Source organism: Streptomyces sp. GESEQ-35, assembly GCF_017948485.1.
Classification (GTDB): domain Bacteria; phylum Actinomycetota; class Actinomycetes; order Streptomycetales; family Streptomycetaceae; genus Streptomyces.
The window spans coordinates 166,281-221,462 of sequence record NZ_JAFFSX010000005.1 but is presented as its reverse complement, the minus strand read 5'-3'; the positions used below and the strand labels follow the sequence as shown (position 1 = coordinate 221,462).

Here is a 55,182-nt window from a genome sequence, read left to right as displayed (position 1 = left end):
ATCACGATCACCACGGCCACGGGACGGATCATCGGCAGCGTGATCCTGGTGAGCTTCTGCCACTCGGTGGCGCCGTCGAGGTCAGCCGCTTCGTACAGCTCCTCGGGGACGTTCTGAAGCGCCGCCATCCAATAGATCATGTACTGCCCGAACACCTGCCAGACGGAGATGAGGATCAGCGCCAGCAGGGCGGTCCAGCGGTTGGCGAAGACATCGGTCGTGCCGTCGGTCAGACCGAGGCTGTGCAGCGCCGAGTTGAGCGCGCCGTTCGACGGGTTGAGCAGGTAGGTGAAGACCAGGCCGGCCATCGCCACGGGAATGATCAGCGGCGCGAAGAAGACCGTACGCAGCGCCCTCTTCGCGCGCAGCCACTTCCTGGTCATCACCAGCGCGGCGAGCAGGGACAGCGGCAGCTTGATCAGGGTCGTACCGACGGCGAACAACAGCGTGTTGGTGACGGCCTGCCAGAACAGCGGATCGCCGAGGAGGCGGCTGTAGTTGTCACCGCCGACGAAGTTGTTCAGGGGGCCGGTGCCCGACCAGTCGAAGAACGAGTAGTAGACCGTCGCGGCCAGCGGCCAGAGGGTGAAACCCAGGTAGAGGACGAGGAAGGGCAGAAGGAAGACCGCCACCCACAGCCGGTCGCGCCCTTTGGCGCGCTCCCGGTTCCCGTCGGGTGGACTCGGGGGCCGGGTTCGGCGCATCGCTCGGCCGGGGCGGTCGGCAGTGGTGGGGGCTGCGTCGGGCGGACGCGGGCTGGTGGGCGCGAGAGCCATGTGTGGTCCTTTGCGGTCCTTGCTGACATCCGGCTTCCGGCGTGAACGGCTACTCGGCCGGCCGGTAGTCGGAGGTGTACGACCAGTCGGGGAACGTGAAGCAGTCGAGCGAGACCTTCAGCCCTCGGGCAGCTTCCTTCTCGAGCTCGGACTTCAGGGTCTTCTGCCGCTGGGCGACGATCCGTTCGGCCTCCGGCCGCAGCGAGTCGCCCGAGTTCAGAGCGCCGGACATCGCCTCGTACTCCCAGGTGGGCCGCTGGCCGATGGCCTTGATGTACGCCTTGGACTTCACCAGGTCCGGGCACTTGGTGATGGGGAGCGGCAGCTTGACCCGGTAGTCGGGCTTGTCGGCGATCTGCATGATCTGCCGGATCGCGGGGTCGGTGATGTAGCGGGCGTTGTCAGCGAACGCCAGCGTCCCGAAGCCGCTCTTGAGGTACTCCTTGACGAAGTAACCGTCGGGCTGCGTCATCCAGTTCAGGAAGGTCCATGCGGCCTTCGACTGCTTGGACCCGGCGCTCACCCAGTACTTGTTGCCGTCGGGCCGGCTCCACAGGGCCCCCTTGGACCCGGTGTCCGGCACGGGATGGGGGGCCACCGAGTACTGGGAGGACTCCACGCCGAGGGACTTGAGCACCGACGGCAGCCAGGTGCCGTCCATCATGATGCCGGCCTGTCCCGCGGCGAACTGTTGCCGGGAGAAGTTCTTGTCGTTGTTCCCGGGCGCCAGGTAGCCGTCCTTCTTGAGCTCCTGGATGAACGCGAACACCTTCTGCGCCTGCGGCTCGGTCAGCGAGAACGTGCCCTTCCTGTAGTCGAAGAACAGGTCGTTGAAGGTGTATTCGCCGGAGGCGAGGGCGTAGAAGATGCGCTGGAAGTCGACGTCCTTGGTGGGCGAGGCGATGCAGTACGCCTTCGTCTTCTCCTTGATCTGCGCGCAGGTGTCCTTCAGCTCGGACCAGGTCGCCGGCGGCTTCGCGGTGTCGAGTCCCGCGTCGTCGAAGACCCTCTTGTTGAGGAACATGTAGCCGGGGCCCCAGTAGGTGCTCTCGGACAAGGGGAACGCGTATGTCTTGCCGTCGAGTTGGTTGACGCCGTCGACGAACGAGCCTTCGGGCCAGCGCTTGGTGAAGCTCGCGGGCAGCGCGGATCCTCCGTCGAGGGGCTGGATCCACTTCTGGTCGAGCAACTGCGACATGGCCAGCGGGCCGTTTTCGCTCCAGTAGAAGATGTCGGGGCCCTGGCCGCTCTGGAACGCCAGCGGGAGCGTCCGCTTGTACTCCTCCTGAGCGATCGACTGCCACTCCACGGTGATGTCCGGGTGCTGTCGGTGGAACTCCTCGGCGACCTGCTTGTGGAAGTCCGTCTGCTCCGCCGAGTAGTCCCAGATCTTCAGGGTGGTGCCCGAGGAACCGGAACCCCCACCGCACGCCACGAGCAGCGGCCCCACCAACAACGACGCAAGCACCAGCCTGCCGCTCCGGGATGCTCCCACTCTGTGTCCTGTGCGCATACGTCGGCTCCTGCTCTGTCGGGATGGCGGCTCGGGACTGAAGTGCGGATGACGTTAGGGCGCACCTCAAGGCCGAGCAAGCGTTTTCACAGGGGAAAGTTTTCGCAACCCCGGTCAGGGCCTGCCACATGAGCCTCTGAACTGGCACGTTGTGCACGCAATCGACCTTGAACAGAGATGCGGGGTATGTTTCAGGGAGCGCTTTCACAGATCTCGTCGGAAGGGAGCACGTCGTGCGCGTCCTCGTCCTCACCAAGCCGTTCGGTGCGCTGTCGCCCAAGGAACTTGCCGCCCAGCTGGCGGAGGCCGGCGCGGACGGCGCCGATCTGCTGGTCCGAGACGGACAGACCGTCACACCGAGCACACCGTCGCGCCTGGCCGAGACGGCACGGGACCTGGACGGCAACGGACTTGGGCTCGGCCTCGTCAGCACTGATCTGACCTCGGCGGACAGGGAGGCCGAACGCGTCATCGGGCACTGCGCCGAAGCGGGCGTGGCTCTGCTGCGCGTCGGGTTCTATCGCTACGACGCGGCGGCCGACTACGCCTCTGACCTGGACCGGGCCCGTCGCGACCTCGCCGGCCTCGCCGACCTGGCGGCCCGAAACGGCGTGCGGCTCGTGCTCGCCCTGCACCACGGCACGCTGCACCCCTCGGCCGCACACGCGGCACGTCTCCTGGCCGGCCGCGACGATGTCCTCGTCCATCCCGACCCGGGCAATCAGGCCAAGGAAGGGAGCGAGGACTGGCGTCTGACCCTCGACACCCTCGGCGGTCTCGGCCGTATCGGCTGCGTGGGCGTGAAGAACGCGGTGTGGGAACCCGGCGAGACGCGAGGGTCGTGGAACTGCCGATGGCAGCCGCTCGCCGACGGCGGTGTCGTCCCCTGGCCCACGATCCTGCCGGGCCTCGCCGTGCTCGGCTACACCGGCCCGCTCTCCCTGCACGTCCACTACCCGGCCGAGAACCCGCTTGCGGCGGTCCGCCGGGACCTCGGGTACCTGCGCGGACTGCTGCCCGCCCCGGGGAGCACGCCGCCTGCACGGTGAACGACGAACTACGCTGGCGCTGAGCCAAGGGCCTTGGAGAGCTGGGTTGACTACTTCGAAAGTTCCGGAGACGACGAGCGGGTCCGCCGCCAGATCGGTGGCGCGCCAGCGGCGTGTCACGATCACCGATGTCGGCACGGCGGCAGGGGTGTCCACCTCCACCGTCTCCCGTGTTCTCAACGGCACGGCCCGGGTCGACCCCGAACTGGTGCGCCGGGTGCAGAGCGCGGTCGCCGAACTGGGCTATCGCCCCAACGCCGCCGCCCAGGGCCTGGCTCGCGGCGAGGCCGGCGCGATCGGCGTCCTCGTGCCCGACCTGTCCAACCCGTACTTTCCCGATGTCCTGAAGTCCGTCTCCGCGGTGGCCCGCTCACACGGGCGCAGGGTGATGGTCATGGAGTCGGACGAGGACGCGGCGAGCGAGCCCGAGCTCGCCGCGGATCTGATGCGCTGCTGTGACGGCGTACTGCTGTGCTCCCCCCGCATGGACCGCACCGCGCTCGTCGACCTGGCCCTGCGTGGCCATCCCATGGTGCTGGTCAACCGGGTCGTCCCCGGGCTGAGCCTCCCCTCGGTCTCCGTCGACTTCTACGGCGGGATGACCCTCGTCTGCGGTCACCTCACCCAGCTCGGGCATCGCCGGGTGGCCTACCTCAGCGGCCCCGAGGCGTCCTGGGCCAATGCGGAACGGATCCGGGCCTTCGAGGCCGCGGCGGCCTTCGGTGTCGACGTCACGATCGTCCCCTGCGGCCATACGGCGCGGCACGGCTATGACGCGGTGGGCGCGGTTCGGGACAGCGGTGTCACCGCTGTGGTCGCCTACAACGACCTCGTGGCGCTCGGTGCGGTGGCCGCGTTGGAGGAGTCGGGGCTGCGGGTCCCCGAGGACATGTCGGTGATCGGCTGCGACGACATCTCCGTCGACGACCTGCCCAGTTCGCGCCGGCTCACCACGGCCTCGTTGGCCCGCGACGAACTGGGCCGGCAGGCAGCCCAGGAGCTGGAGACGCTGATGGCCGCCGACGGTGACACCGAACCCCGCTACATTCCGATGGAACTCCGGGTACGCCAGACCAGCGCGGCGCCTGCGGGGCCGACCCGCTGAAGCGCGAGCGCACCCGGCGTACCCGGCGTGTCAACTCCTTGCCGTGGCTTGCAGAATGAGCCCGGCGATCGTCTCCGGGTGCGTCACGAGCGACAGGTGGCCCGAGTCGACCTCGATGGTCGTGGCGTTCATGCGCCGGGCACGCCTGCCGGTCCAGGAACTTGAAGCCGCCCGAGGTGATGATCCCGGAGTTGACCGGAGGGGTGGGGAACCTCGCCGCGAGCGCGGCGAAGTCCTCGCCGGCTTCCGGGGCACGGGCGGCTACGTAGACGAGTCCGGTGACGTTCGCGCCGAGCCCGGTCTGGGAGATGACCGTGCCGCCATAGGAGTGAGCGACCAGGACCGTGGGCCCCTCCTGGCGCGCACCGTCGAGCAGATCCACACCACCCGGGTCCGGCAGACCTGGTTCGCCGGCCGTCTCGTCCACGACGGATCGTCGGCCGACTGAGCGCACGAGGTGTGCAACCCCCTCGCAACCTCCCGCATGCTGCGCTGTCCGCATGGATGAGGAGACCCCGCGTGTCGAGCTCACGCCCGCGGCCGCCGACCTGCTGCGTCGGCTGCGGCAGGCGCACGGTCCGCTGATGTTCCATCAGTCCGGCGGCTGCTGCGACGGCAGTGCGCCCATGTGCTACCAGGAGGGCGAGTTCCGTACCGGCGGCTCGGACGTGCTGCTCGCGGAGCTGGCGGTCGACGGGGTCGAGGAGCCGGTGGGCTTCTGGATGTCGCGGAGTCAGTACGACGTGTGGAGCCACACCCGGCTCATTGTCGACGTCGTCGAGGGCCGGGGCAGCGGCTTCTCGCTGGAGGCACCCGAAGGGGTGCGTTTCCTGATCCGTTCCCGTCTCGTCGGCGCATAGGCACCCCGGCGGTCACCACCGTCTGGTCCAATTCCCCTGAGTTCCACGACATGTGACGAGACCTCAGGGGGGACTTGTGACGCATCGTCAGAAACGGTTCGGAGCAGGAAGAGCGCTACTGACGTTTCTCACGGCATTCGGCGCGCTGGCCGGTGCGGCCCTGACGGGGGCGGCACCGGCCGGCGCCGTCCAGGGCGACACTCGCATCGCACCGGGTGTCACCTACGAGCAGTTCGACATCCAGGCGTCCAAGGGCGTGACGCGGGCGCATGTGCTGAGCGTCGACCTGCGCAATCCGAGGGTCCGGCTCGGCCTGCTGTATCCGGGGGCGGTGGCCGCACGCGCGACCGTCTCCGGGCTGGCCGACGCCCAGGGCGCGGTAGGGGGCGTCAACGGCGACTTCTTCAACATCACCGAGACCCAGCACCCGGGCGTGGAGGCGACCGGCGCGAGCGTGGGTCCGGCGATCGCCAGGGGTGGCGTCCTGAAGGCGGCGGTGCCCGACGGCCAGCGCTTCGGCCCTGCGCTGCCGCCCGGCACGAGCACGAAGGACGTGTTCGGTGTCGGCGCCGACCGGCGGGCCCGGCTGGACAGCCTCTCGCTGGCCGGGTCGGTCCGCACGCCCGAGGGGCGGCTGCCGCTCGGCGGGCTCAACCAGTACGCCCTGCCGGTGGGCTCCGTCGGCGCCTTCACCTCCGGCTGGGGCAGCGTCTCCCGGGTGCGGGCCACCTGCGGCACGGACACCGACCGGGCCGCGCCGTGCAGCACCGACACCTTCGAGGTGACGGTCCGCGACGGCCGGGTCGTGTCGACCGCCGACAGCCCGGGCAGCGGCCCCATCGCGCGGGGCAGCACCGTGCTGGTCGGCCGGGAAGCCGGCGCCCAGCAGCTGCGGAAGTTCTACGCGGGCGAGCGCGTGGCGGTCCGGCACCGTCTGGTGGCGTCCGCGTCCGGGATCCCGTACCGCTTCGCCCTGGGCGGCTACCCGGTCCTGGCGGACGGACAGCCGTTGCCCGGGCTGGACACCAGGACCGCGGCGGTGCGCAGCGCCGTGGGCATCGGGGACGGTGGACGGCGGGTGTTTCTGCTCGCCCTGGACGGCGCTGTCGAGTACCGCACCGGCCTGACGATCGCCGAAGTCGCCGACATCATGGGGAGGTTGGGCTCGGTCGACGCGTTCAGCCTGGACGGCGGCGGGTCGTCGACGCTGGTCGCCCGTGCGCCGGGCGCGGCCGCCGTCACCGTACGGAACCACCCCGCGGGCGGTGCGGAACGCCCCGTCCCGAACGGCATCGGGGTCTTCTCGGCCCCCTGACGGTCACAGCGGCCTCACGGTCTCAGACTGCTGACGATGTCCGCGGTCGCCGTGAGGCCGCTGTTGATGGTCGGCGCCATGCTCGTGCTCGCCAGGTAGAACCCGAGCAGCGCGCAGACGATCGCGTGGGTGGGCTTCAGCCCACCGTTGCGCAGGAAGATCACCGCCAGGATCAACAGCAGCAGCACCACAGAGATGGACACGGCCATCGATAACCTCCTCCGCCACGTCCGCTTCGCGGCGTTCGGCCACGAGTGTGGCGTAGCGGAGGGTTCGTCCGGGCGGCTGGCGTGTACTCCGAACGTGTGGTGTCTAGACCTAGGGCCTGTCCGGCAGATCACGCCGCAGACGCGGGGCCTGGCACGCCCATCTGCCGCGTTGTCGTCAGTCTCCCCCACTCTCGGCTGCGCTCGAGCGGGGGGACCCCCATCGCTCCGCGTCGACTCCCTCCTCCGCCTTGCAGCTGGACGCACCAGGCCCCGCTCACCGGCACTGATCAGTCACCGTCGATTCCCTGCGACCTGATCCGCCGGACAGGCCCTAGCGGTGCGCGTCCAGGAAGGCTTCCAGGCCGATCAGGTCGTCCGTGTTGAGGTAGTCGACGTCGGCGGCCAGCAGTTCCGTCCACAGCGCGTCCCGGGCGGGGCCCGCGATGTCCGGGGTGGCCCAGAAGCGGACCTTCTGTCCGCGCGCGTGCGCCGCCCGGACGATCGTGTGCAGCTTCTGCCGCTCGGCGGCGGGGAAGTCCCCCACGCCCAGCCAGGTGAAGTTGAGCGTCCAGTTGTCGCTGATGAGCGAGACGAAGGAGGCGGGCGCGGAGGTGCCGAGGTCGGCGAGCCGGCCGTCGTAGAAGGCCCGCCGTACGGTCTGGGCTTCCATGGGCACACGGGCCGCGCGGTCGCCGGAGATCACGGCCGTGACCGGACCGGGGTACACCCGGCCGTGCGCGTACGTGGTGAACAGGCCCTTGTAGCGCCGCAGGTGCCGGTCGAGTTCGAGGTACGTCGACGAGCCCTCGGTCTTGATGTCGATGAGCAGCTGGAGCGAGCTGCGGTAACCCCGGTAGACGGAACCGTGGTTGGCCTTCACCCGGGACGCGAGCGTGTCGAGGTAGAGGGACTCCAGGGTGCGGGCCGGGTCGAGGTCGACCTCGTCGTGCGCGACGAGCAGTTGGTCGCCGACGAGCCAGATGTCCGCCTCGACGCTGCCGAAGCGGTGGTCGAGGGCGTCGAGGAGGGGACGGGGGTGCTCGTAGTCGTTGTGCGCGTGGGCGCGCCAGAGGGGACGCGGGTAGTGCTTCTTCTGCTCGCCCGCCAACGCCTGTGAGGCGGGCACCACGAGCGCGCCCGTGAGGGCGGCGCCGAGGGTGAGGGCTCTGCGACGGGTGGTGTGGGCCATGCTCTCTCCCCGAGGAGTTCCGGAATGAAACCTCAGCGAGTATGCGTTCGAGCGGGGCCCAAGAAACCCGTTGGTAAGGGGAGTTGGCCGGACTGCCGTCGTGAGTTCACTTCATTGGCCGAAGGCACACCGAAAAGCCCGCCCCTGGTGGGACGGGCTTCTCGCGGACTACTCCCAGGTGTACGTCAGGGGGCGCGCAGGTCGACCAGTTCGGCCAGCGCGGCACGGTGCCCGCCCGCGCTGCCGTAAGCGATCGAGTCCGCCTTGGCCCGCTTGAGATACAGATGCACCGGGTGCTCCCAGGTCATCCCGAGACCGCCGTGCAACTGGAGCGCCTCCTCGGCGGCGTGGACGGCGACGGGCGCCGCGTAGGACTGTGCGACGGCGACCGCCACATCGACGTCCTCGCCGGTCGCGAGCGCGTCCGCGGCGTTCCGGGCGGCCGCGCGCAGGTTGACGACCTCCAGCCACAGCTGGGCGAGCCGGTGCTTGAGCGCCTGGAACCCGCCGACGGGCCGGTTGAACTGCTTGCGCTCCTTGAGATACCGGACCGTCTCGGTCAACGACCAGTCGGCGAGCCCGAACTGCTCGGACGCGAGCAGCCCGGCCCCGGCCCGCAGAGCCCGTCGTACGGCGGGTTCGGCGTCGCCCAGCCGACGCGCCGCAGCGCCTTCCAGCACCACCCGCGCCACCGGCCGCGTCAGGTCCAGCGACACCTGCGGTACGACCGTCACGGCAGCGGCGTCGACGGCGTACAGCCCACCGTCGTCCGCCGGCACGAGCAGCACGTCGGCGGCCGACGCGTCCGCGATGCCGGTCAACTCGCCGTGCAGGGTGCCGTCTTCATGTCGTACGACCTTGAAGGCGCCGTCCGGAGCCACGTTCAGGGCGACGGCGAGAGCGCCGATCCTCCGTCCGGACGCCAGCTCGGCGAGCAGGTCGTCGACCTCGCAGGCCAGCAGGGCCTCCGTGGCGACCACGGCGCTCGTGAGATACGGGACGGGTGCGACCGCCCGCCCCAACTCCTCCAGGACGACGGCGACTTCGCGGTGCGAGGCGCCCTGGCCGCCCTGCGCCTCGGGCACCAGGAGCCCGGCGAGGCCCATGGCGTCGGCGAGGGACTTCCACAGGGACAGGTCGTGCGGGGCGTCGGACTCGGTGCGGGCGATCACGCCCGCCGCGTCGCAGTGATCGGTGAGCAGGTCACGGACGGCGGCGCGCAGCGCCTCTTCCTCCTCCGAGTACAGCAGATCGCTCATCGGGCCAGGTCCTTCCACGCGACGTCCTTGTCGGTACGCGGCTCGGCGGGCAGGCCCAGGACGCGCTCGGCGACGATGTTCAGCAGGACCTCGCTGGTCCCGCCCTCGATGCTGTTGCCCTTGGAGCGGAGGTAGCGGTAGCCGGCGTCGCGGCCGGTGAAGTCGACCAGTTCCGGGCGGCGCAGGGTCCAGTCCTCGTACAACAGGCCCTCTTCGCCGAGGAGTTCGACCTCCAGGCCGCTGATCTCCTGGTTGAGGCGGGCGAAGGACAGCTTCATGCCGGAACCCTCGTAGCCGGGCTGGCCCGCGACGAGTTGCTGGCGCAGGCGTTCGCCGGTGAGGCGGGCGACCTCGGCCTCGACCCAGAGCTTCAGCAGGCGCTGGTGGAGGTCGTGGGTGCGCAGTTCGGGGCGCTCGCGCCAGGTCTGCGCGACGGGGCCGATCATGCCGCCCTCGCGCGGGATGCGCATGCCGCCGATGGAGACGCGCTCGTTCATGAGCGTCGTCTGCGCGACCTTCCAGCCGTCGCCGACTCCGCCGAGGCGGTGCGCGTCCGGGATGCGGACGTCGGTGAGGAACACCTCGTTGAACTCGGCCTCGCCGGTGATCTGGCGCAGCGGCCTGACCTCGACACCCGGGTCGGTCAGGTCGCAGATGAAGTACGTGATGCCCTGGTGCTTGGGCAGGTCCGGGTCGGTGCGGGCGATGAGGATGGCCCAGCGGGCGAGATGCGCGCTGGACGTCCACACCTTCTGCCCGTTGACGATCCACTCATCGCCTTCCTTCACGGCTCGCGTGCCGAGCGCGGCCAGGTCCGATCCGGCGCCCGGTTCGCTGAACAGCTGGCACCAGACCTCTTCGCCCACCCACAGGGGCTTCAGGAAGCGCTGCTTCTGCTCCTCCGTGCCGTAGCCGAGGATGGTCGGCGCGGCCATCCCGAGGCCGATGCCGATACGCCGAGGGTCGTTGTCGGGGGCGCCCGCCGCCTCCAACTCGGCGTCCACGACGGCCTGGAGGGCACGCGGGGCGCCCAGTCCGCCGAGGCCCTCCGGGTAGTGCACCCAGGCGAGTCCGGCGTCGAAGCGGGCCTTGAGGAAGTCGACCCGATCAGTCGTGGCGATCGGGTGCTCCGCCAGCAACTCGGCTGTACGGCGCTTGAGTTCGGCTGCGTCGGTCATACGGCGGTTCCGTTCTCCAGTGACGGGACGACGGCGACGCGGCCGGTGGTCACACCGTCGCCGACCCGCTGCACAGCGGCCGCAGCACCCTCCAGCGGCACCCGCTCGCTCACCAGCGGCTTGATGGCGCCCCGGGCGGCCAGCTCGGTGAGCTGCTCGTGGCAGTGCTGGACCAGCTTGGGGTTCTTCGTGTTGTACAGGCCCCAGTGCAGGCCGAGGATCGAGTAGTTCTTCACCAGGGCGTGGTTGAGCGCCGGGCTGGGAATCGAACCGCTCGCGAAGCCGACGACGACGATCCGGCCCTCGAAGGCGACGGTCTTGGCGGACTGGGTGTACGCCTCGCCGCCCACGGGGTCGTAGATCACGTCGGCACCCCGGCCGCCGGTCGCCTCCTTCACCGCCGCCACGACGTCCTCGGCACGCCGGTCGATGACGACATCGCAGCCCAACTCCCGGGCGACGGCGGCCTTTTCGGCACCTCCCACGACCCCGATGACCGTGGCGCCGGCCGCCTTCCCGAGCTGCACGGCCGCGCTGCCGACCCCTCCGGCGGCAGCGTGGACGAGCAGCGTCTCGCCGGCCTCCAGATGTGCCCGCCGGTGCAGACCGAACCAGCCCGTCTGGTAGCCGATGTGCAGCGCGGCCGCCTCGGCGTCGTCCAGGGAATCGGGTGCGGGGGGGACAGCGGCGGCGTCCGCGACCGCGTACTCGGCGAAACCGCCGTACGGCAGCGCGGGATTGGCGAGCACCCGGCGCCCGTCCTCGGTCTCACCGCAGATCTCCACGCCCGGCGTGAAGGGCAGCGGAGGCCGGACCTGGTACTGCCCGCGGCACATCAGCACGTCCGGGAAGTTGATGTTGGCGGCACGCACCTTCAGCAGGACCTGGCCGTCGCCGGGCGTGGGCCGCTCCACGTCCTGGAGCCGCATCACCTCGCTCGGCTCACCGATCTCGTGTACTTGCCATGCCTGCATGCGGGGCCTCCAGGGACTGCGTCGTCCGACCAGGTCCTTCGCATACTAAGCGGTCGCTTGCCCCTGAGGGAACCGTTACGCGCGTCACGCCCGCTTCGGACGTGCCCGCACATGCATCCGCTCGCCCTGCGGCCCGAACAGACTGAGGAACTCCACCGGCCCCTCCCCCGTCGACCCGAACCAGTGCGGCACCCGCGTGTCGAACTCGGCGGCCTCCCCCGCGTTCAGCACGATGTCGTGATCGCCCAGGATCATCCTCAGCCGCCCCGACATCACGTACAGCCACTCGTAGCCCTCATGGGTCCGCGGCTCCACCGGCTCGGCCTCCTCCTGCGGCACCAGCACCTTGAAGGCCTGGAGGCCGCCGGGCTGGCGGGTCAGCGGCCAGTACGTGCGTCCGTGCCGCTGGATCGGCTCGGCCCGCACCCGGGGGTCGCGCACCGCGGGCGCGCCCACCAGTTCGTCCAGCGCCACCTCGTGCGCCCGCGCGATCGGCAGCAACAGCTCCAGGCTGGGCTTGCGCAGCCCTGACTCCAGCCGGGAGAGCGTGCTCACCGAGATGCCGGTCGCCTCGGAGAGCCCGGCCAGCGTGGCGCCGCGCTCCTTACGGATCCGCCGCAGCCGCGGACCGACCTCCGCGAGCACCTCGTCCATGTCGTCGTCACTCATGAGGACCATTGCAGTTTCGGCAAATCTGTTTGTCAATGCGGCAGTGGTCGGCGACCGTTCCCGTGGGAGGTGGTCACCATGACCGAGACACACCGTGACACGTACGAAGTGGTCGTCATCGGCGGCGGCGCGGCGGGGCTGTCCGCGGCTCTCGTGCTGGGCCGGGCCCGGCGCCGCACGCTGGTGGTCGACGCGGGCGAGCCACGCAACGCGCCCGCCGCGCACATGCAGGGCTATCTGTCGCGGGACGGCATGTCCCCGGCCGAGTTCCTCGCGATCGGACGCGCGGAGATCGCGCGGTACGGCTTGGAGCTCGTCCGGGACACCGCCGTCGACGTCACCGGGGGCGAGGACTTCGCGGTCGAGCTGGCGAGCGGACGGACGGTGCGCGCGCGGCGGCTCGTCGTCACCACCGGCCTCAAGGACGAGCTGCCGGACGTCCCCGGCGTCGCCGAGCGGTTCGGACGCGATGTGATCCACTGCCCGTACTGCCATGGCTGGGAGGTGCGCGACCAGGCCTTCGGCGTGCTCGCGACCAGCCCGATGAGCGTGCACCAGGCACTGATGGTCTCCCAGTGGTCCAAGGACGTGACCTTGTTCCTGCACGAGGTCGCCGAGGCCGATCTGTCGGACGACGACCTGCGCAGGCTGGCCGCGGCGGGCGTGCACGTCGTCCCGGGCGAGGTCGCGGGTCTGGTGATCGAGGACGACCGACTGACGGGCGTACGGCTTGCGGACGGTTCAACACACGACCGTCAGGCGCTGTTCGTCGCGCCGCGCGCGGTGCCGCAGACCGGGCTGCTGGAGAAGCTCGGCGCCGAGCTTCAGGAGACCCCGTTCGGCTCGTACCCGGTGGTCGACGCGACAGGACTCACCTCCGTACCGGGAGTCTGGGCGGCCGGCAACGCGATGGGCTTCTCGGAGCAGGTCATCAACGCCGCGGCGGGCGGATACCGGGCGGGGGCCACGATCAACGGGGAACTGCTGATGACGGACCTTGACGACACGCCCTAGGGGCGCGGGGAACTGCGCGACCAGCCACAACAAACCCGCAGACGAACGACAACCCGTTTGTCGGGGTGTATACCGGCGGAGCCCGTTGCACCATGGGCTTCATGCTGCTGACCCGGCTGGCCCAAGTGTCCCGGGAGGTCGCCGCCACCTCGGCGCGGTCCCGGAAGATCGCTCTGCTCGCGGAGCTGTTCCGGGACGCGGAGGCGGACGACGTGCCGATCGTCATCCCGTATCTCGCGGGCCGGCTGCCGCAGGGGCGGCTCGGCGTCGGCTGGAAGGTGCTGAGCCGCCCGGTCGACCCGGCCGCCGAGCCGAGCCTGACCGTGCGCGAGACCGACGCCCGGCTCACCGATCTCGGCAAGGTGTCCGGCCCCGGTTCGCAGGCGGAACGGGCCCGGCTGGTGGGCGAGTTGATGGGCGCGGCCACCGAGGACGAGCAGCGGTTCCTGTTCGGGCTGATCACCGGTGAGGTGCGGCAGGGCGCGCTGGACGCCGTGGCGGTCGAGGGCCTCGCGGTGGCGACCGGGGCGCCTCCCGCCGACGTACGGCGGGCGGTGATGCTCGCCGGATCGCTCCAGACCGTCGCCCAGGCGCTGCTCGCGGACGGTCCGGAGTCGCTGAACCGCTTCCGGCTCACCGTCGGCCGCCCGGTCCTGCCGATGCTGGCGCACAGCGCGTCCTCGGTGGCCGAGGCGGTCGAGAAACTCGGCGCATGCGTGGTCGAGGAGAAACTGGACGGCATCCGCGTCCAGGTGCACCGGGACGGGGACACCGTACGGATCTACACCCGCACCCTCGACGACATCACCGACCGCCTGCCCGAACTGACCGCGGCAGCACTGGAGTTGAACGGCGACCGCTTCATCCTGGACGGCGAGGTGATCTCCTTCGGCGCGGACGGACGACCGCGTTCGTTCCAGGAGACCGCCGGGCGCGTCGGCTCCCGCGTGGACGTGGCGACGGCCGCCGAGGCGGTCCCCGTCTCCCCCGTCTTCTTCGACGCACTGTCCGTCGACGACCGCGACCTGCTCGACCTGCCGTTCGCCGAGCGGCACGCGGAACTGGCCCGGCTGGTGCCCGAGCCGATGCGGGTGCGCCGGACACTCATCAAAGGGCCCGAGGACATCGACGCGGCTCAGGCCTTCCTCGCCGAGACCCTGAAGCGCGGTCACGAGGGCGTCGTCGCCAAGGCCCTCGACGCCCCGTACAGCGCGGGCCGCCGGGGCGCGTCCTGGCTGAAGGTGAAGCCGGTGCACACACTCGACCTCGTGGTCCTGGCCGTCGAGCGGGGCCACGGCCGCCGCACCGGCAAGCTCTCCAATCTCCACCTGGGCGCACGCAACCCCGACGGCTCCTTCGCCATGCTCGGCAAGACCTTCAAGGGCATGACCGACGCGATGCTCACCTGGCAGACCGAGCGTCTGACGGAGCTGGCCGTGGAGGACGACGGCTGGGTCGTCACCGTACGCCCGGAGCTCGTCGTCGAGATCGCCTACGACGGCCTCCAGAGGTCCACCCGCTATCCGGCCGGCGTCACCCTCCGCTTCGCCCGTGTGGTCCGCTACCGGGAGGACAAGCGACCGGAGGACGCCGACACGGTCGAGACGCTGCTCGCGGCCCACCCGGAGGTCGCGCCGTGACCGGGAAGCGGAGCGCCGGCCTGCTGTTGTTCCGGCACTCGGACCGGGGCCTGGAGGTGTTGCTCGGGCATATGGGCGGCCCGTTCTTCGCGCGGCGTGACGCCGGGGCGTGGACGGTCCCCAAGGGCGAGTACGAGCCCGACGAGACCGCCTGGGACGCCGCCCGCCGCGAGTTCCAGGAGGAGCTGGGGCTGCCGCCGCCGGACGGCGAGGCGATCGGACTCGGCGAGGTGACGCAGACCAACCGCAAGATCGTCACGGTCTGGGCGATCGAGGCCGACCTCGACCCGCAGGCGATCGTCCCCGGCACGTTTCGCATGGAGTGGCCGCCGAGGTCGGGGCAGACGCAGGAGTTCCCCGAGCTGGACCGGGTGGAGTGGTTCGCGCTCGACCGCGCCCGCGCCGTGATCGTCACAGCGCAGGCCGCGTTTCTCGACCGGCTGGCGGAGCACTCGGGCTGAACAGTGGCCCACGCGTTGCGGTCCCCGGCGCCGCGCGGGAAGGTCGAACCAAAGCCGCCCTCAGGAGGTCAGCCATGCCCATCGCGACGGTGAATCCGGCGAACGGCGAGACGCTCAAGACGTACGAGGCCATGGGCGCGGAAGAGCTCGAGCGCAGGCTCCAGCTCGCCGAAGCCACGTTCCGTACCTATCGGGTGACCGGCTTCGCCGAGCGCGCCCTGCTGCTGCGCCGGGCCGCCGATCTCCTGGAGGAGGACCAGCAGGACATCGGCCGTGTCATGACGACCGAGATGGGCAAGCCGGTCAAGCAGGCCCGCGCGGAGGCCGCGAAGTGCGCCAAGGCGATGCGCTGGTACGCCGACCACGCCGCGGAACTCCTCGCCGACGAGGAGCCCGCCGGCTCCGATGTGAAGGACTCCGGCGCCTCCCGCGTACTGGTCCGCTACCGGCCGCTGGGCCCGGTGCTCGCGGTGATGCCGTGGAACTTCCCGCTCTGGCAGGTGATCCGCTTCGCCGCGCCCGCGCTGATGGCGGGCAACGTCGGCCTGCTCAAGCACGCCTCGAACGTCCCGCAGACCGCCCTCTATCTGGAGGACCTGTTCCACCGCGCGGGCTTCCCCGAGGGCTGCTTCCAGACCCTGCTCATCGGCTCCGGCGCCGTCGAGGACATCCTGCGCGACGAGCGCGTCCGGGCGGCCACCCTCACCGGCAGCGAGCCCGCGGGCCGCGCGGTCGCGTCCGTCGCCGGGGACATGGTGAAGAAGACGGTGCTGGAGCTGGGCGGCAGCGATCCGTACGTCGTCATGCCCTCCGCCGACGTCGACCGTGCCGCCCAAGTCGCGGTAACCGCACGGGTGCAGAACAACGGTCAGTCCTGCATCGCCGCAAAGCGGTTCATCGTGCACACGGATGTGTACGACGCGTTCGCCGAGCGGTTCGTCGCGGGAATGCGGGCGTTGAAGGTCGGCGACCCGCTGGAGGAGGAGACCGAGGTCGGGCCGCTGGCAAGTGAGCAAGGGCGGGCCGATCTCGAGGAACTGGTGGACGACGCGGTGCGCAGCGGGGCGGCGGTGTTGTGCGGCGGCCATCGGCTCCGACGGCCCGAGCTGCCCGGTTGGTACTACCCGCCGACTGTTCTCGCCGGCATCACGCGCGAGATGCGGATCCACCGTGAGGAGGCGTTCGGGCCGGTCGCCACGCTGTATCGCGCGGGCGACCTGGACGAGGCGGTGCTCATCGCCAACGACTCGTCGTTCGGGCTGAGTTCCAACGTCTGGACGCGCGACGGCGCCGAGGTCGACCGCTTCGTACGGGACCTGGAGGCGGGCGGGGTGTTCTTCAACGGGATGACGGCGTCCCACCCGGCGTTTCCGTTCGGCGGGGTGAAGCGGTCCGGGTACGGGCGTGAGCTGTCCGGGCACGGAATCCGGGAGTTCTGCAACATCACGACCGTATGGCACGGAGCGTGAGGGTTCCGCGGCTACGATCCCCTTTGTGAACCGCGAAGTGACTCTGCCCCTGATCGTCGACGACCGCGGTACCTTGCAGGTGGCTGCGGCCGATGTCAGCAAGTTGTTGCGGACGGTGGGTGCGCGATGGCTGCATCTTGTCGAGGCCGGGCAGCAGGAGCTGGACGAGGACACGGTGGCCGCGCTGACGATCGAGCTGGCGAAGCTGGCCGATCGTATTGACGTCGCGTGCATTGCTCACAGCAGTGGGGGCGCGCCGTAGGCGTTAGGCAAGTCCAGTGATCCCCAATTTGGAGTAGTCCGGCGCGAAGTCGTAGCGCCTTCGGGCGATCGTGAATGCACAACCTTCTGACCGGGGGGCGCAGGCCTTCCGGAAGGCGAAAGCAGGCACGGTTCATGGCGACTTTGTGCAGACCCTCGGTGTCCGTTCCAGAGCACGTGATCACGATGGAGGAGACGCTGGAGCTGGCACGCTCCCGCCACTCCGACCACCCCCAACTGCCGCTGGCCCTCCGGCTGATCGAGAACACCGGCGTACGCACCCGGCACATCGTGCAGCCGATCGAGGAGACCCTGAAGCACCCCGGCTTCGAGGAGCGCAACAAGATCTACGTGGCCGAGGCGAAGTCCCGGGTCCCGGCCGTCATACAGCGGGCGCTCGACGACGCGGAGCTGCTCACCGCCGACATCGACGTGATCATCTACGTGTCGTGCACGGGCTTCATGATGCCCTCGCTCACGGCCTGGCTGATCAACGAGATGGACTTCGACAGCACCACCCGCCAGATACCCATCGCCCAGCTGGGCTGTGCGGCCGGCGGGGCGGCGATCAACCGGGCGCACGACTTCTGCACGGCCTACCCCGAGGCCAACGCGCTCATCGTGGCCTGCGAGTTCTGCTCGCTGTGCTACCAGCCCACCGACCTCAACATCGGCTCCCTGCTGTCGAACGGCCTCTTCGGCGACGGCATCGCCGCCGCGGCGGTCCGCGGCCGCGGCGGCGAGGGCATCACGCTGGAGCGCAACGGCTCGTACCTGATCCCCAAGACCGAAGAGTGGATCATGTACGACGTCCGGGCCACCGGATTCCACTTCCTGCTGGACAAGCGGGTGCCGGCCACCATGGAGCCGCTCGCCCCGGCGCTCCAGGACCTCGCGAGTATGCACGGCTGGGACGCCGCTGACCTGGACTTCTACATAGTCCATGCGGGCGGGCCCCGAATACTCGACGACCTCAGCAAGTTCCTCCAGGTCGACCCGCACGCCTTCCGGTTCAGCCGGTCGACGCTCACCGAGTACGGCAACATCGCCAGCGCCGTCGTCCTGGACGCGCTGCGCCGGCTGTTCGAGGAGGGCGGCGCCGAGCACAAGGCGCGCGGGCTTCTCGCCGGGTTCGGACCCGGCATCACCGCCGAGATGGCCCTGGGCCGCTGGCACCGCAACTGACGAGACGACGTGAGATGACCGAAGAGACGATCACCGAGACCCTTCCCCCCGTCCGGCACTGGCCGGCGCTCGACCTGTCGGGCGCGGACTTCGACCCGGTCCTCGGCCAGCTGATGGACGAGGGCCCGGTCACCCGGATCCAGCTGCCCAACGGCGAGGGCTGGGCCTGGCTGGTCACCCGCTACGACGACGTACGCATGGTGACCAACGACCCCCGGTTCAGCCGCGAGGCCGTCATGGACCGGCAGGTCACCCGGCTCGCCCCGCACTTCATCCCGGCCCGTGGCGCCGTCGGCTTCCTGGACCCGCCGGACCACACCCGGCTGCGTCGCTCGGTGGCCGCCGCGTTCACGGCGAAGGGCGTGGAGCGGGTGCGCGAGAAGTCGCGTCGTCTGCTGGACGAGCTGATCGACGAACTCGTCCAGGACGGTCCGCCCGCCGACCTCACCGCGACGGTGCTCAGTCCCTTCCCCATCGCGGTGATCTGCGAGCTGATGGGCGTCCCGGCCGCCGACCGGCACGGCATGCACACCTGGACGCAGCTCATCCTGTCCTCCTCGCACGGCGCCGACGTCAGCGAGAAGGCCAAGAACGAGATGGGCGCGTACTTCGCCGACCTCATCGGCATGCGCGAGGGCAGCACCGGCGAGGACGTCACCTCGCTGCTCGGCGCGGCCGTCGGCAACGGCGAGGTGACGCTGGAGGAAGCCGTCGGACTCGCGGTCCTCCTCCAGATCGGCGGCGAGGCGGTCACCAACAACAGCGGGCAGATGTTCTACATCCTGCTGACCCGCCCCGACCTCGCCGCACGGCTGCGCGCCGAGCCGGAGATCCGCCCCCAGGCCATCGACGAGCTGCTGCGCTACATCCCGCACCGCAACGCGGTCGGGCTGTCCCGGATCGCCATGGAGGACGTCGGCATCAAGGGCGTACGGATCCGGGCGGGCGACGCGATCTACGTGTCGTACCTCTCCGCGAACCGCGACCCGGACGTCTTCCCACAGCCGGAAATGATCGACTTCGCCCGCAACCCCAACCCCCATGTGTCCTTCGGCTTCGGCCCGCACTACTGCCCCGGCGGCATGCTGGCCCGGCTGGAGTCCCAGCTCCTGGTCGACGCACTCCTCGACCGCCTGCCGGGCCTGAAGCTCGCCGTGCCGCCCCGGGAAGTGCCCTTCAAGAAGGGCGCGTTGATCCGCGGGCCCGAGGCACTGCCCGTGACGTGGTGAGGTGCCGATGACGGCGGCGGAGGGCCTGCTCGTGCCACCGGGCCACGGCCGGGTCGTCCAGACGCCGGCCCAGCACGTGACCTTCAAGGTGACCGGCACGCACTCGCGGATGGCATCCACCTTCGAGGTGCTGGTCCCCCCGGGCTTCGACGTCGGCGCCCATGTGCACACCCGCAGCGAGGAGTTGTTCTACGTCCTCGAAGGCGAGCTGGACGTGCTCGCCTTCGAGCCGCGCATCCGGACCCCCGACAACTGGCAGAAGTGGGAGTCGAGTTCGGGCACCAGGGTGGTGCGTGCGACGCCGGGCACGGTCATCGTCGTACCGCCCGGCTGCCCCCACGCCTTCGCCAACCCGACGGACACCCAGGCGAAGATGTTCTTCCAGGCGTCCCCGCCACCAGATCACGAGCGGTACTTCGAGGAGCTGCTGGAGATCCTGGGGAACGGTGGCCCCCCGGATCACGTGGCCATCGAGGAGCTACGGGCCAGGTACGACATCCAGCAACTAACACCACTCCGGCACCGGTAGCGCCCCGAAGGGGCGCGGGGAACTGCGCGATCAGCCCCCACGACCCGCAGCCGCGCAACTACCGAATGGACATCCCCGAGAGCGTCCGGGCAATCACCAGCCGCTGAATCTCACTGGTCCCCTCAAAGATCGTGTAGATCGCCGCATCCCGGTGCATCCGCTCCACCGGATACTCCCGCGTGTACCCGTTACCGCCCAGAATCTGGATCGCCTGGGCGGTAACGCTCTTCGCCGTCTCGCTCGCGAACAGCTTCGACATCGACCCCTCGGCAGCGGTGAAAGGCTTCCCGTTGACCGCCATCCAGGAAGCCCGCCAGACGAGCAGACGCGCCGCGTCGATCGACGTCCGCATGTCCGCGAGCTCGAAAGCCACACCCTGGTTGTCGATGATCGGGCGCCCGAACTGCTCACGCGCCATGGCGTAGTCGAGGGCCACCTCGTACGCGGCACGTGCCGTACCTACGGCCATCGCACCCACCGCCGGACGCGAAGCCTCGAACGTCGCCATCGCCGCGTTCTTCACCCGCTCACCGCCGGAGGCCTTCGCCCGCTCGCGGGTCCGTGCCAGTCGCTGGTCCAGCTTCTCCTTGCCGCCGAGGAGGCAGGAGCCGGGGACCCGCACGTCCTCCAGGACGACCTCGGCGGTGTGCGAGGCGCGGATGCCGTGCTTCTTGAACTTCTGGCCCTGGGACAGGCCGGGCGTGTTCGGCGGGACGATGAAGGAGGCGTGGCCCTTGGAGCCGAGGTCGGGGTCGACGACCGCGACGACGACGTGGACGTTGGCGATGCCGCCGTTGGTCGCCCAGGTCTTCGTGCCGTTGATCACCCACTCGTCCTTGGCCTCGTCGTACACGGCGCGCGTACGCATGGAGGCCACGTCGGAGCCGGCGTCCGGCTCGGAGGAGCAGAACGCGGCGACCTTGACATCGTTGGCGTCGCCGTACATCTGGGGGATCCAGGTGCCGATCTGCTCCTCGGTTCCGTTGGCGAGGACGCCGACGGCGGCGAGGCCCGTGCCGACGATGGAGAGCCCGATGCCCGCGTCGCCCCAGAACAGCTCCTCCATGGCCATGGGTATGCCGAGGCCGGTGGGGTCGAAGTACTGCTGGGCGTAGAAGTCCAGGGAGTAGATGCCGAGCTTGGCGGCCTCCTGGATGACCGGCCAGGGAGTTTCCTCACGCTCGTCCCATTCGGCGGCCGCGGGACGGATGACGTCGGCGGCGAAGCCGTGCAGCCAGTCCCGGACCTCCTTCTGTTCGTCGTTGAGCTCCATGGTGAACTCGGCCATGTCCCCTCCAGCGGCGACGCACTATCCTGTTACTTGCGGTAACCGCAGTCTGTTACCGACGGGTAGGAAAAGTCAACTCCTGATGACTGCTCGGCAGCCAGTTCGATGTCAGGAGCAACTGAAGTGTTATTTTGCGCAGGCGTCACCGATTCAGCAGGGGGATACCACATGGACACCACGCAGCGGACCGAACAACAGCGGTCGGCCGACCGGCGCCGGCGCGAGCTGCTCGAAGCCGCGGACAGAGTGGTGCTCCGCGACGGCCCGCAGGCCTCGATGAACGCGATCGCCGCGGAGGCGGGCATCACCAAGCCGATCCTCTACCGGCACTTCGGCGACAAGGGCGGGCTTTACGCCGCCCTTGCCAAACGGCATACCGATGCGCTGCTGAATTCCCTGCGGGCCGCGTTGGATGCCCCGGCGGACCGACGGGAGCGGGTCGAGAACACGCTCGACACGTATCTGGCGGCGATCGAGGCACGTCCCCAGGTGTACCGGTTCCTGATGCATCCGTCCGAGGGGTCGTCGAGCGACCACGGGTTCAATGTCGGCGTTCAGTCGGGGCCGCTGCTTCGGCGGATGGGCGAGGAGTTGGCCCAGGTCATCGAGGATCGGTTGGATCTCGGGCCGGGGAGTCAGCAGCTGGCTCGGGTGTGGGGGCATGGGATCGTCGGGATGATGCACGCGGCCGGGGATTGGTGGCTGGGGGAACGGCCGTGTACTCGGGCCGAGTTGGTGCGGAGTTTGGCTGATCTGTTGTGGGGACGACTGGCTGCCGCCGGGGACAAGGTGGGGGGGCCGGGGTTCTGACGGTTGTTTGCCGTCTGCGGGTACGTCGTGGCTTGTCGCGCAGTTCCCCGCGCCCCTAGGTACGTGCCCGGGGCCTGCGCCAAGAGGCTCGGGCCACTTGCCTCATGAGTCGGCGGTGGCGCCAACCTCTCAGGTGGTCCGAGTACACCTTGCCCTCCAAGTGGTCGCACTCATGCTGTAGGCACCGTGCGAAGAAACCCGTGCCATGCACGGTCACCGGCTCGCCCGTCACCGTGAAGCCCTCGACCACCGCGTGGTCGTAGCGTTCCGTCCCCGCCTCCAGACCCGGCAGGGACAGGCAGCCCTCCGGGCCGCGGATCACCACCCCGTCCGCCTCCACCAGCCGCGGGTTCACGATGTGTCCCAGATGCCGAATCTCCTCGTCGTCGGGGCAGTCGTAGACGAACACCCGCAGGGACTCCCCCACCTGGTTCGCGGCCAGCCCCACCCCCTGTGCCGCGTACATCGTCGCGAACAAGTCGTCGACGAGTGCGGCCAGTTCGGGGCCGAAGTCGGTGACCTCCCGGCAGGGGCCGTGCAGGACCGCTTCGCCGAGCAGATTGAGGGGCCGGACGCGCCCGCGCGCGCCCGGAATGGAGCCGTTACGCATGGCCGCAAGGGTACGGCGATTCGGGAGTGCGAATGGATCTCGATAGGCTGGCCATCACCACGTTGCCGTCAGGCAGAGGCGCGGCGCGTACGCAAGGAGGATCGGGAACTGATGTCAGGCAACTCGGACCCGCTCACGCCGCGGGCCAAGCTCGCCGTGACCGCGGGCAAGGCGGTCGCGGCGGCGTCGCGCGCCGCCGGGCGCGGCAGCGGTTCGGTCATCGGCGGCCGGGTGGCCCTCAAACTCGACCCCGACCTCCTCGCGCGGCTCGCCCAGCACCTGGACGTGATCCTGGTGTCGGCGACCAACGGCAAGACCACGACGACCCGGCTGATCGCCGAGGCCCTGCGCGCCGCGGGTCCGGTCGTCTCGAACGCGCTCGGTGCCAACATGCCCGCCGGCATCACCTCCGCGCTGGCCGGTGGCTCCGACGCGCGGTACGGCGTGATCGAGGTCGACGAGAAGTACCTCGCCGGGGTGGCCCGGGACACCGACCCGAAGTGCATCGCCCTGCTCAACCTCTCCCGCGACCAGCTCGACCGCGCCGCCGAGACCCGGATGCTCGCCGAGAACTGGCGGGAGGGACTCGCCGGCTCGAAGGCCGTGATCGTCGCCAACGCCGACGACCCGCTCGTGGTGTGGGCCGCGTCCTCCTCGCCCAACGTGATCTGGGTCGCCGCCGGGCAGATGTGGAAGGACGACGCCTGGTCCTGCCCGTCCTGCGGTGGTGTGATGCAGCGGCCGGGTGACGACTGGTTCTGCGGCGAGTGCGGTTTCCGGCGGCCCACGCCCACCTGGGCGCTGTCGGGCGACCATGTGCTCGACCCGCACGGCTCCGCCTGGCCGATCCACCTCCAGCTGCCGGGCCGTGCCAACAAGGCCAACGCCGCCTCCTCGGCCGCCGTCGCCGCCGTGTTCGGGGTGCCGCCGCAGGTCGCGCTGGAGCGTATGTACCAGGTGCAGGCCGTGGCCGGACGCTATGACATCGTGCAGTTCCAGCAGCGTGATCTGCGGCTGCTGCTCGCGAAGAACCCGGCCGGCTGGCTCGAGACGTTCAGCCTGATCGATCCGCCGCCGACTCCGGTGATCCTCTCCGTGAACGCGCGCGGCGCCGACGGCACCGACACCTCCTGGCTGTGGGACGTCGACTACACGCGGCTGACCGGCCACCCGATCTGCGTCATCGGCGACCGCAAGCTGGACCTCGCGGTGCGTCTCGAGGTCGCCGACCAGCACTTCCAGGTCTGCGAGAACCTCGACCAGGCCGTGCAGATGAGCCCGCCGGGCCGCATCGAGGTCATCGCGAACTACACCGCCTTCCAGGATCTGCGCCGCCGCGTCGGCAACTGACACACAGGGGACTTTTGTGAGCGACAACAGCCTGCGGGTCGTCTGGGTCTATCCCGACCTGCTCAGCACGTACGGCGACCAGGGCAACGTCCTCGTCGTGGAGCGCCGGGCCCGGCAGCGCGGCCTCGACGTGGCCCGTCTGGACGTCCGCAGCGACCAGCCGATCCCGACGTCCGGCGACATCTATCTGATCGGCGGCGGCGAGGACCGGCCGCAGCGGCTCGCGGCCGAACGCCTGCGCCGGGACGGCGGGCTGCACCGCGCCGCCGGCAACGGCGCGATCCTGTTCTCGGTGTGCGCGGGCTACCAGATCCTCGGCCATGAGTTCATCAACGACCTCGGCCAGCGCGAGCCCGGCCTCGGGCTGCTGGATGTGGTGTCCGTGCGCGGTGAGGGCGAGCGGTGCGTCGGCGACGTACTCGCCGACATCGACCCGCGCCTGGGTCTGCCGCAGCTGACCGGCTTCGAGAACCACCAGGGCGTCACCCACCTCGGCCCCACCGCCCGCCCTCTCGCCCAGGTGCACCTCGGCAAGGGCAACGGCACCGGCGACGGCACGGAGGGCGCGTACAACGACACGGTGTTCGGTACGTACATGCACGGCCCGGTGCTGGCCCGGAACCCGCAGATCGCCGACCTGCTGCTGAAGCTGGCGCTCGATGTGAACGCGCTGCCGCCGACCGACGACCGGTGGTACGAGTCGCTGCGCACCGAGCGCATCTCGGCCGCGCAGCAGCCCGCCTGACCTCGGTGTACACCTGCTCTCCAGCCAGGCTTTACCAGCCCGTCTGACGATGTGTCCGCACAGGTGAGCGGGGTCGTCCAGCAGGCGGACGCACGGTTCGGCCCCGCCCCTTCCTGCCGCTAGGGTGGCGGGGATCGAGCCGGACAACGTGGTCCGGTCCCCGGCCCACGTTGAGAAGGTATTTCGGGCTATGCGCATTGGTGTCCTCACGTCCGGCGGCGACTGCCCCGGCCTGAACGCCGTCATCCGGTCCGTCGTGCACCGCGCCGTCGTCGACCACGGCGACGAGGTCATCGGTTTCCGGGACGGCTGGAAGGGCCTCCTGGAGTGCGACTACCTCAAGCTCGACCTCGACGCGGTCAGCGGCATCCTGGCTCGCGGCGGCACGATCCTCGGTTCCTCCCGTGTCCAGCCGTCCCATCTGCGGGACGGTGTGGAGCGGGCGAAGGGCCATCTCGCGGAGCTCGGCCTCGACGCCATCATCCCGATCGGCGGCGAGGGCACGCTCAAGGCGGCCCGGCTCATGTCGGACAGTGGCCTGCCCGTGGTGGGCGTGCCGAAGACCATCGACAACGACATCGCGGTCACGGACGTCACCTTCGGCTTCGACACGGCCGTGGGCGTGGCGACCGAAGCGCTGGACCGCCTCAAGACGACCGCCGAGTCCCACCAGCGGGTGCTGGTGGTCGAGGTCATGGGCCGTCACACCGGCTGGATCGCGCTCCACTCCGGCATGGCGGCCGGCGCACACGCCATCGTCGTACCGGAACGGCCCTTCGACATCGAGGAGTTGGCCAAGGTCGTCGGGGAGCGGTTCGAGGCCGGGAAGCGGTTCGCGATCGTCGTGGCGGCGGAGGGGGCCAAGCCGATGCCGGGCTCCATGGCCTTCGACGAGGGCGGCAAGGACATCTACGGCCATGAGCGCTTCGCCGGGATCGCCCGTCAGCTGTCGATCGAGCTGGAGGAGCGGCTGGGCAAGGAGGCGCGGCCGGTGATCCTCGGGCATGTGCAGCGTGGGGGGACGCCGACCGCGTACGACCGGGTTCTCGCCACTCGGTTCGGGTGGCATGCGGTGGAGGCTGTGCACCGTGGGGAGTTCGGGAAGATGACGGCACTTCGGGGGACCGACATTGTGATGGTGTCGTTGGCGAAGGCCGTGGAGACGCTGAAGACGGTTCCCGCGGAGCGCTACGAAGAAGCCGAATGCGTGCTCTAGATCGAGTCGTGCGGAACTGAAGAGTCTGCCCCCGGCCGCAGCTGCGGCCGGGGGCGGTTCTAGTCTGTGTGCGGACAGACACGCACAACCCCCACGAATCAGGAGCCGCCGGAATGGATCACAGCGGGCACGGCATGACCATGGATCTGCCGCCGTTCACGCTGGGGCGGGGTCTTCAGTGGTCGGCCGACCCGTTCTTCCTTGTCGCCTGTCTGGTGGGGCTCGCGCTGTACGCGTACGGCGTCGTGCGGCTGCGGCGGCGTGGGGATGCCTGGCCGGTGGGGCGGACCGTCGCCTATGTCGTCGGTGTGCTGACCATCGCGCTCGTGATGTGCACCAAGCTGAACGACTACGGCATGGTGATGTTCAGCGTGCACATGGTGCAGCACATGGTGATCAGCATGTTGTCGCCGATTCTCATTCTGCTCGGCGCGCCGATCACGTTGGCGTTGCGGGTGCTGCCCGTTGCCGGCAAGGGGCGCAGGGGGCCGCGCGAGCTGCTGCTGGCGGTGCTGCACAGCAGGTACATGCGGATCATCACGCACCCGGCCTTCACCATCCCGCTGTTCATCGCGAGCCTGTACGCGCTGTACTTCACGCCGCTCTTCGATTTCCTGATGGGGTCCAAGACGGGGCACATCGCGATGATGGTGCACTTCCTCGCCGTGGGTGTCGTCTTCTTCTGGCCGATCATCGGCATCGACCCGGGACCGCATCGGCCCGGCTATCTGATGCGGATGCTGGAGCTGTTCGCGGGCATGCCGTTCCACGCGTTCTTCGGTATCGCGTTGATGATGGCGTCCGAGCCGATGGTCGAGACGTTCAAGAACCCGCCCGCCTCGCTCGGTATCGACGCGCTCGCCGACCAGAACGCGGCCGGCGGGATCGCCTGGGCGTTCAGCGAGATCCCGTCGGTGCTGGTGCTGCTCGCCTTGTTGTTCCAGTGGCATGCGAGCGAGCAGCGGCAGGCGCGGCGCACGGACCGGGCGGCCGACCGGGACGGCGACAAGGAACTCGAGGCGTACAACGCCTATTTGGCCTCACTGAACGCACGAGGACACTGAACGGCTTTTCCATTCAGTAGCATGAAACGCGTTGGGGGAACCGCCGGGGGGAGCGGTGATGACATTTCGCGCGTTGATGCAAAGGGTGGGGAAATCGGTGGTCCGGAGGATCGCCGTCCTGCTGGTTTTCGTTCTGGCGTTGAGTGCGTGCGACAGAGACGCACAATTGTTCGTGGTGAAGGCGGTGGCCGCGGGAGTTCCGTCCCTCGCCCCCTTCTTCGACGAGAACGGCGGGCTGGGACAAGACGCCCGGATCCGCTCGCAGTCCGCCCGTGGCAGTCTCCAGCAGGGGGACACACCCGGCCTGTACGGGGGATCCAAACAGCCGACGATCTGTGATGTCGAGAAGCTTGAGCGCTTCCTCACCGATCCCGCGAACGAGCGGAAGGCTCAGGCGTGGGCGCGTGTTCTGGACATCACCACGGACGGGATTCCGGCCTATCTGGACCGGCTCACACCTGTTCTGTTACGTCACGACACTCTCGTGAAGAACCACGATTACAAGAAGGGGAATGCCGTCCCCTTCGACTCACTGCTCCAGGCCGGCATCGCGGTTCTCGTCGACCGGCAGGGACAGCCCACCGTGAAGTGCAGTTGCGGAAATCCGCTACGTCCGTTCGAAGGTGACACCGGCCGGATTTCCGTCGAGTTCGAGGACGGCAACAAGGAGTGGGCCGGATTCGACCGTGGCTCCGTCGTGGCCGTACGGCCGGCACCGCGCGCCCTGGATCGGATCGCCCTCGTCGACGTCGAGAATGCCGACCGGGGCATCAACCGGCCGGTCGGCACGACGGGTGGGCAGGACCGGGCCTTCGACACCCGGGAGCGGCGGGCGGTACCGAACGTCGCCGGGACGACGTTCGGCGACGCGAGCCGGCGGCTGGCCGACAAGGGGCTGGCGGTCGCCTTCGACGGGAAAGGGCTGCCGCCGGACGGTGCGCGGGTCACGGCGTCGGATCCGCCCGCGGGGACGGAGCTCAGGTTCGGGGAGTACGTGATGCTGAGCGTGGCCGGGGGTGATTCGGGAGGTTCCGGCGGATCAGGTGGGTCCGGAGGTTCGACCACTCCCCCGGACCCTGGGTCCTCCCGGCCGACCGACGGACCTGGCAGTAAGCCGCCCTCGTCGTCACCGCCCCCATCCAGTACGACGCCCGGCTCTCCGGCGCCTCCGTCGAGCCCGCCGCCCAGTTCCAAGCCGCCGGTCACGAGCACACCACCGCCCGCCGATCCACCGAGCACCCCGCCGCCGCCCGTGACGAGTTCGCCCCCTGTGACGACCAGCGCGCCTCCCCCGGAGACCAGCAGCGCACCTCCCCCGGTGACGTCCAGCGCGCCCCCGCCCAGCACCCCGGCCACCAGCAGCGCGCCCGCCACCAGCGAACCGGCGACGAGCGAACCCACGAGCAGCCCCCCGGTCACCAGCACCGCCACGACCAGCACCGCGGCAGGCAGCGCCCCGGTGACCGCCGCGCCCGTCTCCAGCGTCACCACGTAGCACCCCCGCAGAACCCGGGAGTCAGCGGATGCCTTCAGGATCACCGACGTCGGGAGTGGGCCGGGTCGTCGCCGGCCGCTATCTGCTGCTGAATCAGCTCGGCAGCGGCGGTATGGGCCATGTGTGGCTCGCCCACGACCAGAGACTCGCCTGTGAGGTCGCGCTCAAGGAGATCGTGTTCCGCGACGAGGCCGAGGCGGGGCACGAGCGGGAGGCCCGGGTGGCACGCGCCCGCGCGGAGGCACGGCACGCGGCCGGACTGCGCGGCCATCCCCATGTGGTGACCGTGCACGATGTGCTGGAGCACGACGGGCTGCCGTGGATCGTGATGGAGTACGTGCCCGGCGCGGTGGACCTGCGCGACCTGGTCACCCAGCGCGGCCCGCTGGGGCCCGCGGAGTGCGCCCGGATCGGGCTCGGGGTGCTGGACGCGCTGACCGCCGGACACGAGCGGGGCGTCATGCACCGGGACGTGAAACCGGCGAACATCCTGCTGGCGCCGGACCGCACCGGGTCGCCGTACGGCCGGATCCTGCTCACCGACTACGGCATCTCCGTGCAGCCGGACGCGGGCGAGACGCGGTACACGCTGACGTCCGTGCTGGTCGGTACGGCGGGCTATCTGGCGCCGGAGCGGGCCACGGGCGGGCCGCCCACGGCGGCCGCCGACCTGTTCTCGCTGGGCTGCACGCTCTATCAGGCGGTGGAGGGCCTGGGGCCCTTCGAGCGGGAGTCGCATCTCGCGCAGATCACCGCGGTGGTCACCGAGGAGCCGCGTCCCCTGGTGCGCGCAGGTGCGCTGGGGCCGGTGATCGAGGCGATGCTCGTCAAGGATCCGGGGCAGCGGATCTCCGCGGCCGAGGCGGAAGCGGCGCTGTCACGGATCGTCACGCCACCGGCGGAGCCGTATGCGCGGACGCAGACCGATATCGGCTCGCAGCCGCCCTGGGCCGCCATGACAGAACCTCCTCCACCACCACAGGGGTTCGGGCCCGTGGTCGTCGGGCCCGGCAGGCGTCGGCGTACCCGCCCCAACGCCCTCCGGGCCGCCGTCGCCTGTCTGCTCGGGCTGGCACTCGCGGGAGGCGGCGTCTGGTACGCCATGGCCCAGCAGACGAGCAGCGACGACGGGGCCGAGCAGCCGTACGGAGAGGCCGTCGGGCTCGCCGAGCCGCTCCGGGACGGTGACTGTGTGGTCGCCGCATGGCCGGGGGCGGCCCCGTTCCAGGGCACGCCGCGGCTGAACCTGGACGCCACCTGCCGTGACAAGGCGCCGGACGGGCAGGTGATGGCGTTCGTCGGGACCGCGTCCGCGGACGAGGCGGCCGCCGAGGGGGCGGTCCGCTGCGAGGAGCGGACGCAGGAGATCCGCGGGACGCTCGCGGACGTCCGCAGTCTCGCCGTCGTGCCGACCGAGGCGGGTTTCGAGGCCGCCGGGCGACGGACCGCCTGTCTGGTGCTGGGCGCGCAGGGGCCGGTGTACGGGCCGCTCGGCGAGCACCGCAAGGTCGGGACGGCGTTCGCGGACACGGCGACGATGCAGAAGCGGGACTGTCTGGACGTACCGTCGAACCGGGCCGCCCGGCTGGTCTCCTGCGGCGGCCCGCACGACGAGATGGTGCTCGGATTCACCCGGCTGGGCGCCGACGTCACGCTGACCGAGGCGCGCACCGAGTCGGACGCGGCGTGCGCGCGGGACGTGCCGCCACGCGACTACGGCTTCGATCCTTCGGTGTATCTGGCGGGCTCCTGGACGAGCGCGGGGCCCTGGAAGTCGGGCACACATTTCGTCGTGTGCACCGTGCGGAGGCAGAACGGGGGCACCATGGAGGGGGACGGACCATGAGGAGGGTGTTGCGATGCCCGGTTCTTCGGACGGATCGACCAAGGCGATGGGGGTGCTCACGGTCGGCGGACTGGTCGTGGTGACCGCCTATACGGTGGCGCTCGGCAGCAGTGGCTGGCTGTGGTTCGGCTGGGTCGTGCTGGGCTTGATCACCCTGGGGATGATCGTCACCAAGCCCACCTGAGTGTCACCCGCCGGTCAGCCGGCTCGCCGAGTGCACGCCCGGCTGGTACTTCGGCAGCCGGGCGGTGACCTTCATGCCAGCTCCTGCGGCGGTCTCGATGACCAGGCCGTAGTCGTCGCCGTACACCTGGCGCAGCCGGTCGTCGACGTTGGACAGCCCGATGCCGCCTGACGGGCTGACCTCGCCGGCGAGGATGCGGCGCAGGGCGACGGGGTCCATGCCGGCGCCGTCGTCCTCGATGACGACCAGCGCCTCGGCTCCGGCGTCCTGTGCGGTGATGCTGATGTGGCACTTGTCCGCCTTCCCTTCGAGACCGTGCTTGACGGCGTTCTCGACGAGCGGCTGGAGGCAGAGGAAGGGCAGGGCGACCGGCAGCACCTCGGGGGCGATCTGGAGTGTGACGGAGAGGCGGTCGCCGAAGCGTGCCCGGACGAGCGCCAAGTAGTGGTCGATGGCGTGCAGTTCGTCGGCGAGGGTGGTGAAGTCGCCGTGCCTGCGGAACGAGTAGCGGGTGAAGTCGGCGAACTCCAGGAGCAGTTCGCGGGCGCGCTCGGGGTCGGTGCGGACGAACGAGGCGATCACCGCGAGCGAGTTGAAGATGAAGTGCGGGGATATCTGGGCGCGCAACGCCTTGATCTCGGCCTCGATCAGGCGGGTTCGGGACTGGTCCAGATCGGCCAGCTCCAGTTGGACGGAGACCCAGCGGGCGACCTCGCCCGCGGCCCGCACGAGCACCGCCGATTCGCGGGGTGCGCAGGCGACGAGCGCTCCGTGTACCCGGTCGTCGACGGTGAGCGGGGCGACGACGGCCCAGCGGACCGGGCAGTCGGGCGCGTCGCAGGCCAGCGGAAAGGCCTCGCCCCGGCCGGACACCAGTGGTCCGGCGAGGCGGTCCATGATCTCCGTACGGTGGTGGCTGCCCACCCCGTCCCAGGCCAGCACCTCCTTCTGGTCCGTCAGGCACAGCGCGTCCGTGCCGAGCAGTGAGCGCAGCCGGCGGGCGGACCTGCGGGCGGTCTCCTCGGTCAGGCCGGCGCGCAGCGGGGGCGCGGCGAGGGATGCGGTGTGCAGGGTCTGGAAGGTGGCGTGCTCGACGGGGGTGCCGAGGCCGCCGAGGCTCTCGGGGCGTGCGGTGCGGCGGCCGAGCCAGAATCCGGCGGCCAGCAGCGGGAGGATCGCCACGCACAGGCCGGCGATGAATCCGCTCATGCGCTCAGCTCCGCTGGAAGGGCCGTCATACGCCGTCGGCCGGCCGCGGCATCGTCGTGGCTGGTCGCGCAGTTCCCCGCGCCCCTTCGGGGCGCTGCCGAACCGCTCATGCCTTCACCTCCGTGCGCAGCTCCTCCGGCAGATGGAACCGGGCCAGGATCGCCGCCGTCCCGGCCGGTACCCGACTCGGCGTGGCCAGGGACACCAGCACCATGGTGAGGAAGCCCAGCGGCACCGACCAGAGGGCGGGCCAGGCGAGCAGGGCGTGGAATGCTCCGCTGCCCGGGAAGCCCGCCATGGTCGCGGCGACGGCGACCAGCGCGGAGCCGCCGCCCACCAGCATTCCGGCGGCGGCGCCGGGTGGGGTCAGCCGCCGCCACCAGATACCGAGGACGAGCAGCGGGCAGAACGACGACGCGGACACGGCGAAGGCCAGCCCGACGGCGTCGGCGACCGGCAGCCCGCCCACGAGGACGCTGGCGGCCAGGGGTACGGCCATCGCGAGGACCGTGCCGAGCCTGAAGTGCCGTACGCCGCGGGACGGGAGGACGTCCTGGGTGAGCACGCCGGCCACGGCCATGGTCAGTCCCGAGGCCGTCGACAGGAACGCGGCGAAGGCTCCCCCGGCGACCAGCGCGCCGAGCAGGTCGCCGCCGAGGCCGCCGATCACGCGGTCGGGCAGAAGGAGCACGGCGGCGTCCGCGTCGCCGGTGAGGGTGAGTTCGGGGGCGTACAGGCGGCCCAGGGCGCCGTAGACCGGGGGCAGCAGGTAGAACGCGCCGATCAGGCCCAGGACGGCGACGGTGGTGCGGCGGGCGGCGACTCCGTGCGGGCTGGTGTAGAAGCGCACGACGACGTGCGGCAGGCCCATGGTGCCCAGGAAGGTGGCGAGGATCAGGCCGTACGTCGCGTACAGCGGGCGTTCGCCGCGGCTCTCGGCCTGCGAGGGTGACAGGCTGCCGTCGCGGGCGCGGTCGGCCTCGGGGACGGGGGCGCCCTTGGCGAAGGTCAGCCGGGTGCCGGCGTCGATGTGGTGGGTGCCTGCGGGGAGCCGCAGTTCGGTGTCCTCGTGTGCGCGGCCGTCGACGGTGCCGCTCACCGTCACGGTCAGCGGCCGGTCGAGTTCGAGGTCGAGGCTGTCGTCGACGCGGACGACTCGCTGCTCGCGGAAGGTGGCCGGTTCCTCGAAGGCACGGGTCGGTGCTCCGTCACCCTGCCAGGCGAGGACCAGGAAGAGGGCGGGGACGAGCAGGGCGGTGAGCTTGAGCCAGTACTGGAAGGCCTGCACGAAGGTGATGCTGCGCATGCCGCCGGCGGCGACGATCGCCACCACGACGACCGCGACGATCAGTCCGCCGAGCGAGTCGGGCGCCCCGGTCAGAACGGTCAACGTCAGCCCGGCGCCCTGGAGTTGCGGCAGCAGGTAGAGCCAGCCGACGCCCACGACGAAGGCCCCGGCGAGCCGCCGTACCGCCTGGGAGGCGAGGCGGGCCTCGGCGAAGTCGGGCAGCGTGTACGCGCCGGAGCGGCGCAGCGGGGCGGCGACGAAGATCAGCAGCACCAGATAGCCCGCCGTGTAGCCGACGGGATACCAGAGCATGTCGGGGCCCTGGACCAGGACCAGGCCCGCGATGCCCAGGAAGGAGGCGGCGGAGAGGTACTCGCCACTGATGGCGGCCGCGTTGAGGCGTGGGCCGACGGTGCGGGAGGCGACGTAGAAGTCGGAGGTGGTGCGGGAGATGCGCAGGCCGAACGCGCCGACGAGGACCGTCGCCATGACGACCAGGGCGACGGCGGGTACGGCGTAGCTGTAGTTCATGGATCTGCGGCCTCAGCGGTCTTCGACGAGGCGCACGAAGTCCCGCTCGTTGCGCTCGGCACGCCGCACGTACCAGCGGGCGAGCAGGACGAGGGGGGCGTAGAGGCCGAAGCCGAGGACCGCCCACTCCAGGCCGCGGGCGTCCGGCATGGCGGCGAACAGCAGGGGCAGCGGGCCGACGAGCAGGCCGAGGACCGCGAACACGGCGAGGGCGGCGCGGAGTTGGGTGCGCATCAGGGAGCGGACGTAGGTGTGGCCGAGGGTGGTCTGCTCGTCGATCTCGGTGCGGGGGCGGTAGTAGCCCGAGACGCGGCGAGCGCGGCGGGGCGGGCCGGTGACGACGACGCGGCGTTCGGCGGGGTTCTGGGGCACCGTCACGGCCTCCTCATCAGCAGGTCCCGCAGTTCGCGGGTGTGGCGTCGGCTGACCTGGAGTTCCTCGGAGCCGACCATGACGCTCACGGTGCCCGCGTCCAGGCGGAGCTCGCCGATGTGGCGCAGGGCGACGAGATGGCGGCGGTGGATGCGGACGAAGCCGCGGGAGCGCCAGCGCTCCTCCAGGGTGGACAGCGGGATGCGGACGAGGTGGCTGCCCTTGTCGGTGTGCAGCCTGGCGTAGTCGCCCTGGGCCTCGACGTGGGTGATGTCCTCGACGGCGACGAAACGGGTCACGCCGCCGAGCTCGACGGGTATGTGGTCGGGGTCGGGCTCGCTCACGGGTATGCGGGGCGCGCTGTCGCGGAGTTCGGCGGCCCGGCGGACGGCTTCGGCAAGGCGCTCCTTGCGGACGGGTTTGAGTACGTAGTCGACGGCCTTGAGGTCGAAGGCCTGCACGGCGAAGTCCTCGTGGGCGGTGACGAACACGACGAGCGGCGGCCGGGCGAAGCCGGTGAGCAGCCGGGCCAGGTCGAGTCCGTCGAGGCCGGGCATGTTGATGTCGAGGAAGACGACGTCGATGGCCTCCGGACCGTGCGGGCCCGACTCCAGCGCCCGGTTGATGCGGCGCAGCGCCTCGGTCGCGTCGCTCGCACCCTCCGCACTGCCGATCCGGGGATCCGCGTGCAGGAGGTAGAGCAGCTCCTCCAGCGAGGGGCGTTCGTCGTCGACGGCGAGGGCGCGCAGCATGAACCCGGAGTCTAGGAGCAATTCGTACGCCTGCACATGTGCCGGTGTGGACGTTCCCGCTGGATACAGTGCGGCCATGAGCAGCAGGCCCACGCAGTTCGACGACCTCGACCGGAAGATCATCACCGCGCTGATGGCCAACGCAAGGACCAGTTTCGCCGAGATCGGGGCGGCCGTGGGCCTGTCGGCGACGGCGGTCAAGCGGCGGGTGGACCGGTTGCGCGAGACGGATGTGATCACCGGGTTCACGGCGACGGTGCAGCCGTCGGCGCTGGGCTGGCGCACGGAGGCGTATGTGGAGGTGTACTGCGAGGGGGCCGCGCCGCCCAGGCGGCTGGCGGAGGTGGTGCGCAACCATCCGGAGATCACGGCGGCGATGACGGTGACCGGCGGTGCGGACGCGTTGCTGCATGTGCGGGCGCGGGATGTCGAGCACTTCGAGGAGGTGCTGGAGCGGATCCGCTCGGAACCGTTCATCCGGAAGACGATCAGTGTGATGGTGCTGTCCCATCTGATCCCGGAGAGTCCGGAGGCGGGTGCCAGCCAGCCCGCGCCCGAGGACGCATCAGACGTGCGCTGACAATCGTAAAGACGCAGCATTCCTGCGCGGACACGCAAGCCTTGTTTCTTGTCGAGCGCATCGGTCACTTCCTACCGTGGTGTCAACCCCAGTCGACACTCCAGGAAGCGGAGGAACCCCTCTGTGTCCGACAGCCGTGTGCCGCGCCGGCGGCGCTTTCTCGTCTGTGAACCCAGACATTTCGCCGTGCAGTACGCGATCAATCCCTGGATGCATCCCGACGTCCGTGTCGACGTCGATCTGGCCCAGGAGCAGTGGCAGTCCCTGATCAGCACCTACCGTTCCCACGGCCACACCGTGGACACCGTGGAGCCGGTCCCCGGCCTCCCGGACATGGTGTTCGCCGCGAACTCGGCGGTCGTCGTCGACGGCCGCGTCTTCGGCTCGCTCTTCCACGCGCCCGAGCGACGCGCCGAGTCCACGCACTACGACATGTGGTTCAAGACGGCGGGCTACGACGTCCACCGCCCCTACTCGGTCTGCGAGGGCGAGGGCGACCTGGTCTGGACGGGCCGGTACGTCCTGGCCGGCACCGGATTCCGGACGACCCGGGAGGCGCACCGCGAGGTGCAGGAGTTCTTCGGGCACCCGGTGATCAGCCTGACGCTGGTGGACCCGTACTTCTACCACCTGGACACGGCGCTGTTCGTCCTCGACGACGCCAACCTCGTGTACTACCCGGAGGCCTTCTCGCCGGGCAGCCGCGAGGTGCTCGCGCGGCTGTACCCGGACGCGGTGCTCGCGACCCGCGACGACGCGATGGCGTTCGGGCTGAACTCCGTGTCCGACGGACGCCATGTCTTCATCGCACCGCAGGCCGAGGCCCTCGCCGCCCGGCTCGACGACCACGGCTATGCCCCCGTCCCCGTCGACCTGTCCGAGTTCCAGAAGGCCGGCGGCGGCATCAAGTGCTGCACTCAGGAGATCCGCTCATGACAGCGTCCACCGAAGTACCCGTCCGTACGCGCTCGTCCGCCGACATGATCCGCGCCGAGGAGCCGGTCCTCGCGCACAACTACCACCCGCTGCCCGTGGTCGTCGCCCGCGCCGAGGGCACCTGGGTCCAGGACGTGGAGGGCCGCCGTTATCTCGACATGCTGGCCGGCTACTCGGCGCTCAACTTCGGCCACCGCCACCCCGCGCTGATCGACGCCGCCCACGCCCAGCTCGACCGGCTGACGCTGACCTCGCGCGCCTTCCACAACGACAGGCTCGCGGAGTTCGCCGAGCGGCTGGCCGCGTTGACGGGCCTGGACATGGTGCTGCCGATGAACACGGGCGCCGAGGCCGTGGAGAGCGGCATCAAGGTGGCCCGCAAATGGGCGTACGACGTGAAGGGCGTTCCCGCCGACCGGGCGACGATCGTGGTCGCGGCGGAGAACTTCCACGGCCGTACGACGACCATCGTGAGCTTCTCCACCGACGAGACCGCCCGCACCGGCTTCGGCCCGTTCACGCCGGGCTTCCGGATCGTGCCGTACAACGACCTGGCCGCGCTGGAGGCGGCGGTCGACGAGACGACGGCGGCCGTGCTGATCGAACCGATCCAGGGCGAGGCGGGGGTCGTCATCCCGGACGACGGCTATCTGGCCGGTGTGCGCGAACTGACCCGGCGCAAGGGCTGCCTGTTCATCGCGGACGAGATCCAGTCGGGCCTCGGCCGTACCGGTCGTACGCTCGCCGTGGAGCACGAGGCGGTCGTCCCCGACGTACTGCTGCTCGGCAAGGCGCTGGGCGGCGGCATCGTGCCGGTGTCGGCGGTGGTGGCGCGCCGGGACGTCCTGGGGGTGCTGCGGCCGGGCGAGCACGGGTCGACGTTCGGCGGCAATCCGCTGGCGGCGGCGGTGGGCACGGCGGTCGTGGAGCTGCTGGAGACGGGCGAGTTCCAGCGCCGGGCGGCCGAGTTGGGCACCGTGCTGCGAGACGGACTCTCCGCGCTGGTCGGAAAGGGTGTCGTGGGCTTCCGTTCGCGCGGGCTGTGGGCGGGCGTCGACATCGATCCGGCCCTCGGCAGCGGGCGCGAGGTCAGTGAACGCCTCGTGCGGGAGGGGGTCCTGGTCAAGGACACCCATGGCTCGACGATCCGCCTCGCCCCGCCGCTCACCATCACCGGCGAGGAACTCACGGCGGCCCTCGGGGCACTGGAGAAGGCACTGGTCGCCTGAACGAGGGGCGGCAGGGCGCGGTACCCGGTCACGGACGGCCCGGGTACCGCGCCCCGCTCTGTCCCGAAGGGTGAAGATTGAGACGAGAGGTGGTAGACCACTCTCAGCGACAGAGAGGTCGGCCGTGGGCACATTTGAGGAGCGTGACCTTGCCCGGCACCGGTTCGACGTGGCCGATGCCGCGCCTCTGCTGCTCGACGCACAGGGTGTGGTGACCGGCTGGACCGACGAGGCCAGGCGGCTGCTGGGCCACGAAGCCTCCGATGTGGTCGGGACCAGGATGGCCGACCTGCTGTCCCCCGAGGACGCGGAGCGGATGCCGGACCTGATCGAGCGGTGCCGCAGGGACGGCGGCTGGGCCGGGCTGCTGACGGTCCGGCGCAGCGACGGGCAGCAGGTCAGGCTCATGGTGCGGGTCACCTCCGCGGAGGAGCCCGGGGCCCGCGCACGGTGGCTGGTCCTGCTTTCCGAGCTGACCGGTGCCACCGGCTGGGACATGAGCCGCGCGGTGCTGGAGCAGATGGTCGACAGGTCGCCGGTCGGCATAGCGATCGTGGACACGGACCTGCGCTTCGTGTGGTCCAACGCGGCCCTGGAACAGTACGGCGGCGGACCGCCCGTACACCGGCTGGGCCTGCGCCTCGCGGACATCCAGCCGGGCCTGGACGCCGACGGCATAGAGGCGCAGATGCGGCACGTGCTCGAGACCGGTGAGACCGTGGTCGGATACGAGCACGTGGGGCAGGTGCAGTCCGCGCCGCACCGCGAGACGGCGCACGTCATGTCGTTCACCCGGCTGCACGACGACCGGGGCCGTCCGATGGGCGTGTACTACACCGTCGTCGACATCACCGAGCGTCATCGCGCCCGGCAGCGGCTCGCCCTGCTGGACCGGGCCGGCGAGCACATCGGCCGCAGCCTGGACATCATGCGCACCGCGCAGGAGCTGGCCGACGTGGCCGTGCCGGCCTTCGCGGACTTCGTCACCGTCGACCTGCTGGAACCGGTGCTGCGGGGCGCGGAGGTCACGCCGGGGCCGATCGGCGACCCGGACCATGTGCCGCTGCGCCGGGCCGGGCAGCAGTCGGTGTACGAGAACGTCCCCGAGGCCGTCGTCGCGGTCGGTTCCGCGGCCGCCTACGTCGCCGGCTCGCCCCCGATCCGCTCGCTCACCAGCGGCAGGTCCTGGCGCGAGGAGCGGCTCGACCCGCTCGCCAAGGAGTGGGCCACGGACATCCCGGGCGGCCGGGAGGCGACCTTCCTGGAGCTGGGGCTGCACAGCGTCGTGATCGTGCCGATCCGTGCGCGGGGCACCACCCTGGGCGTCACCACGTTCTTCCGGCGCCATCGCCAGGAGCCCTTCGACGAGGACGACCTCGCTCTGGCCGAGGATCTCGTCTCGCGGGCGGCCGTCTGTGTGGACAACGCCCGGCGCTACACGCGCGAGCGCGACGCGGCGCTGGTGCTCCAGCGCAGTCTGCTCCCGCACCGGCTGCCCGAGCAGGACGCGGTGGAGGTGGCCGCCTGCTACCGTCCGGCCGACGAGCTGACCGGCCTCGGCGGCGACTGGTACGACGTCGTCCCGCTCTCCGGTGCCCGCGTCGCCCTCGTCGTGGGCGAGGTGCCCGGTCACGGCATCGACGCCGCCGCGGCCATGGGGCGGCTGCGGACCGCCGTACGGACCCTCGCCGCCCTGGATCTGCCGCCCGACGAGGTGCTGGCCCACCTCGACGACCTGGTCGCACTCTCGGCGCGCGAGGAGGGCGTCGAGCCGGACGCCGCGGGGTCGGACACCGTGGGCTCCGGGTGCGTGTACGTCGTGTACGACCCCGTGGACGGACAGTGCGCCATGGCCGCGGCCGGGCATCCCGCGCCCGCCGTGATCATGCCCGACGGCCACGTCACGTTCGTCGACCTTCCGCTGGGGCCGCCGCTCGGTGCGGGCGGCCCGCCCTTCGAGGCGGTCGAGCTGGCGCTGGCGGCGGGCAGCACGCTCGCGCTGCACACCGACGGGCTGCTGGCCCACGGGGACGACTGGGCTCTCGACGTGGACCGGGACCGGCTGCGCCGGGCGCTGGAAGAGCGCGCGGCCTCGCTCGACCTGCGCTGCCGGAGCGTGGTGGACGCGCTGTCCCCGGAACGCCCGCACGACGACGTGGCCCTGCTGATGGCCCGTACCAAGCTGCTGGGCTCCGATCAGGTCGCGGACTGGGACCTGCCCATGGACCCGGCGGTGGTCGCCGACGCCCGCAAGGCCGCCGCCCGGCAACTGACGGAATGGGGCCTGGAGGAGCTGGCCTTCACCACGGAGCTGGTCGTCAGCGAGCTGGTCACCAACGCCATACGGCACTCCTCCGGCCCCGTGCGGCTCCGGCTGATCAGGGAACGTGCCCTGGTCTGCGAGGTCCTCGACGGTGGCGCCACCGCGCCCCATCTGCGCCATCCCCGCACCACGGACGAGGGCGGGCGCGGGCTGCTGCTGGTCTCCCAGTTCACCCAGCGGTGGGGCACCCGGTTCGTGCCCGAGGGGAAGATCATCTGGGCCGAGCAGTCGCTGACGGATCCGCGCTGAGCCGGGAACCCCGGGTGCATAACGTGGGAAACTGGGGTGAACCTGGGTGAGGCGGCAGCCATGAACGATGCGGCGATCGACTACGCGGCGGTGTTCAAGGGCCTGCCCGGGATGGTCGCGCTGCTCACTCCCGAGCTGGTGTACGCGGACGTCAACGAGGAGTTCGAGCGGACGTCCGGGCGTACCCGGCAGCAGCTGATCGGCCGCTACCTGTTCGACGTCTTCCCCGACAACCCGAACGACCCCGCCGCGACCGGCATGCGCAATCTGGCGGCCTCACTGCACCGGGTCCTGGCGACCGGCGAGCGCGATGCCATGGCCCTCCAGCGGTACGACGTCGAATCGCCCGGGCGCCCCGGGCAGTGGGAGGAGCGCTACTGGAGCCCGGTGAACGCGCCGGTGTTCGGCCCGAACGGCAAGGTGGTGCTGCTGGTGCACCGGGTCGAGGACGTCACCGAGCTCATGCGGGCCCGCGGCGGCCCCGACGGCAGCCGGGCCCGGGTGCTGGAGGCCGACCTGTACACCCGCGCCCGCGAACTCCAGGAGCTCAACGACCGGCTGCGCCGGGCCCACGCCCGTGAACGCGAGGTCGCCCTCGCCCTCCAGGAGGCGATGCTCCCGGCCCGCCGGCAGGTGGGCGACCACCGGGCCGCGGTGCGCTACCGGCCGGCGGTCGGCGCACTGAACGTGTGCGGGGACTGGTACGACCTGGTCGACCTGGTGGGCGGTAACCGCATCGGCGTGTCCGTGGGCGACGTCGTCGGCCACGGACTGGCGGCCGCCGGTGTCATGGGCCAGCTGCGCAGCGCCCTCACCGCCACCTCGCGCGTCGCCGAAGGGCCCGCTCAGGCCCTGGACGTCCTCGGCCGGTACGCCCATGTGGTCGACGGCGCCGAATCGGCCACCGCGGTCACGACGTTCATCGACTTCGACGCCCACACCATCACCTACAGCAGCGCCGGGCATCCACCGCCCGCACTGCTCCACCCCGACGGCCGGGTGGAGTTCCTCGACCGGGCCACCGATCCCCCGCTGGACGCCCGTCCGCAGCCGGTCCCGAGACCACAGGCCCGAGCGACGTTCACCTCGGGCGCGACTCTCGTGCTCTACACCGACGGCCTGGTCGAACGCCGACGCGAGGACATCACCACCGGCCTGGCCCGCCTCGCCGAATCACTCAGACGTCATCTGGGCGCGGATCCCGAGACCCTCGCCGACGCCGTCCTCCTGGAACTGCTGCCACCGGGAGGCGCCACCGACGACACCGCGCTGATCGCCGTACGGCTGTGACCCCGCCGTACGCCCTGACCAACCATCAGAAACGCGCCACAGACCCCGAATCGCGGCGAACCGGCCCTGTTCCTGCCGCCCCCGGCTGCGCCTACACTGACACCCCCACCACATGCCGGTTGACCTGCTGGAACACGGACGTCGAGCCGACCCGCCGGGAGCGAGGAGCACCCCCTTGTTCTACTACCTGCTGAAATACGTGCTGCTGGGCCCCCTGCTGAGACTGGTCTTCCGGCCGCGCATCGAGGGACTCGAGCACATTCCCGCGACCGGACCCGCCATCGTCGCAGGCAACCACCTCTCGTTCTCGGACCACTTCCTGATGCCCGCGATCATCAAGCGGCGCATCACCTTCCTCGCGAAGGCCGAGTACTTCACCGGCCCCGGCCTCAAGGGCCGGCTGATCGCGACCTTCTTCCGCAGTGCGGGGCAGATCCCGGTCGACCGCTCCGGCAAGGACGCGGGCCAGGCCGCGATCCGCGAGGGCCTCGGCGTGCTGCGCAAGGACGAACTGCTCGGCATCTACCCCGAGGGCACCCGCTCGCACGACGGCCGCCTCTACAAGGGCAAGGTCGGTGTCGCGGTGATGGCACTGAAGGCCCGGGCACCGGTCATTCCCTGCGCGATGATCGGCACCTTCGAGGCGCAGCCGCCGGGCCGGAAGATCCCGAAGATCCACCCCGTCGCCATCCGCTTCGGCAAGCCCCTCGACTTCTCCCGCTACGCCGGCATGGAGAACGAGAAGGCGATCCTGCGCGCCGTCACCGACGAGATCATGTACGCGATCCTCACGCTCTCCGAGCAGGAGTACGTCGACCAGTACGCGGCCGTCGTCAAGGCCGAGCAGGCCGCGGCGGGCGCGGAGAAGGCGCGCCGGTTCCCGCGGCTGCCGCTCGGCTGAGCTCTGCTCTCGGCAAAAGCCTCTTCGTAGGCGACCCTGGCCGCGGTGATCGGTGACGGCTGTGACGTGCTGGTGGACATGGTCGCCTACGGGACCGCGCAGGCACGGCAGTTGGCCTCGTTCGCCGGCCGTGTGGGCTCGGCCGTGGTGATCTCCAGCCTGTCGGTGTACGAGGACGACAAGGGCCGGAACTTCGACACCCAGGACGAGCCGGACGGCTTCCCCGAGTATCCGGTGCCGATCCCGGAGGAGCAGCGCACGGTCCGGCCCGGCGACGCCTCGTACAGCACCCGCAAGGCCGAGCTGGAGCGTGAACTCCTCGCGGTGGGGGACCGGTTGCCCGCTACGCTGTTGCGCGCGGGCGCGATCCACGGCCCGTACTGCCGGACCCCGCGCGAGCTGTACTTCGTCAAGCGCATCCTGGACGGCCGGACCCGGCGGATCCTCTCCTACGGTGGCGAGAGCCGCTTCCATCCGGCGAGCGTGCACAACATCGCGGAACTGATCCGGCTGGCCGCCGCGCGGCCCGCCTCGCGGGTGCTCAACGCCGTCGATCCGGAGGCGCCGACGGTGGCGGAGATCGCGGGGGCGATCGACGCGGTGATGGGCGTCGAGACGGAGAGTGTGCTGGTGGACGGCCCGCCTCCGGCACCGACGGTCGGCGACACTCCATGGTCGGTTCCGGCGCCCGTGGTCTGCTCCATGGCCGCCGCCGAACGCGAGCTGGGCTACCGCCCGGTGGTGAGGTACGCGGAGACCCTGCCCGACACGGTCGCCTGGATCGAGCGCCAACTGGCCGGGCGCGACTGGCGGGAGGCATATCCGAGGATGTTCCAGACGTACGGCGACCTCTTCGACTACGCGGCGGAGGACGCCTGGCCGGCCGCATGAGCAAGGGGCGGCCGGAGACTCCGGCCGCCCCTCATGTCGTACGACGCTCTACGGCTTGGGCGTGGCGTGCGGTGCGCACGTCACGTCGGCGCCGTCCAGCTTGCCCGTGAGCAGGTAGCTGTCCACCCGCTCGTTGATGCACGGGTTGACCAGGCCGGTCACGCCGTGGGATCCCGCGTCCTTCTCGGTGATCAGGCGGGAGCCCTTGAAGCGCTTGTGCAGTTCGACGGCGCCCTCGTACGGGGTGGCCGCGTCACGCGTGGCCTGCACGATCAGCACGCCCGGCAGACCCTTGCCGGTCTTCACGTCGACCGGGGTCTGCTGCTTGACCGGCCAGGTGGCGCACGGCAGGTTCAGCCAGGCGTTGGACCAGGTCAGGAAGGGGTACTTCTCGTGCAGCGCCGAGTTGTCGCGGTCCCACTTCTTCCAGCTGGTGGGCCACTTGGCGTCGGTGCACTCGACGGCCGTGTAGACGGCGTTGCCGTTCTCCGAGGCGATGTTCCCCGCGGTGTCCGACAGGTCGGGGGCGGCCGCGTCGACCAGCGCCTGGGTGTCGCCCGCGAAGTACTTGCTGAACACCGTGGCGACCGGCACCCAGGAGGAGTCGTAGTACGGCGCGCCCTGGAAGAGGCCGAGCAGCTCGGCCGGTCCGACGACCCCGCCGATGGGACTCTTCTTGGCCGCGGCACGCAGCTCGAGCCACTTCGCCTGGACGGCGTCGCGGGTGGTGCCGAGGTGGAAGGTGGCGTCGTTGGCGGCGACCCAGTCCTGCCAGTCGTTCCAGCGCATCTCGAAGGCGACGTCCTGGTCGAGGTTGGCCTCGTACCAGATCTTCTCCCGGGACGGGTTGACGACGCTGTCGACGACCATCCGGCGGACATGGCCCGGGAACAGGGTGCCGTAGACCGCACCGAGGTAGGTGCCGTAGGAGACGCCGAGGAAGTTGAGCTTCTTCTCACCGAGCGCGGCGCGGATCACGTCCAGGTCGCGTGCGGTGTTGGGCGTGGTCATCTGCTCCAGCATCGCCTTGCCGGTGCGCTCGGCGCAGCCGTCCGCGTACTCGCGGGCCAGCTTGCGCTGGGCGAGCTTGTCGGCCTCGCTGTCCGGCACCGGGTCGGCCTTGGGCGCCTTCACGAACTCCTGCGGGTCGATGCAGGAAATCGGCGCGGAGTGGCCGACGCCGCGCGGGTCGAAGCCCACGAAGTCGTACGCCTTGGCCGTGTTGGCCCAGATCGGGTTCTTGGTGGTGACCCGGGTCGGGAAGCGCATGCCGGAGCCGCCGGGGCCGCCCGGGTTGTAGACGAGGGCGCCCTGGCGCTCCGCCTTCGTCCCGGTGTTGCCGATGCGGTCGACGGCGATCTTGATCTGCTTGCCGTAGGGCTTGGCGTAGTCGAGCGGAACGCTGACCCAGCCGCACTGGATGGGCTTGGCGAACCCCCAGTCGGCGGGGCAGTCCTGCCAGTCGATGCCGGCCTTCGCGGCCCGGGCCGCGGCGACGGCCACGCCGTAGGCCTCACGGTCCTTGCCGTGGCGGGCGTCCGTGCCGGCACTTGCCGAGGGCGCTGCGACGGCACCGGAAATCAGCGTCGCCGTGACGAGCACTCCGGCCGAGCCGAGCGCCGCAACCCGCCCTTTTGTTCTCATATCCCTCAAGTGGGACCTCCCCGTACGTCGTTGTGATGAGTACGGGGATCCTCTCGACTGTGTGTTCCCTGGGAACAGGGGTGGCGGGCGTTCTTTGCCAATCCGATAACCGGATTACGCCGTTCGCTCGGCGGATGTTCCTTCGAGTTTCACCAGCGCCTGGTCGAGCACCCGGCGCAGCCGCAACGCGTCCGGCGCCACGGCGGTCACCAGCACGGCCGGCCCGGCGAGCGGGGTCAGCGCGGCGGTGTCCCCCAACAGCTGGGCCACCGCGGGCTCCGCTTCGAACTCCGGCCGTACGACGACCAGTTGCCCCACGGCCCGGTGTCCCCCGAGGACTGCGGGCCCGTCCCAGCCGCCGGGCGCACCGGGCCCGCAGGCGAGCTCCTGGTCGAGGACGGTCCGCCCCGCGATCCGCACAGTAAGACGGCTGGTGAGCCGCCCGGGTTCCTCACCGGCCCGACCGAGTACCTGTTCCTCGCGCAGCACGAGCCGGGCGTGCGCACCGAGGTCGACCTGAGTGCCGACATACAGGTCGCTGCCCTGCGCCGAGATCAACTGCTCCGGCAGCCAGCGCAGTTCGCCCTCGTCCGCCACGGACAGCCGTACGTCGTAGCGGGCCTCGCCCTTCGCCTGCCCCGGCAGCGCGATGGTCGCCGCGGCCGACCCGACGCGCAGCCGGGCGCCGGGGGCGACGTCCGCCGCCACGGTGAAGTGGTCCCCGCCCAGCGGCCCGCTCATCGCGCCGACGAGCATCACGTACGCCTCCGGGCCACTCCCCCGGGTACGCCGCAGGGCGATCGGCCCCTCACTGTCCAGCACGGGGAGAGCCGTACCGCCGCGTCCGTCCGCGCGGGCGCCGATCCTCGCGGCGGCCCGCACACCCGTCACGGTCACGCCGTCCAGGAGGCGAGCTGCGCCCGCACCCAGCCGGCGACGTCCGCCACCCCGTCCTCGCCCCTCAGCGACTGGAAGACGACCGGCAGTTCGGCCCGCTGCGCCTTGGCGTCGGCCGCCATCCGCGCCAGGTCCGAGCCGACATACGGCGCGAGGTCGGTCTTGTTCACCACGAGCAGGTCGGCGGTGGTGACGCCGGGTCCGCCCTTGCGCGGAATGTCGTCTCCCCCGGCGACGTCGATCACGAAGATCTGCGCGTCGACGAGACCCTTGGAGAACGTCGCGGTCAGGTTGTCCCCACCCGACTCCACAAGGATCAGGTCCAGCGGTCCGACCTCGTCCTCCAGATCCTCGACCGCCTCCAGGTTCGCGGAGATGTCGTCCCGGATCGCGGTGTGCGGACAGGCCCCCGTCTCCACGGCCGTGATCCGCTCCGGCGGCAACACGGCTTCCCGAAGCAGGAACTCGGCGTCCTCACGCGTGTAGATGTCATTGGTGACGACGGCGAGCGACAGCTCGTCGCGCAGGACACGACAGAGCGCAGCGACAGTGGCGGTCTTCCCGGAACCGACCGGCCCACCGAGTCCGACACGGAGGGCCCGACGCGAGCCGTCGGGGCGGTGGGCGTCGGCGCTGATGGCGGCGGGGCCGTCGTGGGAGTGGTCGAGGTGCATGGGGGCGGCTCCAAATTGACGTGTTCGGGTCGGCCCGTCCGGCAGGTGAGGACGAGTACCACCATCCCGATCCCCCACCCACCCGAAGGGGGCGGCTCTTCTCGGGACCGGTCCGGGCAATCTCAGCCCGTCCGGCGTTTGAGGACGAGGCCGTTCAGGCCGATACGGGGGTCTGGGGGCGGAGCCCCCAGGGACGGGAAGGGTAGGGGCGGCGGGGGCGAAAACCCCTAGGACGCAAACAGCCGTACAGCCCAAGCCGCATGCACCTCCGCCCCGATCTCCAACAGCGGAGCCGAACCCGCGGGCAGCACATCGACCCCGTCGTCGACCACCCGCCGAGCCACCTCCACCGCCCGATCCGCAACCCGGTCCATCTCGGGCGCCAACCGGGCCAGCACCCCCGTAGCGTCGAAGGGATCAAGACTCAGCAACCGCACCGTCGCCGAAGCCGGCCCGCTCACACTCTCGTATGCCGAGCAGTACGCCGCATCAGCGGCCCCCAACCCGGCGGCCCGCGCGGCCAGCCCGAGCACCACCGGCTGATGCGCCCCCTTGGGAAACTCCCGCGCCAGCGCGTCCAGTTCGAGGGACGGCCACGTCGCCCGCGCGGCCCGCATCAACTGCCGACCCAGCTTCCGCGCCGCAACCCGCAACGCCGGAGACGGTGTACGGGCGTCCGCGGCCTCGTCCAGCGACACCGGATCGACGCCCACCGCGGCGGCCGCCGCCAGCGCCGCCGACACCAGCCCGGCCGTGTGCAACCGACCCCGGCAGAAGTCCTCCAGGCTCGCCGCACCGGTGACCCGCCCGGCCTTGACCGCGGCCTCGGCCCCGCCGGAGTGCGCATGCCCCCCGGCGGGGAACCGGCCGTCGGCCAGTACGAGTAGCGCTGCCCTGGACATCGAACCCGCCCTCAGAAGAGGAAGTAACGCTGGGCCATGGGCAGTTCGGCGGCCGGAGTCGCCTCGACGAGCTCCCCGTCGATGTGCACGGCGAAGCTGTCGGGGTCGACCCGGACCCGCGGCCGCGCGTCGTTCTCGCGCATGTCGGCCTTGGTCACGGCACGCGTCGACTCGATGGCCACGAACGCCTTCCCGAGCTGGAGCCGCTCCGGCAGCCCGTCCTCGATCGCCAGCGGCGCCACGAAGTTGACCGAGTTGGATGCGGGCGCCCGCCCGATCGCACCGAACATCGGCCGCGGAAGGATCGGCTGCGGGGTCGGAATGGAGGCGTTCGCGTCGCCCATCTGCGCGTACGCGATCTGCCCGCCCTTGATGACGAGGTGCGGCTTGACGCCGAAGAACGCGGGCTCCCACAGCACCAGGTCGGCGAGCTTGCCCGTCTCGACGGAGCCGATCTCGCCCGCGAGCCCCTGCGCGAGCGCCGGGTTGATCGTGTACTTGGCGACATAGCGGCGTACGCGACGATTGTCCGCGCGACCGTCACCCGGCAGGGCTCCCCGCCGCCGCTTCATCACGTGCGCCGTCTGCCAGGTCCGCATGACGACCTCGCCGACGCGGCCCATGGCCTGGGCGTCCGACGAGATGATCGAGATCGCTCCGAGGTCATGGAGTATGTCCTCCGCGCCGATCGTGGACGGCCGGATCCTCGACTCCGCGAACGCCAGGTCCTCCGGCACCGCCGCGTTCAGGTGGTGGCACACCATCAGCATGTCGAGGTGTTCCTCGGCGGTGTTCACGGTGAACGGCCGGGTCGGGTTCGTCGAGCTCGGCAGGACATGCGCCTCGGAGACCACGGTCATGATGTCGGGCGCGTGCCCGCCGCCGGCGCCCTCCGTGTGGTAGGCGTGGATGCCGCGTCCGGCGATCGCGGCGAGCGTGTCGCCGACGAACCCGGCCTCGTTCAACGTGTCCGTGTGGATGGCGACTTGGATGCCGGTCTGGTCGGCGACGGTCAGCGAGGCATCGATGACGGCCGGGGTCGAGCCCCAGTCCTCGTGCAGCTTGAGACCGAGCGCCCCGCCGCGGATCTGCGACAGCATCGCTTCGTGCGAGACGGTGTTGCCCTTGCCCAGCAGACCGAAGTTGACGGGATACGCCTCCATCGCCTCCAGCATCCGCGCCAGATGCCAGGGGCCGGGCGTCACGGTGGTCGCCTTGGAGCCCTCGGCCGGTCCGGTACCGCCGCCGATCAGCGTGGTGATGCCCGCCGAGAGTGCCTCGTCGGCGATCTGCGGGCAGATCAAGTGGACGTGCGCGTCGATGGCGCCGGCCGTCAGGATCCGCCCGTTGCCCGCTATGACCTCCGTCTCGGGGCCGATGACGAGGTCGGGGTGCACACCGTCCATCGTGTCGGGGTTGCCCGCCTTGCCGATGCCGGTGATCCGGCCGTCGCGGATGCCGACGTCGGCCTTGACGACCCCCCAGTGGTCGACCACCACCACACCCGTGATGACCGTGTCCGGAGTGCCGTCTGCGCGCGTAGCGCGCGACTGGCCCATGGACTCGCGGATGACCTTGCCACCGCCGAACACGGCCTCGTCACCGGCGAGTCCGGGCCCGCCGGAACGGTCCTCCTCGATCTCGATCAGCAGATCGGTGTCGGCCAGCCGGATCCGGTCGCCGGTGGTCGGGCCGAACAGGTCGGCGTACGCGGCACGCGAGATCTCAGGCATCGAGGGCACCTCCGGTCTCCCCGCGCAGCCCGGGCACGACTCGGGCGCCGGCCAGGGGGACGAGTTCGACGTCGACGGGGATCCCGGGCTCGAAGCGCACGGCGGTGCCGGCGGCGATGTTGAGCCGCTTGCCGCGGGCGGCGGCGCGGTCGAAGTCCAGACCGGGGTTGGCCTCGGCGAAGTGGTAGTGGGAACCGACCTGGACGGGCCGGTCGGCGGCGTTGAGGACGGTCAGGCTGGTGACCTCGCGGCCCTCGTTGTACACAACGGGGCCGTCCGCGAACAGGATCTCGCCAGGGATCATCGGCTCGCTCCGGGATTCTTCGGCGCTCCGGGGTTCATCGGCCGCCCCCTCAGACGATCGGGTCGTGGACGGTGACGAGCTTGGTGCCGTCCGGGAAGGTCGCCTCGACCTGGACGTCATGGATCATCTCGGGGATGCCTTCCATGACGTCGTCCCGGGTGAGCAGCTTGCGTCCGGAGGACATGAGCTCGGCGACCGTACGGCCGTCACGGGCGCCCTCGAGGATGTGCGAGGTGATGAGGGCGATCGTCTCGGGGTGGTTGAGCCTGAGCCCGCGGGCACGGCGCTTCTCGGCCACGTCGGCCGCCACGTGGATGAGCAGCCTCTCCTGCTCGTGCGGGGTCAGTTGCACGTCCCACCTCACATCCTCGCTCCGGACCGTGCGGGGTCCGGTTGCCTCGGCCACGGGGCAAAGTGCCTGGTGGCGTGGATGGGCAGGCTAGTTGGAAGGAGTTTCAGGCACGTTGTCACGAGTTTCGGGCACGTTAACCGGGCTGTGATCCATCAGGCTTCCCGCTGCGGCGGCCGCACGGCCATCAACGCCCGCAGGCCGCCCTGGAGGACTTCGACCGGGGCCGCTCCGAACAGGGCCTGCTGCGCGATGAACCCCTGGACCGTGGCGATCATGGTGCGCGCCACATGGTCCGCGGGGATGTCCGGCGGCATCATCCCGGCGTCCTGGTAGGCCTCGACGGCCCACCCCCAGGACTCGCGCAGGGTCGCGTACACGTCCCTCAGAACGGCCGCCAGCTCCTCGTTGCGCACGGTCTCCCCCCAGACCTGGAGGATCAGGCGCGGGAGGACAGGCTCACCGTCGTCGTTCAGGGACGACCAGACGCGGAGCGTCCTGCTCAGGACCTCGCCGATCAGGAGATCCGGCGGCGGGGGCGGACTGTGCCGGGTGACGTCCTCGAAGGCCGCGCGGATCTCGCCGAGCACCTCCTTGGCGATCGCGGTGATCAGCTCGTCCTTGCCGCTGAAGTAGCGGTACACCGCGCCGGCCGAGAGATCGACCTCCTTCAGCACGTCCTGCATGGAGGTGGCGTGGAAGCCGTTCCGTGCGAAGCAGCGGGCGGCGCCGTCGAGGATCTGACGGCGACGGGCGTCGAGGTGTGCCTGGGATACGCGGGCCATGGCCCACAACATAAAACGAACATTCCTTCTTGACAAGGCGCGGCATCCGCAAGACGGTGGTGACACAACCAAAACGAACGATCCTTCTTTTTGACTCCCGAGCCGATCCGAGGGGAATTCCATGTCCACCGTCACCGCTGCACGCGACGGCGGCCCCGCGTCAGCCCCGTCGCACACCCGCCGCCTGATCGCGGTGCTCGTCCTTGTCCCCGTCCTGGCGGCACTGGCGCTGTGGGCCTTCGCCTGGCCCGCGGCCCGCACGGCGCCGCACGACCTGCCGCTCGGCGTCGCCGGGCCCGCCGCCGCGACGGCACAGGTGGAGGAGCGACTGGCGCGACACGACGGCGCGTTCGAGATCCACCGCTACGCCGACGAGGCCGACGCCCGGGACGCCATCGAGGACCGGACCGTATACGGCGCGGTCGTCGTCACCCCCCAAGGCCCCGAACTGCTGACCTCGACGGCCGCGAGCGCGGTCGTCGCGCAACTGCTCCAGCAGGCGTCCGCCGACATGAACGCGGTCAGGACCGTCGACGTCGTCCCCGCCCCCGAGAACGACCCGCGCGGCGCGGCCCTCAACGCGAGCGTGCTGCCACTCGCGCTGGCCGGAATCGCGACCGGCTCGGTGGTGACGCTCCTCGGGCTCCGCGGCCTCCGCGCCGTGGCCGCGCTGATCGGCGCCGCCGTCCTGGTCGGTATCGCGGCGACCGCGATCGCGGACAGCTGGCTGAACGTCCTCAACGGTGACTGGTGGACCGAGGCCGCCTCACTCGGCCTGGCGACACTCGCGGTGAGCGCCGCGATCGCCGGGCTCGCCGCGCTCATCGGTCCCGCCGGGATCGGCATCGCCGCCGGTGTGGTGATGCTGTTCGGCAACCCGTGGTCCGGGGCGGCCTCGGCACCGCAGATGCTGCCGGAGCCGGTAGGGACGATCGGCCAGTGGCTCCCCCCGGGCGCCGGGACGACCCTGCTGCGCTCGGTGTCCTTCTTCGACGGCGCGGCGGCGACGGGGCCCGCCCTGACCCTGACCTGGTGGGCAGCGCTGGGCCTGGGCGCCGTACTGCTAGGGAGTGCGCTCAAGGGGCGTGTAGAGACGGACGCACCGAAGGCCACGCGGGAGCTCTCACCGGTCGGCTGACCGACGGGACTGTGAAGTGCCGCGCGCTGGAGCGCCCCGAAGGGGCGCGGGGAACTGCGCGACCAGCCCCCACCGGCCCGCAGCCAACCCAACCGCCGATCCAGCGGAGCGCTACGCCGGGTCGGCCCCCCGATGCTCCGCAGCGATGCCGAACCGCTGCCGTTCACGGGGAGCCGACGCGAGCTCACGCACAGCGGAGACGGAGCTGATCACCTGCTCCTCCGCAGGCTCCTGAAGCTGCTCGAGTCGTTCGAGGTCGGCGGCGGAGACAAGGGCGACGAGAGGCTTGCCGTGCCGTGTCACGACGACGCGCTCACCGCCGTACACCACCTTGTTGATCAGGTCGGCGAGCTCAGCCCTGGCTTGCGTCACCGGAATCTCGTAGGCCATGTCCCCAGCTTACGGTGGCCGCGGAATCCCGTCGGGAGGACGATGAGACAGGCACGGGGGCTCTGATCGCCGACCGCAGGAGGCGTCCCATGGCAGGCGAACCGTCCTTCTTCGAGCTGGGCGTGGCCGACCCGGAGCGGGGGCGGGACTTCTACGGCGCCCTGTTCGACTGGGATCTCCAACCCGGCCCCTCCGGGCGCGGGTTCACCATCGGCACCGCGGGTGTGCCCGGCGGGCTGCACGGAGGCGACGCGGGCGCCTCCCCGTATCTGTTCTTCCGGGTGGACGACCTGGACGCCGCCGTCGCGAAGGTCCTCGAACTGGGCGGCACGACCGAGGAACTGGGCGGGGAGGACGCCGACTCGGAGGCCCGCTTCGGCCGGTTCAAGCTGTGCCGGGACGACCAGGGGTCCGCCTTCGGGCTGCACCAGCCGCCGGAAGGCCACTGACCGCCCCGCCTCACCTCACAGCGTCCGCGCTGAGCGAACCCCCTCACCCTTGCTCTGTACGTCCTGTACGTTTTTTACAGAGACAGCACTGTCGAGGAGGGCTTCGCCATGACCCGACCGTCCGCCCGCTACGTCCTGCCCGAGTTCACGGAGCGCACCAGTTCCGGGCAGAAGACGATGGATCCCTACTCGAAGCTGCTGGAGGAGCGGATCGTCTTCCTCGGCACGCCGGTCGACGACACCTCGGCGAACGACGTGATGGCGCAGTTCATGCACCTCGAGTACCAGGATCCGGACCGGGAAATCTCCCTCTACATCAACTCCCCCGGCGGCTCCTTCAGCGCGATGTCGGCGATCTACGACACGATGCGGTTCGTCACCTGCGACGTGGAGACGATCTGCCTGGGCCAGGCGGGCTCGTCGGCCGCCGTGCTGGTGGCGGCGGGCACTCCGGGCAAGCGGTTCGCACTCCCCGGCGCTCGCATGGTGATCCATCAGCCGGCGCTGCTGGAGCCGATCCAGGGACAGGCCAGCGATCTCGCCATCCACGCCGAGGAGTTGATGCGGATTCGGGCCCGCCTGGAGGAGATGCTCGTACGGCACACCGGGCGCACGCACGAACAGGTGAGCGCGGACATCGAGCGGGACAAGATCCTCACCGCTCAGGAGGCCCTGGACTACGGGCTGGTGGACCGGATCATCCCGGGCCGCAGGTCCACCATCGCCCCGCCCACCGGGAAGTGACACGCCGGTGCTCCCACCCGAGCTTCCGCCGCTGCCCGCCCTCACGCGCGCCGAGGGCGAGTTGATCGACCGTTATCTCGATGTGGTCGACCTGCTCGGCCGGATCAACCCGGCGCACCACGGGGACACCTACCGCGGACTGCGCGCCGCCCAGGCTTTGGTGTCCAGGGCGGCCGAACTGCGCGACGCGCTGGCGATGATGCACCAGCGGGGCGAGACGGAGTTGCACGCACCGACGCTCACGCGGGCGCTGCGCGTGTTGGACGGCGAGCGCCGGACGGCGCGCGTCATCGTTCCGCCGCGCTCCGACAGTTGACGCACTCCACCTCCGGTCCGGACATCCGCCATGGCGGCGAGACGTCCGGACCGGAGGTGAAACGGACCAAATGACGTACCCCTGTTCGGAGTAGACGTTTGTCATTTTTTGGGACCGCAGAGGTTGCGCAACACGCGTACCTCCGAGGCGGATGAGACCTTTCCGCGCTGGTCCGGGGGTCCGCGAGGCTCTCGACATCCGCTCGAACACAGGGGTGTCCACCCGAACGGGTGAGTGGTGAGTAAAGCCACAAATCCCCGATTCCCTTGGGCCTTTCGTTCATCCATGAGTGAAGATCCCTGTCTGACGACAAGACCCCGCCACAGCGGCGGGGCGATCCGGGCGGACGCCGAGTCCTGCCGCCGCCCGGATGACCGGTCGACAGAAGTGGATCGGCAGGAGTGGAGGACCCAAGCACGTCGGGTCGCCGGAACGGTCACGCCATGACCGCGCCGAGCAGCCCTTGGGGTGAAGCCGCGTCAGCGGCCGGGCAACTTCGCCAGCCCGAATCCGACAGGTCATCCTTCACAGGCGGCTGACGAAGGGTTGCGCATGACTGCGCTCAATCGTGTCCCGTCGCTGATGGCCCGAGCCGGTACGGCCTCGGCTCTCACCCTTGCCGCCATGGGCGGCTCCGTCGTGGTGCCGGGCCTCTCCTCAGAGGCCGCAGCCGCGACTCCGGCGACGAAGGCGCTCCAGGTCGCGGCCTCCAAGAAGGGCTCGCCGTACAAGTACGGCGCCGCCGGGCCGCGCCGGTTCGACTGCTCGGGGCTGACGCTGTACTCGTACAAGAAGGCGGGCAAGAGCCTGCCGCGTACGGCGGCTCAGCAGTACAACAAGACGCGCCACATCTCGGGCAAGAGCCGCAAGGCCGGAGACCTGGTGTTCTTCCACTCGGGCTCGAACGTCTACCACGTCGGCATCTACGCCGGGAAGGGAAAGATCTGGCACTCCCCGAAGACCGGGGACGTCGTGAGACTGTCGAAGATCTGGACCAAGAGCGTCTGGTACGGCCGGGTCAAGTGACCTGAGCGACGCGGTGGCGGCGCTCCTGAAGCGCCGTCACCGCGTCACCCCAGAGGTTCGAGAACGAGCACCGCACCGAGGGCCGTCAGCGCAACGCCCGTGACACCCTCGACGACCCGGGCCGCCCGCGGCCGGCGCAGCCACCGGCCGAGCCGGTCCACCAGCAACGCCAACGCCGGGAACGAACCGCGGCAGCAGGCTCAGGAACGTGATCGGCACCTTCCAGACCGCGGGCATCCATCTGCTGCCGCCGGTGCACGCACACCTATGAGCCCACCACCCCGTTCCCGCTGCCGGCCTCCGTCAGCGCGGAGCCGATCCTGGTCGAGGAGCTGGTCCTGGTGAGCGCCGGACCATCCGCCCCGGCAGGGGCTGGAGACCGCGCCGGCCCGGGACGGGGCCACGCCGTCGGTGCTCGTCCCCACCCCGGGGTACGGCCTGGTGTGCGCCCTCGTCGGTGCCGGGCTGGGGGGTCGCGGTCGTGCCCGAGATGGTGGCGCGGACCGCGGTCACTCCGGTCGGGATGCGGCTGCTGGAACCCGGAGACCTGCGCCGTACGATCTCGGTCGTCCGCCGGACCGACGAGACCGCACCCGCCGCGGACGCCTTCCGGGCCCTGCTGCGCGGCGCGTTCGGCCGGGCCCAACAGGCTTGATCCTCAAGGTTCCTGCTGAACCGCCGTGGTCACCGGCCGCACCGGTACCGTCCACGGCAGTTCGATGGAGACGGTCTTGCCGCCCTCGCGGGTGGGCCGGATGCTCAGCTTGCCGCCGCATTCGGCGGTCAGC

The 55,182-nt window shown here is 70.5% G+C and carries 55 protein-coding genes, 4 pseudogenes and 1 riboswitch (2 of these 60 running past the window's edge); of the genes and pseudogenes, 33 read left to right on the top strand and 26 right to left on the bottom strand.

The features are described 5' to 3' along the window. Window positions 1-776, bottom strand: the 5' portion of a protein-coding gene (locus tag KCH87_RS12640; RefSeq protein WP_210586108.1) for a carbohydrate ABC transporter permease. 247 nt of this gene lie to the left of the window's left edge; only the first 776 of its 1,023 coding nucleotides appear in the window; its start codon is at window positions 774-776; its stop codon lies beyond the left edge, outside the window. 49 nt (window positions 777-825) lie between these two features. Then, window positions 826-2,289 (bottom strand): ABC transporter substrate-binding protein, encoded by a 1,464-nt coding sequence (locus KCH87_RS12635; RefSeq protein ID WP_210586107.1) that lies wholly within the window; start codon window positions 2,287-2,289, stop codon window positions 826-828. A 233-nt stretch (window positions 2,290-2,522) separates the two neighbouring features. Here KCH87_RS12635 and KCH87_RS12630 point away from each other — a divergent pair, with 233 nt between their 5' ends. Then, window positions 2,523-3,338: a sugar phosphate isomerase/epimerase gene (locus KCH87_RS12630; RefSeq protein ID WP_210586106.1), complete on the top strand. Its 816-nt coding sequence runs from the start codon at window positions 2,523-2,525 to the stop codon at window positions 3,336-3,338. A gap of 46 nt (window positions 3,339-3,384) precedes the next feature. Further along, window positions 3,385-4,443 carry a LacI family DNA-binding transcriptional regulator gene (locus KCH87_RS12625; protein WP_210586105.1) on the top strand — a complete coding sequence of 353 codons (1,059 nt, stop codon included), beginning with the start codon at window positions 3,385-3,387 and terminating at the stop codon, window positions 4,441-4,443. A 16-nt stretch (window positions 4,444-4,459) separates the two neighbouring features. Here KCH87_RS12625 and KCH87_RS50730 read toward each other — a convergent pair. Further along, window positions 4,460-4,945, bottom strand: a pseudogene (locus tag KCH87_RS50730) (alpha/beta hydrolase); the annotation flags it as partial. Between KCH87_RS50730 and KCH87_RS12615 the strand changes: the two are divergent. Further along, complete coding sequence (locus KCH87_RS12615; protein ID WP_210586103.1) at window positions 4,944-5,303, top strand: DUF779 domain-containing protein; 360 nt, start codon at window positions 4,944-4,946, stop codon at window positions 5,301-5,303. The pseudogene KCH87_RS50730 and the gene KCH87_RS12615 overlap by 2 nt on opposite strands. 76 nt (window positions 5,304-5,379) lie before the next feature. Further along, the gene (locus tag KCH87_RS12610; RefSeq protein WP_210586102.1) at window positions 5,380-6,618 is read left to right on the top strand and encodes a phosphodiester glycosidase family protein; all 1,239 of its coding nucleotides are present in this window, start codon (window positions 5,380-5,382) and stop codon (window positions 6,616-6,618) included. A 14-nt stretch (window positions 6,619-6,632) separates the two neighbouring features. On the opposite strand, the gene KCH87_RS12605 is transcribed toward KCH87_RS12610, so the two are convergent. The 6 genes from KCH87_RS12605 to KCH87_RS12580 all read right to left on the bottom strand — a co-directional run bounded on the left by KCH87_RS12605 (window position 6,633) and on the right by KCH87_RS12580 (window position 12,096). Further along, window positions 6,633-6,827 (bottom strand): hypothetical protein, encoded by a 195-nt coding sequence (locus tag KCH87_RS12605; RefSeq protein ID WP_210586101.1) that lies wholly within the window; start codon window positions 6,825-6,827, stop codon window positions 6,633-6,635. A 331-nt stretch (window positions 6,828-7,158) separates the two neighbouring features. Beyond that, a complete protein-coding gene (locus KCH87_RS12600) occupies window positions 7,159-8,016 on the bottom strand; it encodes a phosphatidylinositol-specific phospholipase C/glycerophosphodiester phosphodiesterase family protein (protein WP_210586100.1) in 858 nt (285 codons plus the stop codon). Between the two features lie 185 nt (window positions 8,017-8,201). Further along, window positions 8,202-9,275, bottom strand: coding sequence for an acyl-CoA dehydrogenase family protein (locus tag KCH87_RS12595; protein WP_210586099.1), 1,074 nt, complete (start codon window positions 9,273-9,275; stop codon window positions 8,202-8,204). Then, window positions 9,272-10,453, bottom strand: a complete 1,182-nt coding sequence (locus KCH87_RS12590; RefSeq protein WP_210586098.1) for an acyl-CoA dehydrogenase family protein — start codon at window positions 10,451-10,453, stop codon at window positions 9,272-9,274. Before KCH87_RS12590 ends, KCH87_RS12595 begins: the two co-directional genes overlap by 4 nt. Beyond that, window positions 10,450-11,427 (bottom strand): NADPH:quinone oxidoreductase family protein, encoded by a 978-nt coding sequence (locus tag KCH87_RS12585; RefSeq protein WP_210586097.1) that lies wholly within the window; start codon window positions 11,425-11,427, stop codon window positions 10,450-10,452. The genes KCH87_RS12590 and KCH87_RS12585 overlap by 4 nt, the downstream gene beginning before the upstream one ends. Window positions 11,428-11,511: 84 nt before the next feature. Next, complete coding sequence (locus KCH87_RS12580; protein ID WP_210586096.1) at window positions 11,512-12,096, bottom strand: helix-turn-helix domain-containing protein; 585 nt, start codon at window positions 12,094-12,096, stop codon at window positions 11,512-11,514. Between the two features lie 78 nt (window positions 12,097-12,174). Between KCH87_RS12580 and KCH87_RS12575 the strand changes: the two genes are divergently transcribed. From KCH87_RS12575 to KCH87_RS12540, 8 genes are all read left to right on the top strand, one after another. After that, a complete protein-coding gene (locus tag KCH87_RS12575; RefSeq protein WP_210586095.1) occupies window positions 12,175-13,110 on the top strand; it encodes an NAD(P)/FAD-dependent oxidoreductase in 936 nt (311 codons plus the stop codon). A 101-nt stretch (window positions 13,111-13,211) separates the two neighbouring features. Beyond that, the gene (locus KCH87_RS12570; protein ID WP_210586094.1) at window positions 13,212-14,750 is read left to right on the top strand and encodes an ATP-dependent DNA ligase; all 1,539 of its coding nucleotides are present in this window, start codon (window positions 13,212-13,214) and stop codon (window positions 14,748-14,750) included. Continuing rightward, complete coding sequence (locus KCH87_RS12565) at window positions 14,747-15,211, top strand: NUDIX domain-containing protein (protein ID WP_210586093.1); 465 nt, start codon at window positions 14,747-14,749, stop codon at window positions 15,209-15,211. The genes KCH87_RS12570 and KCH87_RS12565 overlap by 4 nt, the downstream gene beginning before the upstream one ends. Before the next feature lie 74 nt (window positions 15,212-15,285). After that, window positions 15,286-16,680 (top strand): NADP-dependent succinic semialdehyde dehydrogenase, encoded by a 1,395-nt coding sequence (locus KCH87_RS12560; protein ID WP_210586092.1) that lies wholly within the window; start codon window positions 15,286-15,288, stop codon window positions 16,678-16,680. 25 nt (window positions 16,681-16,705) lie between these two features. Next, window positions 16,706-16,942: a DUF6213 family protein gene (locus tag KCH87_RS12555; RefSeq protein ID WP_210586091.1), complete on the top strand. Its 237-nt coding sequence runs from the start codon at window positions 16,706-16,708 to the stop codon at window positions 16,940-16,942. Between the two features lie 74 nt (window positions 16,943-17,016). Continuing rightward, on the top strand, window positions 17,017-18,126 hold the full coding sequence (locus tag KCH87_RS12550; protein ID WP_210586090.1) for a type III polyketide synthase: 1,110 nt from the start codon (window positions 17,017-17,019) through the stop codon (window positions 18,124-18,126). Window positions 18,127-18,140: 14 nt separating this feature from the next. Then, window positions 18,141-19,355 carry a cytochrome P450 gene (locus KCH87_RS12545; protein WP_210586089.1) on the top strand — a complete coding sequence of 405 codons (1,215 nt, stop codon included), beginning with the start codon at window positions 18,141-18,143 and terminating at the stop codon, window positions 19,353-19,355. A 7-nt stretch (window positions 19,356-19,362) separates the two neighbouring features. Next, the gene (locus tag KCH87_RS12540) at window positions 19,363-19,884 is read left to right on the top strand and encodes a cupin domain-containing protein (protein WP_210586088.1); all 522 of its coding nucleotides are present in this window, start codon (window positions 19,363-19,365) and stop codon (window positions 19,882-19,884) included. 58 nt (window positions 19,885-19,942) lie between these two features. Here the strand turns inward: KCH87_RS12540 and KCH87_RS12535 are convergent, their stop codons facing one another. Beyond that, entirely contained in the window at window positions 19,943-21,172 is a 1,230-nt protein-coding gene (locus KCH87_RS12535; protein WP_210586087.1) for an acyl-CoA dehydrogenase family protein, read from the bottom strand. Window positions 21,173-21,340: 168 nt separating this feature from the next. Between KCH87_RS12535 and KCH87_RS12530 the strand changes: the two genes are divergently transcribed. Continuing rightward, the gene (locus KCH87_RS12530) at window positions 21,341-21,982 is read left to right on the top strand and encodes a TetR family transcriptional regulator (RefSeq protein ID WP_210586086.1); all 642 of its coding nucleotides are present in this window, start codon (window positions 21,341-21,343) and stop codon (window positions 21,980-21,982) included. A 55-nt stretch (window positions 21,983-22,037) separates the two neighbouring features. On the opposite strand, the gene def is transcribed toward KCH87_RS12530, so the two are convergent. Continuing rightward, window positions 22,038-22,592 (bottom strand): peptide deformylase, encoded by a 555-nt coding sequence (gene def / locus KCH87_RS12525; RefSeq protein ID WP_210586085.1) that lies wholly within the window; start codon window positions 22,590-22,592, stop codon window positions 22,038-22,040. Window positions 22,593-22,703: 111 nt separating this feature from the next. Here def and KCH87_RS12520 point away from each other — a divergent pair, with 111 nt between their 5' ends. The 7 genes from KCH87_RS12520 to KCH87_RS12490 all read left to right on the top strand — a co-directional run bounded on the left by KCH87_RS12520 (window position 22,704) and on the right by KCH87_RS12490 (window position 30,492). Further along, entirely contained in the window at window positions 22,704-23,942 is a 1,239-nt protein-coding gene (locus KCH87_RS12520) for a MurT ligase domain-containing protein (RefSeq protein ID WP_210586084.1), read from the top strand. Window positions 23,943-23,958: 16 nt separating this feature from the next. Then, on the top strand, window positions 23,959-24,687 hold the full coding sequence (locus KCH87_RS12515) for a type 1 glutamine amidotransferase (protein ID WP_210586083.1): 729 nt from the start codon (window positions 23,959-23,961) through the stop codon (window positions 24,685-24,687). 190 nt (window positions 24,688-24,877) lie between these two features. Further along, entirely contained in the window at window positions 24,878-25,903 is a 1,026-nt protein-coding gene (locus KCH87_RS12510) for a 6-phosphofructokinase (RefSeq protein ID WP_210586082.1), read from the top strand. Between the two features lie 113 nt (window positions 25,904-26,016). Then, window positions 26,017-26,967 carry a cytochrome c oxidase assembly protein gene (locus tag KCH87_RS12505; protein WP_210586081.1) on the top strand — a complete coding sequence of 317 codons (951 nt, stop codon included), beginning with the start codon at window positions 26,017-26,019 and terminating at the stop codon, window positions 26,965-26,967. 175 nt (window positions 26,968-27,142) lie between these two features. Beyond that, the gene (locus KCH87_RS12500) at window positions 27,143-28,462 is read left to right on the top strand and encodes a DUF6777 domain-containing protein (RefSeq protein WP_308298818.1); all 1,320 of its coding nucleotides are present in this window, start codon (window positions 27,143-27,145) and stop codon (window positions 28,460-28,462) included. A gap of 28 nt (window positions 28,463-28,490) precedes the next feature. Then, entirely contained in the window at window positions 28,491-30,308 is a 1,818-nt protein-coding gene (locus tag KCH87_RS12495) for a serine/threonine-protein kinase (RefSeq protein WP_210586079.1), read from the top strand. A gap of 13 nt (window positions 30,309-30,321) precedes the next feature. Then, a complete protein-coding gene (locus tag KCH87_RS12490; RefSeq protein ID WP_210586078.1) occupies window positions 30,322-30,492 on the top strand; it encodes a hypothetical protein in 171 nt (56 codons plus the stop codon). 3 nt (window positions 30,493-30,495) lie between these two features. On the opposite strand, the gene KCH87_RS12485 is transcribed toward KCH87_RS12490, so the two are convergent. The 4 genes from KCH87_RS12485 to KCH87_RS12470 all read right to left on the bottom strand — a co-directional run bounded on the left by KCH87_RS12485 (window position 30,496) and on the right by KCH87_RS12470 (window position 34,644). After that, window positions 30,496-31,701 (bottom strand): sensor histidine kinase, encoded by a 1,206-nt coding sequence (locus KCH87_RS12485; protein ID WP_210586077.1) that lies wholly within the window; start codon window positions 31,699-31,701, stop codon window positions 30,496-30,498. A gap of 106 nt (window positions 31,702-31,807) precedes the next feature. Further along, window positions 31,808-33,520, bottom strand: a complete 1,713-nt coding sequence (locus KCH87_RS12480) for a cation acetate symporter (protein WP_210586076.1) — start codon at window positions 33,518-33,520, stop codon at window positions 31,808-31,810. Between the two features lie 12 nt (window positions 33,521-33,532). Beyond that, on the bottom strand, window positions 33,533-33,892 hold the full coding sequence (locus KCH87_RS12475) for a hypothetical protein (RefSeq protein WP_210586310.1): 360 nt from the start codon (window positions 33,890-33,892) through the stop codon (window positions 33,533-33,535). A 2-nt stretch (window positions 33,893-33,894) separates the two neighbouring features. Continuing rightward, window positions 33,895-34,644, bottom strand: a complete 750-nt coding sequence (locus KCH87_RS12470; protein ID WP_210586075.1) for a LytTR family DNA-binding domain-containing protein — start codon at window positions 34,642-34,644, stop codon at window positions 33,895-33,897. Window positions 34,645-34,720: 76 nt separating this feature from the next. Between KCH87_RS12470 and KCH87_RS12465 the strand changes: the two genes are divergently transcribed. The 7 genes and pseudogenes from KCH87_RS12465 to KCH87_RS12435 all read left to right on the top strand — a co-directional run. After that, complete coding sequence (locus KCH87_RS12465; protein WP_210586074.1) at window positions 34,721-35,224, top strand: Lrp/AsnC family transcriptional regulator; 504 nt, start codon at window positions 34,721-34,723, stop codon at window positions 35,222-35,224. A 123-nt stretch (window positions 35,225-35,347) separates the two neighbouring features. Next, the gene (ddaH, locus tag KCH87_RS12460; RefSeq protein WP_210586073.1) at window positions 35,348-36,160 is read left to right on the top strand and encodes a dimethylargininase; all 813 of its coding nucleotides are present in this window, start codon (window positions 35,348-35,350) and stop codon (window positions 36,158-36,160) included. Beyond that, complete coding sequence (gene rocD, locus KCH87_RS12455; RefSeq protein ID WP_282612937.1) at window positions 36,157-37,389, top strand: ornithine--oxo-acid transaminase; 1,233 nt, start codon at window positions 36,157-36,159, stop codon at window positions 37,387-37,389. The genes ddaH and rocD overlap by 4 nt, the downstream gene beginning before the upstream one ends. A 124-nt stretch (window positions 37,390-37,513) precedes the next feature. Continuing rightward, window positions 37,514-39,961, top strand: a complete 2,448-nt coding sequence (locus KCH87_RS12450) for a SpoIIE family protein phosphatase (RefSeq protein ID WP_210586072.1) — start codon at window positions 37,514-37,516, stop codon at window positions 39,959-39,961. A 60-nt stretch (window positions 39,962-40,021) separates the two neighbouring features. Further along, window positions 40,022-41,251 (top strand): PP2C family protein-serine/threonine phosphatase, encoded by a 1,230-nt coding sequence (locus KCH87_RS12445; RefSeq protein ID WP_210586071.1) that lies wholly within the window; start codon window positions 40,022-40,024, stop codon window positions 41,249-41,251. Window positions 41,252-41,426: 175 nt separating this feature from the next. Then, the gene (locus KCH87_RS12440) at window positions 41,427-42,152 is read left to right on the top strand and encodes a 1-acyl-sn-glycerol-3-phosphate acyltransferase (RefSeq protein WP_210586070.1); all 726 of its coding nucleotides are present in this window, start codon (window positions 41,427-41,429) and stop codon (window positions 42,150-42,152) included. A gap of 30 nt (window positions 42,153-42,182) precedes the next feature. Continuing rightward, window positions 42,183-43,043: pseudogene (locus KCH87_RS12435) on the top strand (NAD-dependent epimerase/dehydratase family protein); the annotation flags it as partial. A 48-nt stretch (window positions 43,044-43,091) separates the two neighbouring features. Here KCH87_RS12435 and KCH87_RS12430 read toward each other — a convergent pair. The 8 genes from KCH87_RS12430 to KCH87_RS12395 all read right to left on the bottom strand — a co-directional run bounded on the left by KCH87_RS12430 (window position 43,092) and on the right by KCH87_RS12395 (window position 50,331). Beyond that, window positions 43,092-44,687 carry an alpha/beta hydrolase gene (locus KCH87_RS12430; RefSeq protein ID WP_374198997.1) on the bottom strand — a complete coding sequence of 532 codons (1,596 nt, stop codon included), beginning with the start codon at window positions 44,685-44,687 and terminating at the stop codon, window positions 43,092-43,094. Between the two features lie 114 nt (window positions 44,688-44,801). Further along, window positions 44,802-45,593: an urease accessory protein UreD gene (locus KCH87_RS12425; RefSeq protein ID WP_210586308.1), complete on the bottom strand. Its 792-nt coding sequence runs from the start codon at window positions 45,591-45,593 to the stop codon at window positions 44,802-44,804. After that, complete coding sequence (gene ureG, locus KCH87_RS12420) at window positions 45,581-46,258, bottom strand: urease accessory protein UreG (RefSeq protein WP_210586068.1); 678 nt, start codon at window positions 46,256-46,258, stop codon at window positions 45,581-45,583. Before ureG ends, KCH87_RS12425 begins: the two co-directional genes overlap by 13 nt. A 227-nt stretch (window positions 46,259-46,485) precedes the next feature. Continuing rightward, window positions 46,486-47,160 (bottom strand): urease accessory protein UreF, encoded by a 675-nt coding sequence (locus tag KCH87_RS12415; protein WP_210586067.1) that lies wholly within the window; start codon window positions 47,158-47,160, stop codon window positions 46,486-46,488. Window positions 47,161-47,171: 11 nt separating this feature from the next. Next, window positions 47,172-48,893 carry an urease subunit alpha gene (locus KCH87_RS12410; protein WP_210586066.1) on the bottom strand — a complete coding sequence of 574 codons (1,722 nt, stop codon included), beginning with the start codon at window positions 48,891-48,893 and terminating at the stop codon, window positions 47,172-47,174. After that, a complete protein-coding gene (locus KCH87_RS12405) occupies window positions 48,886-49,197 on the bottom strand; it encodes an urease subunit beta (RefSeq protein WP_210586065.1) in 312 nt (103 codons plus the stop codon). The genes KCH87_RS12410 and KCH87_RS12405 overlap by 8 nt, the downstream gene beginning before the upstream one ends. Before the next feature lie 49 nt (window positions 49,198-49,246). Beyond that, window positions 49,247-49,549, bottom strand: a complete 303-nt coding sequence (locus tag KCH87_RS12400) for an urease subunit gamma (protein WP_210586064.1) — start codon at window positions 49,547-49,549, stop codon at window positions 49,247-49,249. A 152-nt stretch (window positions 49,550-49,701) separates the two neighbouring features. Further along, window positions 49,702-50,331, bottom strand: coding sequence for a TetR/AcrR family transcriptional regulator (locus tag KCH87_RS12395; RefSeq protein WP_210586063.1), 630 nt, complete (start codon window positions 50,329-50,331; stop codon window positions 49,702-49,704). 121 nt (window positions 50,332-50,452) lie between these two features. Here KCH87_RS12395 and KCH87_RS12390 point away from each other — a divergent pair, with 121 nt between their 5' ends. Then, window positions 50,453-51,469 carry an ABC transporter permease gene (locus tag KCH87_RS12390; RefSeq protein ID WP_210586062.1) on the top strand — a complete coding sequence of 339 codons (1,017 nt, stop codon included), beginning with the start codon at window positions 50,453-50,455 and terminating at the stop codon, window positions 51,467-51,469. Window positions 51,470-51,580: 111 nt separating this feature from the next. Here the strand turns inward: KCH87_RS12390 and KCH87_RS12385 are convergent, their stop codons facing one another. After that, window positions 51,581-51,859 (bottom strand): type II toxin-antitoxin system Phd/YefM family antitoxin, encoded by a 279-nt coding sequence (locus KCH87_RS12385; protein WP_210586061.1) that lies wholly within the window; start codon window positions 51,857-51,859, stop codon window positions 51,581-51,583. Between the two features lie 89 nt (window positions 51,860-51,948). On the opposite strand from KCH87_RS12385, the gene KCH87_RS12380 reads away from it, so the two are divergent. The 4 genes from KCH87_RS12380 (at window position 51,949) to KCH87_RS12365 (ending at window position 54,394) form a co-directional block, all read left to right on the top strand. Then, window positions 51,949-52,308 (top strand): VOC family protein, encoded by a 360-nt coding sequence (locus KCH87_RS12380; RefSeq protein WP_210586060.1) that lies wholly within the window; start codon window positions 51,949-51,951, stop codon window positions 52,306-52,308. 108 nt (window positions 52,309-52,416) lie between these two features. Next, on the top strand, window positions 52,417-53,052 hold the full coding sequence (locus KCH87_RS12375; protein ID WP_210586059.1) for an ATP-dependent Clp protease proteolytic subunit: 636 nt from the start codon (window positions 52,417-52,419) through the stop codon (window positions 53,050-53,052). Between the two features lie 7 nt (window positions 53,053-53,059). Beyond that, window positions 53,060-53,368 carry a hypothetical protein gene (locus KCH87_RS12370; RefSeq protein ID WP_210586058.1) on the top strand — a complete coding sequence of 103 codons (309 nt, stop codon included), beginning with the start codon at window positions 53,060-53,062 and terminating at the stop codon, window positions 53,366-53,368. Between the two features lie 337 nt (window positions 53,369-53,705). Beyond that, window positions 53,706-53,917: riboswitch (cyclic di-AMP (ydaO/yuaA leader) on the top strand. Window positions 53,918-53,920: 3 nt separating this feature from the next. Next, window positions 53,921-54,394 carry a C40 family peptidase gene (locus KCH87_RS12365; RefSeq protein ID WP_210586057.1) on the top strand — a complete coding sequence of 158 codons (474 nt, stop codon included), beginning with the start codon at window positions 53,921-53,923 and terminating at the stop codon, window positions 54,392-54,394. Between the two features lie 44 nt (window positions 54,395-54,438). Here the strand turns inward: KCH87_RS12365 and KCH87_RS12360 are convergent. Beyond that, window positions 54,439-54,576 (bottom strand): annotated as a pseudogene (locus KCH87_RS12360) (LysE family translocator); the annotation flags it as partial. A gap of 8 nt (window positions 54,577-54,584) precedes the next feature. On the opposite strand from KCH87_RS12360, the pseudogene KCH87_RS12355 reads away from it, so the two are divergent. Further along, window positions 54,585-55,049, top strand: a pseudogene (locus KCH87_RS12355) (LysR family transcriptional regulator substrate-binding protein); the annotation flags it as partial. Between the two features lie 3 nt (window positions 55,050-55,052). Here the strand turns inward: KCH87_RS12355 and KCH87_RS12350 are convergent. Beyond that, on the bottom strand, window positions 55,053-55,182 hold the final stretch of the coding sequence (locus tag KCH87_RS12350; protein WP_210586056.1) for an ATP-binding protein. 329 nt of this gene lie beyond the right edge of the window; 130 of the gene's 459 nt are visible here — the last part of the coding sequence; its start codon lies beyond the right edge, outside the window; the stop codon is at window positions 55,053-55,055.

What these genes read in the sequence shown, in the direction of transcription:
- KCH87_RS12635 (WP_210586107.1), bottom strand. Translation starts at nt 2,289, where the DNA reads ATGCGCACAGGACACAGAGTGGGAGCATCCCGGAGCGGCAGGCTGGTG.
- KCH87_RS12615 (WP_210586103.1), top strand. Translation starts at nt 4,944, where the DNA reads ATGGATGAGGAGACCCCGCGTGTCGAGCTCACGCCCGCGGCCGCCGAC.
- KCH87_RS12605 (WP_210586101.1), bottom strand. Translation starts at nt 6,827, where the DNA reads ATGGCCGTGTCCATCTCTGTGGTGCTGCTGCTGTTGATCCTGGCGGTG.
- KCH87_RS12600 (WP_210586100.1), bottom strand. Translation starts at nt 8,016, where the DNA reads ATGGCCCACACCACCCGTCGCAGAGCCCTCACCCTCGGCGCCGCCCTC.
- KCH87_RS12595 (WP_210586099.1), bottom strand. Translation starts at nt 9,275, where the DNA reads ATGAGCGATCTGCTGTACTCGGAGGAGGAAGAGGCGCTGCGCGCCGCC.
- KCH87_RS12590 (WP_210586098.1), bottom strand. Translation starts at nt 10,453, where the DNA reads ATGACCGACGCAGCCGAACTCAAGCGCCGTACAGCCGAGTTGCTGGCG.
- KCH87_RS12585 (WP_210586097.1), bottom strand. Translation starts at nt 11,427, where the DNA reads ATGCAGGCATGGCAAGTACACGAGATCGGTGAGCCGAGCGAGGTGATG.
- KCH87_RS12580 (WP_210586096.1), bottom strand. Translation starts at nt 12,096, where the DNA reads ATGAGTGACGACGACATGGACGAGGTGCTCGCGGAGGTCGGTCCGCGG.
- KCH87_RS12575 (WP_210586095.1), top strand. Translation starts at nt 12,175, where the DNA reads ATGACCGAGACACACCGTGACACGTACGAAGTGGTCGTCATCGGCGGC.
- KCH87_RS12570 (WP_210586094.1), top strand. Translation starts at nt 13,212, where the DNA reads ATGCTGCTGACCCGGCTGGCCCAAGTGTCCCGGGAGGTCGCCGCCACC.
- KCH87_RS12560 (WP_210586092.1), top strand. Translation starts at nt 15,286, where the DNA reads ATGCCCATCGCGACGGTGAATCCGGCGAACGGCGAGACGCTCAAGACG.
- KCH87_RS12550 (WP_210586090.1), top strand. Translation starts at nt 17,017, where the DNA reads ATGCACAACCTTCTGACCGGGGGGCGCAGGCCTTCCGGAAGGCGAAAG.
- KCH87_RS12545 (WP_210586089.1), top strand. Translation starts at nt 18,141, where the DNA reads ATGACCGAAGAGACGATCACCGAGACCCTTCCCCCCGTCCGGCACTGG.
- KCH87_RS12540 (WP_210586088.1), top strand. Translation starts at nt 19,363, where the DNA reads ATGACGGCGGCGGAGGGCCTGCTCGTGCCACCGGGCCACGGCCGGGTC.
- KCH87_RS12535 (WP_210586087.1), bottom strand. Translation starts at nt 21,172, where the DNA reads ATGGCCGAGTTCACCATGGAGCTCAACGACGAACAGAAGGAGGTCCGG.
- KCH87_RS12530 (WP_210586086.1), top strand. Translation starts at nt 21,341, where the DNA reads ATGGACACCACGCAGCGGACCGAACAACAGCGGTCGGCCGACCGGCGC.
- def (WP_210586085.1), bottom strand. Translation starts at nt 22,592, where the DNA reads ATGCGTAACGGCTCCATTCCGGGCGCGCGCGGGCGCGTCCGGCCCCTC.
- KCH87_RS12520 (WP_210586084.1), top strand. Translation starts at nt 22,704, where the DNA reads ATGTCAGGCAACTCGGACCCGCTCACGCCGCGGGCCAAGCTCGCCGTG.
- KCH87_RS12510 (WP_210586082.1), top strand. Translation starts at nt 24,878, where the DNA reads ATGCGCATTGGTGTCCTCACGTCCGGCGGCGACTGCCCCGGCCTGAAC.
- KCH87_RS12505 (WP_210586081.1), top strand. Translation starts at nt 26,017, where the DNA reads ATGGATCACAGCGGGCACGGCATGACCATGGATCTGCCGCCGTTCACG.
- KCH87_RS12495 (WP_210586079.1), top strand. Translation starts at nt 28,491, where the DNA reads ATGCCTTCAGGATCACCGACGTCGGGAGTGGGCCGGGTCGTCGCCGGC.
- KCH87_RS12490 (WP_210586078.1), top strand. Translation starts at nt 30,322, where the DNA reads ATGCCCGGTTCTTCGGACGGATCGACCAAGGCGATGGGGGTGCTCACG.
- KCH87_RS12485 (WP_210586077.1), bottom strand. Translation starts at nt 31,701, where the DNA reads ATGAGCGGATTCATCGCCGGCCTGTGCGTGGCGATCCTCCCGCTGCTG.
- KCH87_RS12480 (WP_210586076.1), bottom strand. Translation starts at nt 33,520, where the DNA reads ATGAACTACAGCTACGCCGTACCCGCCGTCGCCCTGGTCGTCATGGCG.
- KCH87_RS12470 (WP_210586075.1), bottom strand. Translation starts at nt 34,644, where the DNA reads ATGCTGCGCGCCCTCGCCGTCGACGACGAACGCCCCTCGCTGGAGGAG.
- KCH87_RS12465 (WP_210586074.1), top strand. Translation starts at nt 34,721, where the DNA reads ATGAGCAGCAGGCCCACGCAGTTCGACGACCTCGACCGGAAGATCATC.
- rocD (WP_282612937.1), top strand. Translation starts at nt 36,157, where the DNA reads ATGACAGCGTCCACCGAAGTACCCGTCCGTACGCGCTCGTCCGCCGAC.
- KCH87_RS12445 (WP_210586071.1), top strand. Translation starts at nt 40,022, where the DNA reads ATGAACGATGCGGCGATCGACTACGCGGCGGTGTTCAAGGGCCTGCCC.
- KCH87_RS12430 (WP_374198997.1), bottom strand. Translation starts at nt 44,687, where the DNA reads ATGAGAACAAAAGGGCGGGTTGCGGCGCTCGGCTCGGCCGGAGTGCTC.
- ureG (WP_210586068.1), bottom strand. Translation starts at nt 46,258, where the DNA reads ATGCACCTCGACCACTCCCACGACGGCCCCGCCGCCATCAGCGCCGAC.
- KCH87_RS12415 (WP_210586067.1), bottom strand. Translation starts at nt 47,160, where the DNA reads ATGTCCAGGGCAGCGCTACTCGTACTGGCCGACGGCCGGTTCCCCGCC.
- KCH87_RS12410 (WP_210586066.1), bottom strand. Translation starts at nt 48,893, where the DNA reads ATGCCTGAGATCTCGCGTGCCGCGTACGCCGACCTGTTCGGCCCGACC.
- KCH87_RS12405 (WP_210586065.1), bottom strand. Translation starts at nt 49,197, where the DNA reads ATGATCCCTGGCGAGATCCTGTTCGCGGACGGCCCCGTTGTGTACAAC.
- KCH87_RS12395 (WP_210586063.1), bottom strand. Translation starts at nt 50,331, where the DNA reads ATGGCCCGCGTATCCCAGGCACACCTCGACGCCCGTCGCCGTCAGATC.
- KCH87_RS12390 (WP_210586062.1), top strand. Translation starts at nt 50,453, where the DNA reads ATGTCCACCGTCACCGCTGCACGCGACGGCGGCCCCGCGTCAGCCCCG.
- KCH87_RS12385 (WP_210586061.1), bottom strand. Translation starts at nt 51,859, where the DNA reads ATGGCCTACGAGATTCCGGTGACGCAAGCCAGGGCTGAGCTCGCCGAC.
- KCH87_RS12380 (WP_210586060.1), top strand. Translation starts at nt 51,949, where the DNA reads ATGGCAGGCGAACCGTCCTTCTTCGAGCTGGGCGTGGCCGACCCGGAG.
- KCH87_RS12375 (WP_210586059.1), top strand. Translation starts at nt 52,417, where the DNA reads ATGACCCGACCGTCCGCCCGCTACGTCCTGCCCGAGTTCACGGAGCGC.
- KCH87_RS12365 (WP_210586057.1), top strand. Translation starts at nt 53,921, where the DNA reads ATGACTGCGCTCAATCGTGTCCCGTCGCTGATGGCCCGAGCCGGTACG.